At 72.8% G+C, this 57,116-nt stretch carries 48 protein-coding genes (1 of these 48 cut by a window edge); 30 read left to right on the top strand and 18 right to left on the bottom strand.

Annotated elements, in window-relative coordinates:
• A protein-coding gene (locus tag ACFVS9_RS11465) for an FdhF/YdeP family oxidoreductase (RefSeq protein WP_389931564.1) crosses the window boundary here: on the bottom strand, positions 1–1,807 show its 5' portion. The gene continues 464 nt to the left of window position 1, outside the view; 1,807 of the gene's 2,271 nt are visible here — the first part of the coding sequence; the start codon lies at positions 1,805–1,807; its stop codon lies off the left edge, out of view.
• A 248-nt stretch (positions 1,808–2,055) separates the two neighbouring features.
• Here ACFVS9_RS11465 and polA point away from each other — a divergent pair, with 248 nt between their 5' ends.
• Complete coding sequence (gene polA / locus ACFVS9_RS11460) at positions 2,056–4,767, top strand: DNA polymerase I (RefSeq protein WP_383115181.1); 2,712 nt, start codon at positions 2,056–2,058, stop codon at positions 4,765–4,767.
• Between the two features lie 361 nt (positions 4,768–5,128).
• Here the strand turns inward: polA and ACFVS9_RS11455 are convergent, their stop codons facing one another.
• Positions 5,129–6,004 (bottom strand): DUF4184 family protein, encoded by an 876-nt coding sequence (locus ACFVS9_RS11455; RefSeq protein ID WP_389931562.1) that lies wholly within the window; start codon positions 6,002–6,004, stop codon positions 5,129–5,131.
• A 184-nt stretch (positions 6,005–6,188) separates the two neighbouring features.
• Here ACFVS9_RS11455 and ACFVS9_RS11450 point away from each other — a divergent pair, with 184 nt between their 5' ends.
• The gene (locus tag ACFVS9_RS11450) at positions 6,189–7,871 is read left to right on the top strand and encodes a lytic transglycosylase domain-containing protein (RefSeq protein ID WP_389931560.1); all 1,683 of its coding nucleotides are present in this window, start codon (positions 6,189–6,191) and stop codon (positions 7,869–7,871) included.
• 40 nt (positions 7,872–7,911) lie between these two features.
• Here ACFVS9_RS11450 and hrpB read toward each other — a convergent pair whose 3' ends face one another.
• Together hrpB and ACFVS9_RS11440 are read right to left on the bottom strand one after the other, a co-directional pair.
• Complete coding sequence (gene hrpB / locus ACFVS9_RS11445) at positions 7,912–10,413, bottom strand: ATP-dependent helicase HrpB (RefSeq protein ID WP_389931559.1); 2,502 nt, start codon at positions 10,411–10,413, stop codon at positions 7,912–7,914.
• Between the two features lie 45 nt (positions 10,414–10,458).
• On the bottom strand, positions 10,459–11,283 hold the full coding sequence (locus tag ACFVS9_RS11440) for a class I SAM-dependent methyltransferase (protein ID WP_389931557.1): 825 nt from the start codon (positions 11,281–11,283) through the stop codon (positions 10,459–10,461).
• 394 nt (positions 11,284–11,677) lie between these two features.
• Between ACFVS9_RS11440 and rpsA the strand changes: the two genes are divergently transcribed.
• On the top strand, positions 11,678–13,189 hold the full coding sequence (rpsA, locus tag ACFVS9_RS11435; RefSeq protein WP_014156844.1) for a 30S ribosomal protein S1: 1,512 nt from the start codon (positions 11,678–11,680) through the stop codon (positions 13,187–13,189).
• A 93-nt stretch (positions 13,190–13,282) separates the two neighbouring features.
• On the opposite strand, the gene ACFVS9_RS11430 is transcribed toward rpsA, so the two are convergent.
• Positions 13,283–14,242: a right-handed parallel beta-helix repeat-containing protein gene (locus ACFVS9_RS11430; protein ID WP_389931555.1), complete on the bottom strand. Its 960-nt coding sequence runs from the start codon at positions 14,240–14,242 to the stop codon at positions 13,283–13,285.
• A 292-nt stretch (positions 14,243–14,534) separates the two neighbouring features.
• Between ACFVS9_RS11430 and ACFVS9_RS11425 the strand changes: the two genes are divergently transcribed.
• From ACFVS9_RS11425 to ACFVS9_RS11415, 3 genes are all read left to right on the top strand, one after another.
• Positions 14,535–15,473: a PAC2 family protein gene (locus ACFVS9_RS11425; protein ID WP_383115175.1), complete on the top strand. Its 939-nt coding sequence runs from the start codon at positions 14,535–14,537 to the stop codon at positions 15,471–15,473.
• A gap of 43 nt (positions 15,474–15,516) precedes the next feature.
• Positions 15,517–16,119, top strand: a complete 603-nt coding sequence (coaE, locus tag ACFVS9_RS11420) for a dephospho-CoA kinase (protein ID WP_389931553.1) — start codon at positions 15,517–15,519, stop codon at positions 16,117–16,119.
• A gap of 287 nt (positions 16,120–16,406) precedes the next feature.
• Complete coding sequence (locus tag ACFVS9_RS11415; protein WP_383115173.1) at positions 16,407–16,775, top strand: tetratricopeptide repeat protein; 369 nt, start codon at positions 16,407–16,409, stop codon at positions 16,773–16,775.
• A gap of 145 nt (positions 16,776–16,920) precedes the next feature.
• Here ACFVS9_RS11415 and ACFVS9_RS11410 read toward each other — a convergent pair whose 3' ends face one another.
• Positions 16,921–17,268 (bottom strand): DUF6343 family protein, encoded by a 348-nt coding sequence (locus ACFVS9_RS11410; protein ID WP_389931551.1) that lies wholly within the window; start codon positions 17,266–17,268, stop codon positions 16,921–16,923.
• Between the two features lie 69 nt (positions 17,269–17,337).
• Here ACFVS9_RS11410 and ACFVS9_RS11405 point away from each other — a divergent pair, with 69 nt between their 5' ends.
• Both ACFVS9_RS11405 and ACFVS9_RS11400 read left to right on the top strand, forming a co-directional pair.
• The gene (locus ACFVS9_RS11405) at positions 17,338–18,468 is read left to right on the top strand and encodes an ADP-ribosylglycohydrolase family protein (RefSeq protein WP_383115172.1); all 1,131 of its coding nucleotides are present in this window, start codon (positions 17,338–17,340) and stop codon (positions 18,466–18,468) included.
• A gap of 37 nt (positions 18,469–18,505) precedes the next feature.
• Positions 18,506–19,210 (top strand): class I SAM-dependent methyltransferase, encoded by a 705-nt coding sequence (locus ACFVS9_RS11400; protein WP_383115171.1) that lies wholly within the window; start codon positions 18,506–18,508, stop codon positions 19,208–19,210.
• A 94-nt stretch (positions 19,211–19,304) separates the two neighbouring features.
• On the opposite strand, the gene ACFVS9_RS11395 is transcribed toward ACFVS9_RS11400, so the two are convergent.
• Positions 19,305–19,655, bottom strand: a complete 351-nt coding sequence (locus ACFVS9_RS11395) for a hypothetical protein (RefSeq protein ID WP_383115170.1) — start codon at positions 19,653–19,655, stop codon at positions 19,305–19,307.
• Positions 19,656–19,874: 219 nt separating this feature from the next.
• On the opposite strand from ACFVS9_RS11395, the gene ACFVS9_RS11390 reads away from it, so the two are divergent.
• From ACFVS9_RS11390 to ACFVS9_RS11380, 3 genes are all read left to right on the top strand, one after another.
• Complete coding sequence (locus tag ACFVS9_RS11390) at positions 19,875–20,960, top strand: SPFH domain-containing protein (RefSeq protein ID WP_383115184.1); 1,086 nt, start codon at positions 19,875–19,877, stop codon at positions 20,958–20,960.
• Between the two features lie 181 nt (positions 20,961–21,141).
• Positions 21,142–24,069, top strand: a complete 2,928-nt coding sequence (locus ACFVS9_RS11385; protein ID WP_389931548.1) for a DEAD/DEAH box helicase — start codon at positions 21,142–21,144, stop codon at positions 24,067–24,069.
• Entirely contained in the window at positions 24,066–25,343 is a 1,278-nt protein-coding gene (locus tag ACFVS9_RS11380) for an SWIM zinc finger family protein (protein ID WP_383115168.1), read from the top strand. Before ACFVS9_RS11385 ends, ACFVS9_RS11380 begins: the two co-directional genes overlap by 4 nt.
• Before the next feature lie 16 nt (positions 25,344–25,359).
• Here the strand turns inward: ACFVS9_RS11380 and ACFVS9_RS11375 are convergent, their stop codons facing one another.
• From ACFVS9_RS11375 to ACFVS9_RS11365, 3 genes are all read right to left on the bottom strand, one after another.
• Complete coding sequence (locus tag ACFVS9_RS11375) at positions 25,360–25,668, bottom strand: hypothetical protein (protein ID WP_389931546.1); 309 nt, start codon at positions 25,666–25,668, stop codon at positions 25,360–25,362.
• Positions 25,669–25,958: 290 nt separating this feature from the next.
• The gene (locus tag ACFVS9_RS11370) at positions 25,959–26,588 is read right to left on the bottom strand and encodes a peptidase (protein ID WP_389931544.1); all 630 of its coding nucleotides are present in this window, start codon (positions 26,586–26,588) and stop codon (positions 25,959–25,961) included.
• On the bottom strand, positions 26,585–27,796 hold the full coding sequence (locus tag ACFVS9_RS11365; RefSeq protein WP_383115165.1) for a pyridoxal phosphate-dependent aminotransferase: 1,212 nt from the start codon (positions 27,794–27,796) through the stop codon (positions 26,585–26,587). Before ACFVS9_RS11365 ends, ACFVS9_RS11370 begins: the two co-directional genes overlap by 4 nt.
• A gap of 87 nt (positions 27,797–27,883) precedes the next feature.
• On the opposite strand from ACFVS9_RS11365, the gene ACFVS9_RS11360 reads away from it, so the two are divergent.
• Positions 27,884–28,564: a winged helix-turn-helix transcriptional regulator gene (locus tag ACFVS9_RS11360; RefSeq protein ID WP_389931542.1), complete on the top strand. Its 681-nt coding sequence runs from the start codon at positions 27,884–27,886 to the stop codon at positions 28,562–28,564.
• Between the two features lie 64 nt (positions 28,565–28,628).
• Complete coding sequence (locus ACFVS9_RS11355; protein ID WP_389931540.1) at positions 28,629–29,150, top strand: cupin domain-containing protein; 522 nt, start codon at positions 28,629–28,631, stop codon at positions 29,148–29,150.
• A 314-nt stretch (positions 29,151–29,464) separates the two neighbouring features.
• Here ACFVS9_RS11355 and ACFVS9_RS11350 read toward each other — a convergent pair whose 3' ends face one another.
• Positions 29,465–29,839, bottom strand: coding sequence for a fluoride efflux transporter FluC (locus ACFVS9_RS11350; RefSeq protein WP_389931538.1), 375 nt, complete (start codon positions 29,837–29,839; stop codon positions 29,465–29,467).
• Positions 29,836–30,306: a fluoride efflux transporter FluC gene (locus ACFVS9_RS11345; protein ID WP_389931536.1), complete on the bottom strand. Its 471-nt coding sequence runs from the start codon at positions 30,304–30,306 to the stop codon at positions 29,836–29,838. Before ACFVS9_RS11345 ends, ACFVS9_RS11350 begins: the two co-directional genes overlap by 4 nt.
• Positions 30,307–30,501: 195 nt before the next feature.
• On the opposite strand from ACFVS9_RS11345, the gene ACFVS9_RS11340 reads away from it, so the two are divergent.
• From ACFVS9_RS11340 to ACFVS9_RS11295, 10 genes are read left to right on the top strand one after another with little or no spacing between them, the layout of a single operon-like run.
• Positions 30,502–31,464, top strand: a complete 963-nt coding sequence (locus tag ACFVS9_RS11340; RefSeq protein ID WP_383115160.1) for an urea transporter — start codon at positions 30,502–30,504, stop codon at positions 31,462–31,464.
• A gap of 56 nt (positions 31,465–31,520) precedes the next feature.
• A complete protein-coding gene (locus ACFVS9_RS11335; protein ID WP_383115159.1) occupies positions 31,521–31,826 on the top strand; it encodes an urease subunit gamma in 306 nt (101 codons plus the stop codon).
• A complete protein-coding gene (locus tag ACFVS9_RS11330; protein ID WP_389931534.1) occupies positions 31,823–32,701 on the top strand; it encodes a cobalamin biosynthesis protein CbiX in 879 nt (292 codons plus the stop codon). The genes ACFVS9_RS11335 and ACFVS9_RS11330 overlap by 4 nt, the downstream gene beginning before the upstream one ends.
• Positions 32,698–33,177 carry an urease subunit beta gene (locus ACFVS9_RS11325; protein WP_389931532.1) on the top strand — a complete coding sequence of 160 codons (480 nt, stop codon included), beginning with the start codon at positions 32,698–32,700 and terminating at the stop codon, positions 33,175–33,177. Before ACFVS9_RS11330 ends, ACFVS9_RS11325 begins: the two co-directional genes overlap by 4 nt.
• A complete protein-coding gene (gene ureC, locus ACFVS9_RS11320) occupies positions 33,177–34,901 on the top strand; it encodes an urease subunit alpha (RefSeq protein ID WP_383115157.1) in 1,725 nt (574 codons plus the stop codon). Before ACFVS9_RS11325 ends, ureC begins: the two co-directional genes overlap by 1 nt.
• A gap of 4 nt (positions 34,902–34,905) precedes the next feature.
• Positions 34,906–35,673 (top strand): urease accessory protein UreF, encoded by a 768-nt coding sequence (locus ACFVS9_RS11315; protein ID WP_389931530.1) that lies wholly within the window; start codon positions 34,906–34,908, stop codon positions 35,671–35,673.
• Positions 35,674–35,718: 45 nt separating this feature from the next.
• Complete coding sequence (ureG, locus tag ACFVS9_RS11310; protein ID WP_383115155.1) at positions 35,719–36,339, top strand: urease accessory protein UreG; 621 nt, start codon at positions 35,719–35,721, stop codon at positions 36,337–36,339.
• 1 nt (position 36,340) lies between these two features.
• The gene (locus ACFVS9_RS11305) at positions 36,341–37,306 is read left to right on the top strand and encodes an urease accessory protein UreD (protein WP_383115154.1); all 966 of its coding nucleotides are present in this window, start codon (positions 36,341–36,343) and stop codon (positions 37,304–37,306) included.
• 40 nt (positions 37,307–37,346) lie between these two features.
• Positions 37,347–38,711 (top strand): ammonium transporter, encoded by a 1,365-nt coding sequence (locus ACFVS9_RS11300; protein WP_383115153.1) that lies wholly within the window; start codon positions 37,347–37,349, stop codon positions 38,709–38,711.
• Positions 38,712–38,769: 58 nt separating this feature from the next.
• A complete protein-coding gene (locus ACFVS9_RS11295) occupies positions 38,770–39,411 on the top strand; it encodes a uridine kinase (protein WP_389931527.1) in 642 nt (213 codons plus the stop codon).
• 660 nt (positions 39,412–40,071) lie between these two features.
• Here the strand turns inward: ACFVS9_RS11295 and ACFVS9_RS11290 are convergent.
• The 4 genes from ACFVS9_RS11290 to ACFVS9_RS11275 form a co-directional block, all read right to left on the bottom strand.
• Positions 40,072–40,974, bottom strand: coding sequence for a carbohydrate kinase family protein (locus ACFVS9_RS11290; protein ID WP_389931525.1), 903 nt, complete (start codon positions 40,972–40,974; stop codon positions 40,072–40,074).
• A complete protein-coding gene (locus ACFVS9_RS11285) occupies positions 40,971–41,924 on the bottom strand; it encodes a pseudouridine-5'-phosphate glycosidase (protein WP_389931524.1) in 954 nt (317 codons plus the stop codon). Before ACFVS9_RS11285 ends, ACFVS9_RS11290 begins: the two co-directional genes overlap by 4 nt.
• A gap of 360 nt (positions 41,925–42,284) precedes the next feature.
• Positions 42,285–42,830 (bottom strand): methylated-DNA--[protein]-cysteine S-methyltransferase, encoded by a 546-nt coding sequence (locus ACFVS9_RS11280; protein ID WP_389931522.1) that lies wholly within the window; start codon positions 42,828–42,830, stop codon positions 42,285–42,287.
• A gap of 46 nt (positions 42,831–42,876) precedes the next feature.
• A complete protein-coding gene (locus ACFVS9_RS11275) occupies positions 42,877–43,749 on the bottom strand; it encodes a glycerophosphodiester phosphodiesterase (protein WP_389931520.1) in 873 nt (290 codons plus the stop codon).
• Positions 43,750–43,963: 214 nt separating this feature from the next.
• On the opposite strand from ACFVS9_RS11275, the gene ACFVS9_RS11270 reads away from it, so the two are divergent.
• The 5 genes from ACFVS9_RS11270 to ACFVS9_RS11250 all read left to right on the top strand — a co-directional run bounded on the left by ACFVS9_RS11270 (position 43,964) and on the right by ACFVS9_RS11250 (position 51,035).
• Complete coding sequence (locus ACFVS9_RS11270) at positions 43,964–44,836, top strand: MHYT domain-containing protein (protein WP_389931518.1); 873 nt, start codon at positions 43,964–43,966, stop codon at positions 44,834–44,836.
• 39 nt (positions 44,837–44,875) lie between these two features.
• On the top strand, positions 44,876–46,996 hold the full coding sequence (uvrB, locus tag ACFVS9_RS11265) for an excinuclease ABC subunit UvrB (protein WP_383115146.1): 2,121 nt from the start codon (positions 44,876–44,878) through the stop codon (positions 46,994–46,996).
• 131 nt (positions 46,997–47,127) lie between these two features.
• Positions 47,128–47,706 carry a TerD family protein gene (locus ACFVS9_RS11260; RefSeq protein WP_383115145.1) on the top strand — a complete coding sequence of 193 codons (579 nt, stop codon included), beginning with the start codon at positions 47,128–47,130 and terminating at the stop codon, positions 47,704–47,706.
• Positions 47,707–47,822: 116 nt separating this feature from the next.
• A complete protein-coding gene (locus ACFVS9_RS11255) occupies positions 47,823–49,766 on the top strand; it encodes a TerD family protein (protein ID WP_389931516.1) in 1,944 nt (647 codons plus the stop codon).
• A gap of 258 nt (positions 49,767–50,024) precedes the next feature.
• Positions 50,025–51,035, top strand: a complete 1,011-nt coding sequence (locus ACFVS9_RS11250; protein WP_383115143.1) for a TerC family protein — start codon at positions 50,025–50,027, stop codon at positions 51,033–51,035.
• Between the two features lie 66 nt (positions 51,036–51,101).
• Here the strand turns inward: ACFVS9_RS11250 and ACFVS9_RS11245 are convergent, their stop codons facing one another.
• Together ACFVS9_RS11245 and ACFVS9_RS11240 are read right to left on the bottom strand one after the other, a co-directional pair.
• The gene (locus ACFVS9_RS11245; protein ID WP_383115142.1) at positions 51,102–51,758 is read right to left on the bottom strand and encodes an MBL fold metallo-hydrolase; all 657 of its coding nucleotides are present in this window, start codon (positions 51,756–51,758) and stop codon (positions 51,102–51,104) included.
• Between the two features lie 10 nt (positions 51,759–51,768).
• The gene (locus tag ACFVS9_RS11240) at positions 51,769–52,458 is read right to left on the bottom strand and encodes a maleylpyruvate isomerase family mycothiol-dependent enzyme (protein WP_383115141.1); all 690 of its coding nucleotides are present in this window, start codon (positions 52,456–52,458) and stop codon (positions 51,769–51,771) included.
• Positions 52,459–52,633: 175 nt separating this feature from the next.
• On the opposite strand from ACFVS9_RS11240, the gene uvrA reads away from it, so the two are divergent.
• Both uvrA and ACFVS9_RS11230 read left to right on the top strand, forming a co-directional pair.
• The gene (gene uvrA / locus ACFVS9_RS11235) at positions 52,634–55,651 is read left to right on the top strand and encodes an excinuclease ABC subunit UvrA (protein WP_383115140.1); all 3,018 of its coding nucleotides are present in this window, start codon (positions 52,634–52,636) and stop codon (positions 55,649–55,651) included.
• 586 nt (positions 55,652–56,237) lie between these two features.
• Entirely contained in the window at positions 56,238–56,666 is a 429-nt protein-coding gene (locus ACFVS9_RS11230; RefSeq protein WP_389931514.1) for a Rieske (2Fe-2S) protein, read from the top strand.
• The last annotated feature ends 450 nt before the right edge of the window (positions 56,667–57,116 follow it).

Below are 57,116 nucleotides of genomic sequence, written 5' to 3'. Positions count from 1 at the left end.
GGCGCGCCACGCGGGCGTTGAAGTCCTCGAAGCCGGGCACGACGCGGGAGATGCGGTCGCGGATCGTGCCGTAGTCCTTCTCGAAGTCCTCCCAGGGGGTGGTGGAGGCGGGGCCGAGGACGGCGCGGGCGAGGCGGGCGACGATCGCGGGTTCGGAGAGCAGGTGCGGGCTCGCGGGGGTGAGGTTGCCGCGTGAGGAGTGGACCATGCCCATGGAGTCCTCGACGGTGACGAACTGCTTCCCGCCGGTCTGCACGTCCTTGTCCGTGCGGCCGAGGGTGGGCAGGATCAGGGCGTGGGTGCCGGTGACGGCGTGGGAGCGGTTGAGCTTGGTGGAGACGTGGACGGTGAGCCGTGCGCGGCGCATGGCGGCCTCGGTGACGGCGGTGTCGGGGGTGGCTCCGACGAAGTTCCCGCCCATGGCGAAGAAGACCTTGGCGTCGCCGTCGCGGAGTGCCTGGATGGACCGTACGACGTCGTAGCCGTGGTGCCGGGGTGAGGTGATGCCGAATTCCTGGTCGAGGGCGTCGAGGAAGGCGGGGGAGGGCCGTTCGAAGATGCCCATGGTGCGGTCGCCCTGCACGTTGGAGTGGCCGCGGACGGGGCAGACGCCGGCTCCGGGCCTGCCGATGTTGCCGCGCAGGAGGAGGAAGTTGACCACCTCGCGGATGGTCGGCACGGAGTGCTTGTGCTGGGTGAGCCCCATGGCCCAGCAGACGATGGTGCGCTCCGAGGCGAGGACCATGGCGAGTGCCTGTTCGATGGCCTCCCGGTCGAGCCCGGTGGCGGTGAGGGTGCCCTCCCAGTCGGCCTCACGGGCGGCCTGGGCGAACTCCTCGTAGCCATGGGTGTGTTCGGCGATGAAGGCGGTGTCGAGGGCCCCGTCGGCCTCGATGATCATCTTGTTCAGGAGGCGGAAGAGCGCCTGGTCGCCGCCGATGCGGATCTGGAGGAAGAGGTCGGTGAGGGCGGCCCCCTTGAGCATGCCGCGTGCCGTCTGGGGGTTCTTGAACCGTTCGAGGCCCGCCTCGGGCAGCGGGTTCACCGAGATGATCTTCGCCCCGGCGGCCTTGGCCTGTTCGAGGGCCGAGAGCATGCGGGGATGGTTGGTGCCGGGGTTCTGTCCGGCGACGATGATCAGGTCGGCCTGGTGGAGGTCTTCGAGGCTGACGCTGCCCTTGCCGATCCCGATGGTCTCGGTGAGGGCCGAGCCGGACGACTCGTGGCACATGTTGGAGCAGTCGGGCAGGTTGTTGGTGCCGAACTCGCGGGCGAAAAGCTGGAGGAGGAACGCCGCTTCGTTGCTGGTGCGGCCGGAGGTGTAGAAGAGCGCCTCGTCGGGGGAGGAGAGCGCCGTCAGCTCCTGGGCGATGATCTCGAAGGCGCGTTCCCAGGACACGGGCTCGTACCGGTCGGCACCCTCGGGCAGGTACACGGGGTGGGTGATGCGCCCCTGCTGGCCGAGCCAGTAACCGCTGCGGGTGCCGAGGTCGGCGACGGGGTGGGCGGCGAAGAACTCGGGGGTGACGCGGCGCAGGGTCGCTTCCTCGGCGACGGCCTTGGCGCCGTTCTCGCAGAACTCGGCCGCGTGGCGTTTGTCACCCTCGGGCCACGCGCACCCCGGGCAGTCGAAGCCGTCCTTCTGGTTGACCTTGAGGAGGGTCTGAGCGGTGCGCCGCACGCCCATCTGCTGCTGGGCGATGCGCAGGGTGTGGGCGACGGCGGGCAGTCCGGCGGCGGCGTGCTTGACTCCGTCGACCTGCGGCGCGTCCTGGACCGGGTCACCGGTCGGGGGCTTGGTGGCCATGATGCTCCCCTTCGAGCCTTCGGCCGCCTCCGAGCGCGTGCGGGCGCGTCGCGTCCGTGCGTGTCGTGGCGTCCTGTCGCGTCTTCTTACGCCTTCACAGTCCTTCGATCCTGTCATGCACGCGTGCCTGGGCGCTCGGGGGGAACCGGCCGTGCCGGGCGGCCGGGTCCCCCGCCGACGGCCGGCGGAGCGGGGGATCCACCGGGAGCCGATCCGGATTGTCGGTGGTCCGTGGCAGGATCGGGGGCGTGGCTGAGACGGCATCGAAGAACACGGCAGACAACCGACCGCGCCTGCTCCTCATGGACGGGCACTCCCTGGCGTACCGGGCGTTCTTCGCCCTGCCCGCGGAGAACTTCACGACAGCGACGGGGCAGCCGACGAACGCCGTGTACGGCTTCATGTCGATGCTGGCGAACACACTGCGCGACGAGGCGCCCACCCATTTCGCGGTCGCGTTCGACGTGTCCCGCAAGACGTGGCGTGCGCAGGAGTTCCCGGAGTACAAGGCGAACCGGTCCAAGACCCCCGACGAGTTCAAGGGCCAGGTCGAGCTGATCGGCGAGCTCCTGGACGCGATGCGCGCGGACCGGTTCGCGGTCGACGGGTTCGAGGCCGACGACGTCATCGCGACGCTGGCCACGCAGGCCGAGGCGGCGGGCTTCGAGGTGCTGATCGTCACGGGTGACCGGGACTCGTTCCAGCTCATCACGGACAACGTGACGGTGCTCTACCCGACGAAGGGCGTCTCGGAGCTGACGCGCTTCACCCCCGAGAAGGTCCAGGAGAAGTACGGGCTCACCCCCGGCCAGTATCCGGACTTCGCCGCGCTGCGCGGTGACCCGTCGGACAACCTTCCGGGCATCCCGGGTGTGGGCGAGAAGACGGCGGCGAAGTGGATCAACCAGTTCGGTTCGTTCGCGGAGCTGGTGGAGCGGGCCGACGAGGTCAAGGGCAAGGCCGGGCAGAATTTCCGCGACCACCTGGACGCGGTGAAGATGAACCGTGTGCTGACCGAGATGGTCCGTGACGTGGAGCTGCCCAAGGTCCCCGCCGAGCTGGAGCGCGCCCCGTACGACCGCACGGCGGTCACCGGGGTGCTGGACGTCCTGGAGATCCGCAACCCGAGCCTGCGCGAGCGGCTGCTCGCCGTCGACCCGGGGGCCGAGGAGGCCGCTCCGCCGGAGCCCGCGGCGGGCGTCGAGCTGGACGGCGTGGTGCTCGGGCCGGGCGAGGCGGCCCCGTGGCTGGAGGCCCGTGCCGGGCAGCCGCTCGGTGTGATGAGCGTCGACACCTGGTCGCTGGGCACCGGCACGGTCACCGAGATCGCGCTCGCCGCCGCCGACGGGGCCGCCGCGTGGCTGGACCCGGCCGAGCTCGACGAGGCCGACGAGCGGGCGTTCGCGGCGTGGCTCGCGGACCCGGAGCAGCCCAAGGTCCTGCACAACGCCAAGAACGCCCTGCGGGTCTTCCCCGAGCAGGGCTGGCGCCTGGACGGCGTGACCATGGACACCGCTCTCGCCGCCTACCTCGTCAAGCCCGGCCGCCGGTCGTTCGCCCTGGACGCGCTGGCCGTGGAGTACCTCGGCCGTGAGCTGGCCCCGGCCCCCGCGTCCGACGGGCAGCTGGCGTTCGGCGCCGAGGACCGCGCGCAGGCCGACGCCCTCATGGCGCAGGCCCGTGCGGTGCTCGACCTCGGGGAGGCGTTCACGACACGCCTGGAGGAGGTCGGCGCCACCGGGCTGCTCCACGACATGGAGCTGCCGACCTCGGTCATGCTGGCCCGCCTGGAGCGGCACGGCATCGCCGCGGACCGGGCGCACCTGGAGGGCATGGAGCAGCAGTTCGCGGGTGCGGTGCAGCAGGCCGTGAAGGAGGCGCACGCCGCGGTGGGCCGCGAGTTCAACCTCGGCTCGCCCAAGCAGCTCCAGGAGGTGCTCTTCGGCGAGCTGGCCCTGCCGAAGACCAAGAAGACGAAGACGGGCTACACGACGGACGCGGACGCGCTGGCGTGGCTCGCGGCGCAGACCGAGCACGAGCTGCCGGTGATCATGCTGCGCCACCGGGAGCAGGCGAAGCTGCGGGTCACCGTCGAGGGGCTGATCAAGACGATCGGTGCGGACGGCCGCATCCACACCACGTTCAACCAGACGGTCGCGGCGACGGGCCGGCTCTCCTCCACCGACCCCAACCTTCAGAACATCCCCGTCCGTACGGACGAGGGGCGCGCGATCCGGCGGGGCTTCGTCGTCGGCGACGGCTTCGAGACGCTCATGACGGCGGACTACAGCCAGATCGAGCTGCGCGTGATGGCCCACCTCTCCGAGGACGCGGGCCTGATCGAGGCGTTCACCTCCGGGGAGGACCTGCACACGACGGTCGCCTCGCAGGTCTTCGGCGTCGAGAAGTCGGCCGTCGACGCGGAGATGCGCCGCAAGATCAAGGCGATGTCCTACGGACTGGCGTACGGCCTCTCCGCGTTCGGCCTCTCCCAGCAGCTGAACATCGAGGCCGGCGAGGCACGCGGGCTGATGGACACCTACTTCCTGAGGTTCGGCGGGGTGCGTGACTACCTGCACCGGGTCGTGGAGGAAGCCAGGTCCACGGGGTACACGGAGACGGTCTTCGGCCGGCGCCGCTACCTCCCGGACCTGAACAGCGACAACCGTCAGCGGCGCGAGACGGCCGAGCGGATGGCGCTCAACGCGCCGATCCAGGGGACGGCCGCCGACATCGTGAAGGTCGCCATGCTGAAGGTGGACCGGGCGCTGACCGAGGCGGAGCTGACCTCACGGATGCTGCTCCAGGTCCACGACGAAATCGTCCTGGAGATCGCCGAGGGCGAGCGGGAGCGGGTCGAGGAGATTCTGCGCCGGGAGATGTCCACGGCGGTCGAGCTCCGCGCGCCGCTGGACGTCTCGGTCGGTGTCGGCACGGACTGGGAGACCGCCGCGCACTAGCTCCCCTCCCGGGAGGGGAACCACGGCGTACGACGGTGGTACGCCGGACCCGTCCGGCCGGGTCCGCCGGGTGGGGCCCGTCCGATCCGCTCGTGCGGGGTCCGGCGGGGGAGACCGGGCGGGCCGGTCCGGAGGCTGCCGGAGATCCGGTGGCGCCGCCGGGCGGGCCCGGGGAAGGCCCGGCTCGTGCGCGGCCCGGCGGGCGGACCCGGCCGGGCCTGTTCGCCCGGCGGCTCCGGGCGCGGACGACGGGACCGTCCGGACGCCCGCCGCGGGGTGCCCCTGCCGGATGCCCCGTCCGGCCGGGCCGGTGTCTGCCGATGCGTGTGGTGCCGCGGTCCGGTCCGGGGCCGCCGCGGTCTCAGCCGGCGTCCCGTCCTGCCGGGCGCGTCCGCGCGGAGTCCGTACGGGGCTCCCCCTGCGGCCGGGGCCCGGACGGCTTGCGCAGCAGCCGCATCCACGCCCCGTACAGCACGAGTCCCGCCGCGAGGCCCGCCCCCGCCCCGAAGCACGCGGTCGGGATGATGTCGAGGGGCGTGTCGATCTGCCCGAAGTAGGCGTACCAGCGAACGCACCGGTGGGCGACGCCCAGCAGGACGCACAGCGTGAGGAACCCGGCCGCCGCTCCGCGTTCGGCCCGCCGCAGCACCGGCACCGACGCCGGTGCGGGAACCGCGCCGATGCCCCGCAGGCCCGTGTACGTGAACCACGCCAGCAGCACCAGGGCCACCGCCGAACTGCCGTACTGCACGATCTGGAACACCGGATGGCCGCCGACGCTCCGGCCCAGGACGGGGATCAGCTCCGTCCCCCACCGGTCGTGATGCGTGAAGGCGTCCCACACGACGTGGGTGCCCGAGCCGATGACGGCGGACAGGACGAACCACAGCACCTCGGGAACGGCCGGGCCGCCGGGTTGCCGGCGCCGCCCCCGTACGAAGGTGTGCACACGTCCCTGCGCCGCCCGGGGCAGCAGAGCGACGAGCGGTTCGCGCAGCATCAGCCACAGTGCCACCAGGGCGCCGGTGATGAGGACATCCACGGTGAACACTCCCCGTACGGCGTGTGTCACCTCGCCGAACTCCATCGCCCCGGGGACGACGGTGTCCGCGTAGTAGGTGATGTCGGGTGCGAACGATCCCGCGACGAGGGCGGAGGCGAGGAGAGGCCCACGGCCCGCGCCGGACCTGCGGATTCCCGGGAGCACGGCTGCGGCATGGCTGAGCGTGAACGGCATGGCGGCAAGTATGCGGGAGCGCGTTTCACGCGTCGGCGGTCACCGGTGACTTGACGTCAGGGAAGCTGAGAAATCAGTAAGAACCGGTCAGGGGCCAGTGTTCGGGCGGCGGGAGTTGCCGTAGGGTCGCCTGAGTCCTCGCTGGGGAGCGCGGGCAGCCGTCGACGGGGAGGAACCGACACGTATGGCAGCGCAATTCGGCCGCAGACTGCGCAGGGGGGCCACCACCACGGCGGTGGCCGCGGCTGCCGTGGCAGCCCTCTCCGCCTCCCAGGCTCCCGCCGCGCCCCAGTCCGACAGCGCTGTCGAGGACCGTACGACGGCCGGTGCGACACCGTCCGACGACGGGGCCGCCACGGGCAACTCGCCCTACTACACGGACCTTCCGCCGCTCACCACACCCGACAGGCCCGGCACGTCCGTGAACCTCCCGGTGACCGGGAGCGCCGAAGCGGGGATACCCGCCTCGATCCTGGCGGCGTACAAGAAGGCCGAGCAGGAGGTCGCGAGGACCGACGCCGCGTGCCGCCTGCCGTGGCAGCTGCTCGCCGCGATCGGCAAGGTCGAGTCCGGCCAGGCCCGCGGCGGCAAGGTCGACGCGAACGGCACCACCCTCTCCCCGATCCTCGGCCCGGCGCTCAACGGCCAGGGCTTCGCGCTCATCAAGGACACCGACGGCGGGGCGTACGACGGCGACGCCACCCACGACCGGGCGGTCGGTCCGATGCAGTTCATCCCGTCCACCTGGGCCACCTGGGGCCAGGACGGCAACGGCGACGGACGCAAGGACCCCAACAACATCTACGACGCGGCGCTGGCCGCCGGGCGCTACCTCTGCGCCGGCACCCGCGACCTGTCGGTCGCCGCGGACCTCGACCGGGCGGTGCTCAGCTACAACCACTCCACGGAGTACCTGCGCACGGTGCGCTCCTGGTTCGAGTACTACAAGCGCGGCACCCACGAGGTCCCGGACGGCACGGGCGTCCTCCCGGCGGGCACGGGCAGCGGCACGACCTCCCCGTCGCCCACGCCGACACCGACGCCCTCGACCGGCACTCCGGGCGGCGGTACGTCCCCGAGCCCCAGCCCGAAGCCCCCGAAGCCCGGCGGTACGACGCCGAGCCCCGACCCCACGCCTCCCCCCACGACGAAGCCGCCGACCACCACGCCCACCCCCGCCGAGACCTTCGGCGGCATCGAGGACGCGGGCACCGGCACCCTCACCGCCACCGCGGGCGAGGCGTTCGGCGAGCGGGTCAAGGTCCGGGCCAGGAACACGCTCGGCGCCCCGCTCACCGGGGTCTCGGTGACCTTCGCCCTCGTCGGCGGGACCGACGCCCGCTTCGCCGGCGGGAAGACCACCGTCACGCTGACCACCGGAGCCGGCGGCACCGTCTCCGCTCCCGCCCTGACGGCCGGTGAGAAGACGGGCACCTTCAAGGTGACGGCGGTCGCCGGCACCACGAAGCCGCACGCCGTCGCGTTCACCGCGCACGTCACCGCCCGGGTCGCCGACACCGTCGTCCGGACCGGCGACGACGCCCTGACAGCCGCCCCGGGCGCCGAGTTCGCCGACCGGGTCGAGGTCAGGACGACGTACAAGGGCACGGGGGTGGCGGACACCGCCGTCACCGCCACGATGATCACCGACGCGGAGACGCCCGCCGAGAACGACAAGGGGCCGTACTTCAAGGACGCCGACGGCAACCCGGTCCGCACCCTGGACCTGACGACCGGCGCCGACGGAGTCCTGCAACTCCCGAAGATCTACGCCGACGACACGGCAGGCACCTACACGCTGCGGCTCACCACCGCGAGCGGTGCCACGCTGACCGTCGAGCTGACGATCGAGGCACCGGCCGCCTGACCCGCCCCGGCACCGGAACCCCCCGCTCCCGGCGTGGCCGTCAGTCCCGGCGCAGCCGGGCCGAGGTGAAGCGGGTCGCCTCCACCGTCGTCGGGTCCTCGGGCCACGGGTGCTTCGGGTAGCGGCCGCGCAGTTCCGCGCGTACGCCCCTGTAGCCCTCCCGCCAGAACGAGGCGAGGTCCGCCGTCACCGCGGCCGGGCGCCCGGCCGGGGACAGCAGGTGGACCAGGACCGGGACCCCGGCCACCCGGGGCGTCTCGCTCAGCCCGAAGAGCTCCTGGAGCTTCACGGCGAGCACCGGCTGCTCCCCGCCGTACTCCACCCGGATCCTGGACCCGCTCGGCACCTCGATCCGCTCCGGTGCGAGTTCGTCGAGCCGGGCGGCGTCGCCCGACGCCCACGGCAGCAGCCGCCGCACGGCCTGCCCGGCGTCGATCCGCCCCAGATCCGCGCGGCGGGCCGCGCGCGAGAGTTCGGGCTCCAGCCATGCGTCGGCCCGCGCCAGCAGTGCCCCGTCGGACACGTCGGGCCACGGCGCGCCCAGCACCCGGTGCAGGAACGCGAGCCGCAGCCGCAGCTGTTCGCTGTCCCGGGTCCACCGCAGCAGTCCCGGACCCTCACGGCGCAGCCCCTCCAGCAGCGCCCCGCGCACCAGCTCCGGGGCCGGCCGCCGCAGCGCGCGTACGGACAGTTCGATCGCTCCGAGGCGTTCCACGGAACGCGCCACCACGTCGCCGTCCGCCCAGCGGACCTCCTCGCCGGCGAACCGCAGGTGCCCGGCGGCCAGCCGCGCCGTGGCCTCGTCGACGACCGCGGCCAGCCGCACCCGGGCGGACGCCGCGTGGGAGGGCCGGTCGGCGACCGCGACCGCGAGCCACGGCGCGCTGCGCAGCCGTGAGCCCTCCCGCAGCTCCGCGCCCGTCCCCGAGGCCATCAGGAACGCCCCCTCGCCCCGGGCCCGTGCCACGCGCTCCGGGAACGCCAGCGCCGCGACCAGCCCCACCGCCGCGTCGTCCGGGCCGCCGTCCCCGGCGCCCGTGGAACCGAGGGACCGCGTGAGCCGGCGGACCTCCTGCCGCCAGCGCGCCGCGTAGCCGTCCCCGCCGCGCCGTGCCGTGCGCAGCGCGTGCGCCAGGTCGTCGCCGTACTCCCGTGGCGGCTCCTCGCTGAGCAGCGCCACCACCTCGGCGGCCCGGCGCCCGCCCACCTCGTCCGCGCCGTCCAGGAGGGCGCGGGCCAGCCGGGGATGGAGGCCGAGCCGTGACATCCGCGCGCCCCGGTCCGTCGCGCGCCCGTCCGGGCCGACGGCGCCGACCGCGGACAGCACCTCGCGTGCCGCGCCCATGGCACCGGCGGGCGGCGGGTCCAGCAGAGCGAGCCCGGAGGCGCCGGGGTCGCCCCAGCACGCCGCCTGGAGGGCGAACGCCGCGAGGTCCGCCACCCTGATCTCGGGGGAGGGGAACGCCGCGAGGCGTCCGTCCTCGGCCTGCTCCCAGCAGCGGTACACGGCTCCCGGCGCCTCACGCCCCGCGCGCCCCGCCCGCTGCCGGCCCGCCGCCCTCGACGCCCGTACGGTCGTCAGGGCACTCAGCCCCCGCGCGTGGTCGGTACGCGGTTCCCTGGCGAGCCCCGCGTCCACGACGACCCGCACACCCGGCACCGTCAGGGACGACTCCGCCACGGAGGTCGCCAGCACGACCCGGCGCCCGGCGGACGGCCCGGCCAGCACCGCGTCCTGCACGGCGGCGGGCGCGCGGCCGTGGACCTGGAGCACCTCGGCGTCCACCCCCGAGAGCTGCCCGGCGACCCGGCCGATCTCCCCGACCCCGGGCAGGAAGCACAGGACGTCGCCGTCCCGTTCGGCCAGCGCCCGGCGGACCACGGCGGCCACATGCGTCAGCAGCGCCGGATCGACCCGCATCCCGTGCGGCGGGCGCACGGTACCCGCCGGCGGCGCCCACACCACCTCGACCGGATGGGACACCCCCCGCGCCTCGACCACCGGGGCGTCGCCCAGCAGCCGGGCCCAGCCCTCCGCGTCCGTCGTCGCCGACGCGGCGACCAGCCGCAGATCGGGCCGGATCGTCCCCCGGACGTCCAGGAGGAACGCGGCGGCCGTGTCCGCGTCCAGATGCCGCTCGTGGCACTCGTCGAGGATCACCACGTCCACGCCGGCCAGCTCCTGGTCGCGCTGAAGCCGCTGGAGCAGTACCCCCGTGGTCACGACCTCCACCACCGTGCCGGGCCCGGCCACGCGTTCCCCGCGCACCGTGAAGCCGACCCGTTCGCCGGTCCGCTCGCCGAGGAGCCACGCCATCCGGCGCGCCGCGGCGCGGGCCGCGATCCGGCGGGGCTCGGCGACGAGGACCCGGCGTACCGGTCCGCCGCCGGTCAGCCCGGCCAGCACCAGTGGGACGAGGGTCGTCTTGCCGGTCCCCGGCGGTGCGCAGAGCACCGCCGCCCCCCGCTCGTCGAGCGCCCGCTCCAGGGCGGGCAGGGCGGTGCGTACGGGCAGCTGGTCCAGGGCGTCGGTGCGGATCACGCCCCCAGTCTCGTACGCCCGCCCCCCGGCCGGAGGGCCGGTCCCTCAGGTGTGCCGGTCGTCCCGTTCGCAGACGAAGATCGCCGTCCCGGGGATGAGGTGGCCGCGCAGCGGGGACCAGCCGCCCCACTCCTGGGCGTTCCAGGCCGGCCACTCCGGCTCCACGAGGTCGACCAGGCGGAATCCGCCCGCCACCACGTCCCGCACCCGGTCGCCCAGGGTCCTGTGGTGTTCCACGTACACCGCGTCGCCGCGCTCGTCCTGCTCCACGTACGGCACCCGGTCGAAGTAGGACGCGGAGACGGAGAGGCCCTCCGGCCCCGGTTCGTCGGGGAACGCCCAGCGGATCGGGTGCGTCACCGAGAAGACCCAGCGCCCGCCCGGCCTGAGGACCCGGCGCACCTCGCGGAACACCTGGACGGGGTCGGCGACGAAGGGCACCGCGCCGTAGGCGGAGCAGGCCAGGTCGAAGGAGCCGTCCCGGAAGGGGAGCCGCCCGGCGTCCGCCTCCACGAGCGGTACGCCGCCGCCGATGCGCAGGGCGTGCTGGAGCTGGCGGTGGGAGAGGTCCAGGGCCACCGGGCGGGCGCCGCGTGCGGCGAGCCAGCGCGAGCACTGGGCGGCGCCGGCCCCGATCTCCAGGACGTCCGCGCCGCGCAGCCCGTCCGCCGGGCCCAGCAGGCCGGCCTCGGCCTCGTCCAGCCCCTCCGGGCCCCACACGAAGCGGTCGTCCCCCAGGAACGCCCCGTGGTCGCTCTGGTACTCGTCGGCGTTCCGGTCCCACCAGCCGCGGCTCGCCCGGCTGCTCTCCGCCTCACCGGCTTCGCGCCGGGTCGCTTCGGGTTCGGGGTCGTAGGTCTCTTGGCTCATCGTGCCCGTCGTTGTAGTTTGCCTTCACCCGCCCCGCGCGGGTGCCGCCACGGGCCGTGCGGGTGAGCACGCCCGTGTGCGCGACACGCCGCCGTGTCCGATGTGGCCTCGGTGAACGTGAGTTGTGCCGGGATTGGTGCGGTGTGCCCCGGGTGTGCGCCTTCGCGCATTGACCCTGTCCGGCTGCCCCCGTATGCTACAAGTTGCGCTGCGAGCCTGCGCGCTTCAGACCTAGCAGGCCGCGCTCGCGTCTGTTGCATGTCCCCTCGGTTGTCGGGGTGCCTTTCCGGTCAGGTGGGGTGCTCTCCAGGCTGTCCGGCTTCTGCAGAGGCGATACGGGCTTTCGGCGTAGCAGTACCTACGACTCACTGTCCGTACCGGAGCCCTTTCCCACATGACGAGCAGCACCGAGACCACCGCCACCACTCCGCAGGTTGCGGTCAACGACATCGGCGACGCGGACGCGTTCCTCGCGGCGATCGACGAGACGATCAAGTACTTCAACGACGGCGACATCGTTGACGGTGTCATCGTCAAGGTTGACCGCGACGAGGTCCTCCTCGACATCGGTTACAAGACCGAAGGTGTCATCCCGAGCCGCGAGCTCTCGATCAAGCACGACGTCGACCCGAACGAGGTCGTCAAGGTCGGCGACGAGATCGAGGCCCTGGTTCTCCAGAAGGAGGACAAGGAAGGCCGCCTGATCCTCTCGAAGAAGCGCGCTCAGTACGAGCGTGCCTGGGGCACCATCGAGAAGATCAAGGAAGAAGACGGCATCGTCACCGGTACCGTCATCGAGGTCGTCAAGGGTGGTCTCATCCTCGACATCGGCCTCCGTGGCTTCCTCCCGGCGTCGCTCGTCGAGATGCGTCGTGTCCGCGACCTCCAGCCCTACGTGGGCAAGGAGCTCGAGGCCAAGATCATCGAGCTGGACAAGAACCGCAACAACGTGGTCCTGTCCCGCCGTGCCTGGCTCGAGCAGACCCAGTCCGAGGTTCGCCAGACGTTCCTCACGACCCTGCAGAAGGGTCAGGTCCGCTCCGGCGTCGTCTCCTCGATCGTCAACTTCGGTGCCTTCGTGGACCTGGGTGGCGTCGACGGTCTCGTGCACGTCTCCGAGCTCTCCTGGAAGCACATCGACCACCCCTCCGAGGTTGTCGAGGTCGGCCAGGAAGTCACCGTCGAGGTCCTCGACGTCGACATGGACCGCGAGCGCGTCTCGCTGTCGCTCAAGGCGACGCAGGAAGACCCGTGGCAGCAGTTCGCCCGTACGCACCAGATCGGGCAGGTCGTTCCCGGTAAGGTCACCAAGCTCGTTCCGTTCGGTGCGTTCGTGCGCGTCGACGAGGGCATCGAGGGCCTGGTCCACATCTCCGAGCTGGCCGAGCGCCACGTGGAGATCCCGGAGCAGGTCGTCCAGGTCAACGACGAGATCTTCGTCAAGGTCATCGACATCGACCTCGAGCGCCGTCGCATCAGCCTCTCGCTGAAGCAGGCCAACGAGGCCTTCGGTGGCGACCCGGCCTCGGTCGAGTTCGACCCGACCCTGTACGGCATGGCCGCGTCGTACGACGACCAGGGCAACTACATCTACCCCGAGGGCTTCGACCCCGAGACCAACGACTGGCTCGAGGGCTTCGAGGCGCAGCGCGAGGTCTGGGAGACCCAGTACGCCGAGGCGCAGCAGCGCTTCGAGCAGCACCAGGCCCAGGTCATCAAGTCCCGCGAGGCCGACGAGGCTGCCGCTGCCGAGGGTGCTGCCGCCCCGGCCGGCGCTGCCCCGGCCGCCTCCGGCGGCAGCGGTGGCGGCTCGTACTCCTCGGAGTCCGCGGACAACTCCGGCGCCCTGGCGTCGGACGAGGCCCTGGCTGCCCTGCGCGAGAAGCTGGCCGGCGGCCAGAGCTGACGCTCTGACCCCAGCCGCTCATCGGCTGTGGAGTTGTAGGTGAGGCCCGTCCCCTCCGGGGGGCGGGCCTCATGCGTGTCCGGGCGCCGGTCCTCAGGGCGTCACGGTGATGTTCGTCAGCCCCTTGCCACCGGTGACGGTGTTGCTCGCGTACACGGTGGTGCGGCAGCCGGCGCTCGCGTTGGTGACGTTGACGGCGAGCTGCCCGCCACCGGTGGCGCCGGTCAGGTCCGAGGTGTTGCCGCGGAAGACGGTGCCGCAGCCCCAGCCGCTCTGCTGGGTGTGCGTCTCGTACCCGTTGTTCGTGGTGCGGACGCCCTTGTTGTTCTCGACCAGCACGTCGTTGCCCTTGACGTCGACCCAGGAGTCGTCGTAGTTCGCGCCGGTCAGCCCGCCGCCGTCGAAGGTGTTCCCGACGATCCTCGCCCCGGTGGTGCCTTCCTTGATGTCCACGTTCTCGCCGCCGACCCCGGGGCCGATCGTGTTCCCGATGATCTGCACGCCGTCGCTGCGGTCGGTGAGGCCGCCCGCCGATCCGACGTACACGCCCTCGCCCATGCCGCGGCCGTCGAGGCCCGTGTCGTGGATCCTGGAGTTCCGCAGGACGCCGTCGCGGCTGGACGTACGGAAATGGACGCCCTCCATGTCGAGGTCGTGCACGGTCACCGAGTCGATGACGACCCCGGTCGCCGCGTCCGTCACGATGCCCTTCTGGCCGCCGGTCACCGTGACCCCGTACACCGTCCAGTACGACGCGCCGTTCAGGTGCAGCCCGTAGCCGCCGCCCGCGGTGAGGACCGCGGACGGTGACCCGGTGAGGGTGATGCGTGCGGTGGAGGTGGCCGGGACGGTCGCCTTGAAGTTGCCGGTGTACGTGCCGTCGGCGAGCCGGATCGTGTCACCGGGTACCGCGGCGGCGAGCGCCGCCTTGAGCTGGGCCGAGGTGCGTACGTCGACGACCGCCGCCTGCGCCGGACCCGCCGTGGCGAGGGGCAGGGCGCCCGCGGTGAACGCGGCGGTCAGCAGGGCGGGGATCAGTGTGCGGGTGCGCATGGGGTGCCTTCCCGTCAGAGGTCCAGATGTTCTCGTACGTGAATGCGGGGCGAGTCACTGAATCTGCCCGTGACGCTAAATGTGGGTAGTGTCCATGTCAAGGTCTGGACCAATGCGCGACGGTGGCCCCGCCCGCCGGACGAAAGGCGCGGCGTGCGGGGCCGGCTGACGGGCCGTGAGTACGGGGCTCCCGGGACCGCTCCCCGCTCCTTCGCGGGGAACGGGCCGCAAGCGGGAATGCCCGGGCCCGGCGGGGTGTTCTTCCCCAGGAATACGAGGAGGAGCGGTAACCGTGCCTGATCCGCAGAGTTTGTACGAATGGGAGCCGAAGGGCCTGGCCGTCGTCGACATGGCGCTCGCCCAGGAGTCGGCCGGCCTGGTCATGCTCTACCACTTCGACGGATACATCGACGCGGGTGAGACCGGTGAGCAGATCGTCGACGGCCTGCTCGAGACGCTGCCCCACCAGACGGTGGTGCGCTTCGACCACGACCGGCTCGTCGACTACCGGGCGCGGCGCCCGCTGCTGTCCTTCAAGCGCGACCGGTACACGGCGTTCGAGGCGCCCGCCCTGGAGGTGAAGGTCGTCCAGGACGCCACCGGGGCCCCCTTCCTGCTCCTCTCGGGCCCGGAGCCCGACGTCGAATGGGAGCGGTTCGCCGCCGCCGTGGAGCAGGTCGTCGAGCGCCTCGGCGTACGCCTCGCGGTCAGCTTCCACGGCATCCCGATGGGCGTCCCGCACACCCGGCCCGTCGGCCTCACCCCGCACGGCAACCGCACCGACCTGATGCCCGGACACCGCAGCCCCTTCGACGAGGCACAGGTTCCCGGTTCGGCGGAGGCGCTCGTCGAGCACCGGCTGATGGAGGCCGGGCACGACGTCCTCGGCGTCGCCGCCCACGTGCCCCACTACGTCGCCAGGTCCGCCTACCCCGACGCCGCGCTCACCGCCCTGGAGGCGATCACCGCGGCCACCGGACTGGTCCTGCCGGCCCTCGCGCACACGCTGCGCACGGAGGCGCACCGCACCCAGACCGAGATCGACCGGCAGGTGCGCCAGGGCGACGAGGAACTCGTCTCCCTCGTCGAGGGCCTGGAGCACCAGTACGACGCCATCGCGGGATCCGAGACCCGGGGCAACCTCGTCGCGGAACCGGCCGACCTCCCGTCCGCGGACGAGATCGGGCGCGAATTCGAACGCTTCCTCGCGGAACGCGAAGGCGACTCCTGACGCGGCCTCCGGCCCCCACCCGGCCGGAGGCTAGGCTCGGAACATGCTGAAAGTGGGCCTGACCGGCGGCATCGGCGCCGGCAAGAGCGAAGTGTCACGGCTGCTCGCACACTACGGAGCCGTACTGATCGACGCCGACCGGATCGCCCGCGAGGTCGTCGAGCCCGGCACCCCCGGACTCACGGCGGTCGTGGAGGCCTTCGGCCCGGAAATCCTCGGCCCGGACGGCTCGCTGAACCGGTCGGCGCTCGGCTCGATCGTCTTCGCCGACCCCGCGCGCCGGGCGACGCTCAACGCGATCGTCCACCCGCTCGTCAGGGCCCGGTCGGTCGAGCTGGAGAGGGCCGCCGGAGCCGGCGCGGTCGTGGTCAACGACGTTCCGCTGCTCACCGAGAACGGCCTCGCCCCGCTCTACGACCTGGTCGTGGTCGTCGACGCGAAGCCCGCCACCCAGCTCGACCGGCTCGTACGGCTGCGCGGCATGACGGAGGCCGACGCCCGCGCCCGGATGGACGCGCAGGCCACCCGCGAGGAGCGGCTGGCGATCGCCGACCTCGTGATCGACAACGACGGTTCGCTGGAGGACCTGGAACCCCGGGTCCGTACGGTCTGGTCGGAACTCACCGCACGGGCCGCGGCGCACTGACCGGCGCCGGGCCCGCCCGCAGCGGAGGCCCGGACGCCCTGCCGGAGGCGGCGAGCGGTCGGTCAGGAGGGCGGCCGGGAGCGCCTCGGCCCGGCTGACCACGCGCCCGGACGGAACCATCGGGGCAGGTGCGGGAGGGGTGTCCAGCCGGGACTCCCTGGCCGGGGCCGGCTGGAGCCTCGCGCGGGACGGCACGTGTTCCGGCCGGACGCCGCAGCGGAGTCCGGCCGGAATACGTACTCGCGGCCGGATGTTGAAGAGCGGAGGACCAGGGGAAGGATAGGGGCGTGCCCGAGAAGAACCCGGAAACGCATGTCATCGACTTCCGCGCGGCCGAGCAGCTGCTCGCCGCACGGGACCCGCGGGGTGCGGTCAAGCTGCTCGACTCGGTGATCGCGGCCCACCCGGAGAACACCGCGGCCCGGCTGCTGCGCGCCCGGGCCTTCTTCGCCGCCGCCCAACTGCGCCCGGCCGAGCTTGAGTTCGAGCTGGTCCTGGAGCGTGAGCCGGACAACGCCTTCGCGCACTTCGCGCTCGCCCGGACCTTCCAGCGCGCCGGCCGCGACGAGCAGGCCACCCGGCACTTCAGACTGGCGGCGGCGCTCGACCCGAAGCCGGAGTACCTCCAGGCCGCCCACTTCGAGGACCGTTCCTGACGGCTGACGGCTGACGGACGCCGAGCTGTCGGGGCGGGGCGCCCCGCCCCGCTGCCCGTCCTCGCGTCGGCAGAACCGGATCACGCCCCTCCCCGTACCTGTACCCGTACGTACGGCTCGGCTCACCCGCCGGGCCCGTCCCTGCCTACCGCCCCCGGCCGTCCCGCTCGGCGCCGTAGGGAGGGGAGTCCTCGGCGTCCCGCTCGGCCTCGTACGGCGGGGCATCGCGGCCGCGCCGTTGCGGCGGGTACGGAGGGACGTCCCGGCCCGGCTGATAGCGCGGGCCCTGCCGCATGTGCCGGACGATGAAGCAGAGGTCCGTCACCATGACCACCAGCAGCACCCCGCAGGCCGCCGCCCAGCCGGTGCGGCCGTTGACCGCGAAGGCCGCCAGCCCGAACGCGGCCCACGCCATGCCCCATAGACTCAGCCAGAGTCGCATCCGCAGGGGGCTGCGTGCGGTGGACGGTTCACTTCCGGTACGCATCACCATCGCCTCACCTCCAGCATGACCCCGCGGGGCGGCGTACCAAAACCGGCAGGCGACGACGGGGAGCGGGCTGTGACGACGACGGGGCACGAACACACGGTGCGGGGAACGGAGTCCTGGGGTGCCGGTGTCGCCCGCCGGTCCCGGGTGCGGGGCGCGCTGCTGGGCGGCGCCGTCGGGGACGCGCTGGGCAACCCGGTCGAGTTCCTCTCCCTGGACGGCATCCGCCGCGCCCACGGGGAGCGAGGCGTACGGGGCCCCGTCGCGGACCCCGACGGGGTCGTCGGGCGGATCACCGACGACACCCAGATGACCCTCTTCACGGTCGAAGGGCTGATCAGGGCCCACGCCGGGGGCGTCCCGGGCGCCGAGACCGAGTTCGTCCACAACGCCTACCTGCGCTGGCTCGACACCCAGAACCACCCGTCCCCGCCGCCGCGCGGCGAGGACGGAACCGTACGGACGGGCCGGCTCAGGGAGCAGCCCTGGCTGTACGCGCGCCGTGCCCCCGGCAACGCCTGCCTCACCGGCCTGTCCGCCGGGTACGTCCCCGGCGCGCGGCTCACCCTGCCGGGACCCGTCAATCCGCAGTCCAAGGGGTGCGGCACGGTGATGCGGTCGGCGCCCTTCGGGCTGCTGGGAGCGGACGCCGCGACGGCTTTCGGGCTGGCCGCCAGGTGCGCGCTGATCACCCATGGCCACCCCACGGGCGCCTACGCCGCTGGCGCGCTCGCCGCGATCGTCACGCACCTGCTGGAGGGCGACTCACCCACGGGTGCCGTGCTGCGCGCCATGGAACTGCTGGGCCGCCACGAGGGCCACGAGGAGACGACGGCCGCGCTGCGGGCGGCGGTCGATCTGGCGGCGGTGGGCCGGCCCACCGCCGAGCGGGTCGAGTCCCTGGGCGCCGGGTGGGTCGCCGAGGAGGCCCTCGCCATCGCCGTGTACTGCGCCCTCGTGCTCCCGCGGGCCGGTGATGTCGCCGAGGCGCTGCTGCTCTCCGTCAACCACTCGGGCGACAGCGACTCCACGGGCGCGGTCTGCGGCAACCTCCTCGGCGCGCACCACGGCGACATACGGCTGCCGGCGTCCTGGCTGGCCCTCACCGAGGGCCGGTCCGTGATCGCCGAACTCGCCGACGACCTGTGCATGGAGCTGGATCAGCCGGTGGCCTGGCCGGACGACCGCTACCCGCGGTGCTGACGGGAACGCGCTGCGGCGTCGTTCCGTTGGGACGGGTATGAGCGGACAACTGGTACGTGAGGGACACACGGGCACGGGGCCCGGCTCGATCACGCCGGACGGCTGCGCGGTCGAGCTGTACGCACGGCTGTCACCCGGCGGCGAACCCGAGGTGATCGGCTCGGTGCTGCCGCCGGGCGCGAGCGTGCTCGAACTGGGCTGCGGGGCGGGCCGGGTGACCCACCCCCTGGTGGACCGGGGCTTCGCCGTGACCGCCGTGGACGAGTCGGCGCAGATGCTGGAGCGCGTCCGCGGAGCGCGCGTGGTCCACAGCCCCATCGAGGCGCTGGACCTCGGCGAGGAGCGCTTCGACGCGGTCGTGCTCGGGTCGTTCCTGGTGCACACGAGCGATCACCGGGTCAGACAGGGGCTGCTCGGGACCTGCCGTTCGTACGTGAAGGACGACGGCGTCGTGCTCGTCCAGCGGGAGGGCGCCGGCTACCACTCCGAGCTGCCCCGGGAGCGCGAGGACCCGGCCGCCGGGTGCACCATCCGGATCCTGTCGGCCGACCCCATCGGCGACGGGGTGGACGAGGTCCGCGCGGAGTACGTCTTCGAGGACGCCCGGTGGACCCAGACCTTCCGGTCGCGCGAGCTCTCCGTGGAGCGGTTCGAGGCGTATCTCGCGGAGGCCGGTCTCGTCGTCGAGCGCTATCTCACCCCGGACGGCGTCTGGGCGCTGGCCCGCCCCGAACGGCACTGAACCGGGCCCCGGCGGCCCGGAAACGGGCGGTCGGCCCGTCGGGGATCCGATGCGGCGTGCGCGCCTGCCGCACCGGGTCCACGCCTCGCGCCGGTCAGTGGATGAAGCGGTAACTGCGCCAGGGCTGGGCGTGCGCGGCGTCCGTGTCGGTGAAGGTGGTGGCCACGTACGCGGTGCCCTGGCCGCTGCAGTCGGGCGTGGTGTACAGGACCATATCGATCAGGGTCCGGTTCTCGACCGTGCGCGCGCCGGCGGGCGCCATCGTGTGGCAGCCCTTCACCGACGGGCTGTTCACGCTGACGATCCTGTCCTGGTCGGTGGTGTAGGTGACCGGCCCGACCGCCGTACGCCCGAGGCCGGAACAGCCCGTGACGGCCAGGGTGAGCAGGGCGGCGCCGACGGCGATGCCGGTGCGGCGGAGGGCGGGGGGCGCGGTGACGGACATGGGCGGGTCCTCGTCTGCTCGTCCGGCTCATCGGTACGTCACGGGGACGTGCTGGCGCTGGCCACCCTGCCCGGCCGGCCACCCGCCGGCATCCGGTGCGCGTCCGGCCGGGGCTCCCGGCACCCGGACGGAGGTTCGAGGGTGACCGATCGGGCATAAGGTGTTAATAGGACATGAATGAGTGGGCGCGGTGACGCGCCCGGTAGGCAGGGGGCCGTGATGGTCCAGGCGCTGTTGGTGGCATTGGTGGCGGTGCTCTCGTGCGCCGCGTTGTACGGCATGGCTGCGGCCCGGGTGGTCAAACAGTACGAGCGCGGTGTGGTGCTGCGGCTCGGAAGGCTCCACGACGAGGTGCGGTCCCCGGGGCTGACGATGATCGTTCCGGGCGTCGACCGGCTCCGCAAGGTGAACATGCAGATCGTGACGATGCCGGTCCCGGCCCAGGACGGGATCACGCGCGACAACGTCACGGTGCGCGTCGACGCCGTCATCTACTTCAAGGTGGTGGACGCGGCCAGCGCCGTGATCCAGGTCGAGGACTACCGGTTCGCCGTCTCCCAGATGGCACAGACCTCCCTCCGGTCGATCATCGGGAAGAGCGACCTGGACGACCTGCTCTCCGACCGCGAGAAGCTGAACCAGGGGCTGGAACTGATGATCGACAGCCCCGCGGTGGGCTGGGGCGTGCAGATCGACCGGGTCGAGATCAAGGACGTCTCGCTGCCGGAGACGATGAAGCGGTCCATGGCCCGGCAGGCCGAGGCCGACCGTGAGCGGCGTGCGCGGGTCATCAACGCCGACGCGGAGCTCCAGGCATCGAAGAAGCTCGCCCAGGCGGCGCAGCAGATGTCGACCCAGCCCGCGGCGCTCCAGCTGCGGCTGCTGCAGACCGTGGTCGCGGTCGCGGCCGAGAAGAACTCCACACTGGTCCTGCCCTTCCCAGTAGAGCTGCTCCGCTTCCTGGAACGCGCGCAGCAGGACTCGCCGCCACCCGCCGTCGCCGCCGGGCAGGCGCGGGACACGGACGGGCGGCCGGACCCCGACGGACGGCCGGACGGTCCGGACGGCGACGGGCAACAGGCTCCGGAGGGGACCGCGGATCCGTCGTCGCTCGTGGACCCGGCCCTCGTGGACCCCTCGGTCACCGCGCAGACCTTCACCGACCAGCCGCTGCCGGACCCGCCCCTCGCCGAGGTGGGACCGGGCTCGGACGGGGTACCGGAGTTCGACCCGGAGTCCCTCCCGGAATTCGATGACGAGGAGCTGTCCAGCCACTCCCACGGCAAGCCCTTCACCCGTCACTGACGCACTCCTCCGCCCGCCCCGGCCTGTCGTGGGACACGGCCGGGGCGGGCGGTGCCGCACCCCCGGCCTGTCGTGGGGACACGGCCGGGGCGGGCGCTGTCACACCCCCCGCCTAGACTCGCCCGGACAGGAGGGACCAGGCCGGAGCGGGCCGACCGGAACAGGAGAGGGGGCGGTGGACATGGCGGAGCGGACGCGGGACATCACCGCCGACCGGCTGCTGCGGTGCCCCGCCGTCTTCCTGCCGTCGGAGCCGCCCCGGAACGGCCGGATCGCCTTCTGGGACCCCGAAGGGACCACGAGGACCGGTGTCCCCGGTGTCCTCCCGGAGGCCAGGGCCGCCGACCCGGTCTCCGGCGCGGGCCCGGCGTACACCCTGACCGAGCTCACGGTCGTCGAACGGCACGCGACCGACGGGGTCCGCACCCGCACCGTGCCCGCCGTCGCCCTCTCCGTCGCCGACGCGGTGCCTCTGCTCGCACACGCCCGCCACCGCGCCGCGGCCCACCCCGCCACCCGCGCGTGGGGTGCGGCGGCCCTGCACGCCCTCGGTCTCGTGGCCCGCGGCAGGCTCCTGCCCGGGCTGACGGCCGGCGACCACGACGCCTGGCGCGCCGGGCCGCGTGACGCCGAGGACATCGCCCATCTGCGGGCCGTCGCCGCCTCGATGCCGCCCGAGGGACACGCCGTCCCGCTGGACGGCACACCCCTGCGCGTCCCCGAACCCCGGGCCCTGCTCGGCGCCTTCCTCGACGCCGTCGCCGACACCCTGCCCCGGACGCCCGCGGCCGCCCACGCCATGGGGGCGCCGTTCGCGGCCCGGGAGGCGCAGCACCTGCCGGACGCGCGGGCCTGGGCCGTCGAGGTGGCCGCCGGACTCGACGCGGGGGTGCGCGTCTCGCTCCGGCTCGACCTCTCCTCGTACGACCTCTTCGACCCGTCCGCCGCCACCGGGGGAGCGGCCGGCGACGAGGAGGCGCCCGGGACGCCGGCCGCCTCACGTCACGCCGCCGCCGCGATCACCCAGGTGCACAGCCTGGCCGATCCGACGTACGTGACCGACGCGGCCACCCTGTGGAGCGGCGGCGCGGGCGACCCCTTCGGACCGAGGGCCCGGATCGACGCCGTGCTCGCACTGCGCCGCGCCGCCCGCGTCTGGCCGCCCCTGGAACGGCTGCTGGACCAGCCCGTCCCCGACGTGCTCGCCGTCACCGAGGACGAGCTGTACGAGCTGATCGGCCCGGCCGGAGCACGGCTCGCGGCCGCGGGCGTGGCGCTCCACTGGCCCCGGGAGCTCGCCCGCTCGCTCACCGCCGCGGCCGTCGTCCGGCCCGCGCCGGGATCGGCGACCGACGGCACCTCCTTCTTCGACGCCGAACAGCTCTTCGCGTTCGACTGGCAGCTCTCCCTGGGCGACGACCCGCTCACCGAGGCGGAGATGGACACCCTGGCCGAGGCACACCGGCCGGTGGTGCGGCTGCGCGACCAGTGGGTCGTCGTGGATCCCGCGCTCGTCCGCAAGGCACGGAAGCGGGAGCTGGGCCTCCTGGACCCGGTGGACGCCCTCGCCGTCGCCCTCACCGGCAGCGCCGAGGTCGACGGCGAACAGGTCGAGGCCGTGCCCGCCGGAGCCCTCGCCGCCCTCCGCGAGCGCATCCTCGACGAGGACGCCACCCTCCCGGCTCCCCCCGGTCTCCACGCCACCCTCCGCGACTACCAGCTCCGCGGCCTGGCCTGGCTGGACCGTATGACGTCACTGGGGCTCGGCGGCTGCCTCGCCGACGACATGGGCCTGGGCAAGACGATCACCGTCATCGCGCTCCATCTGCACCGCGCCCCCACCGCCCCCACCCTGGTCGTCTGTCCGGCCTCCCTCCTCGGCAACTGGCACCGCGAGATCAACCGCTTCGCACCCGGCGTGCCCGTACGGCGCTTCCACGGCACCGACCGCACCCTCGGCGGCTCCGACGGCGGCTTCGTCCTCACGACCTACGGCACGATGCGCTCCGGCGCCGAGCAGCTCGCCGGGCACACCTGGGGGCTGGTCGTCGCCGACGAGGCACAGCACGTGAAGAACCCTCACTCCTCGACCGCGAGGGCCCTGCGCACCATCCCGGCCCCCGCCCGCGTGGCCCTCACCGGCACCCCCGTCGAGAACAACCTCTCCGAGCTGTGGGCGCTGCTCGACTGGACCACCCCCGGCCTCCTCGGCCCGCTCAAGGCCTTCCGCTCGCGGCACGCACGGATCGTCGAGAACACCGGGACCGCCGCCGGCCTGGGCAACGAGGAAGCGGTCGAGCGCCTGTCCCGGCTGGTCCGCCCCTTCCTGCTGCGCCGCAAGAAGTCCGACCCGGGCATCGCGCCCGAGCTGCCGCCCAAGACGGAGACCGACCACCCCGTCTTCCTCACCCGGGAACAGGCCACGCTCTACGAGGCCGCCGTCCGCGAGACCATGGCGTTCATCGAGCAGTCGGAGGGCATCGCGCGGCGCGGGCTGATCATGAAACTGCTGGGCTCGCTCAAGCAGATCTGCAACCACCCCGCGCAGTACCTGAAGGAGGAGCCGACCCGGCTCGCGGGACGCTCCGGCAAGCTCGCCCTGCTCGACGAACTGCTCGACACCATCCTGTCCGAGGACGGATCCGTCCTGATCTTCACCCAGTACGTGTCGATGGCCCGGCTGCTCTCCGCCCACCTCGCCTCCCGCGCGATCCCCTCCCAACTGCTCCACGGCGGCACGCCCGTGTCCGAGCGGGAGCGGATGGTGGACGGCTTCCAGTCCGGGGAGGTCCCCGTCTTCCTGCTCTCCCTCAAGGCGGCCGGCACTGGCCTCAACCTCACCCGGGCCGCCCACGTCATCCACTACGACCGGTGGTGGAACCCCGCGGTCGAGGAGCAGGCCACCGACCGCGCCTACCGCATCGGCCAGACCCAGCCCGTGCAGGTGCACCGGCTGATCGCCGAAGGCACCGTCGAGGACCGGATCGGTGAACTGCTGGAGTCCAAGCGCGCCCTCGCCGACGCGGTGCTCGGTTCCGGCGAGACCGCCCTGACCGAGCTCAGCGACCGTGACCTGGCCGACCTGGTCTCGCTCCGGAGGACGGCATGAGGCCGGGTGGCGCCCCCGCGGCCCGCCCCGGCCCCGACGACCTGCGGCGCACCTTCGAAGCGGTCCCCGCCCGCACCTCCGACGCCGAAGGGCCCTTCGCGGAGACCTGGTGGGGCCGGGCCTGGGTGGAGGCCCTGGAATCCCTGTCCATGGACGAGGGCCGGCTCGCCCGCGGCCGTACGTACGCCGACGGGGGCCACGTCGCCGCCGTCACCGTCACCCCCGGCCGCGTCATCGCCTACGTGCACGGCAGCCGCCCCCGCCCCTACCGCGCGGAGCTGCGCCTGCGGACCTTCTCGGCGTCCGACTGGGACACGTTCCTGGACGCCGCCGCGGCCCGGCCGGGGCACCTGTCCGCGCTCCTCGACAAGGAGATGCCGCACTCCCTCGTCGACACCGCGGGCGAGACCGGCATCCGCCTGCTGCCCGCCTCCGGGGACCTGGACCCGGACTGCTCCTGCCCGGACCGGGGCTGGCCCTGCAAGCACGTGGCGGCCCTCTGCTTCCAGACCGCCCGGCTGCTGGACAGCGACCCGTTCGTCCTGCTGCTGATGCGCGGGCGGGGCGAGCGCGAACTCCTCGACGAGCTGGGCCGCCGCAACGCCGAACACTCCGCGCGGGAGCGCCCCGAGCCCCCCGCCATGCCCTCCGTCGCGGCCTCCGACGCCCTGGCCGACCGCTTCCTGCCGCCGCTGCCCGCACCCCTGCCCGTGCCGCCGTATCCCGGCGAGCCGCCGTCCTACCCCGAACTGCCCGGCGCCCGCGACCCGCTGGGCCTGGACCACCTCGCCACCGACGCGGCCGCCCGCGCCCACGCGATGCTCACCACGGGCGACGACCCGCGCGCCGGGCTCAGCACCTGGCAGGACGCCGTCCGGATCGCCGCGTCGCGCCCCACCGCCGGACTCACCGCCACGACCCGGGCGCTCTACCGCGAGCTCGCCTTCGCCACCGGCCGCAGCACGACGGACCTGGCGCGGGCCGTCGCCGCCTGGCGGCAGGGCGGCGCGGAGGGGCTGGAGGTGCTGGAGACCCCCTGGGACCCGCCGGCCGGCCCCTTCGACCGGGCGCGGCCCGCCCTGGCCGCCGCGGACTTCCCGCGCTTCCAGCCCCGCCGCAACCATCTGACCAACGCCGGAGGCACCCTCCAGCTCCGCTTCGGCCACGACGCCCGCTGGTACGGCTACGAGTCCGACCCGGGCCAGGACGACTGGTGGCCCCGGGGCGTACCCGATCCCGACCCGGTTGCCGCACTCACCGTCCTGCGGGGCTGACGCACGGCGGGACCCGTCAGCTCCGCAGGAACACCAGCAGTGCGACGACCAGGACCGCGCACAGCGGGAGCACCACCCAGCGCGCCCTGCGGAACGACTCGTTCTCCTGGCCGGCCCGTCCGCGGGAGGCGTCGTGGGCGTCGGCCAGGTGCTCCCAGGCCATCGCGTCGATCCTCCGCGTGGTCAGCAGCGACGGCGACCAGCCGCAGTGCGCGCAGACGAGGAAGTCGCGGTAGGGGTCGTAGCGGAAGTCGCGCTCGATGTTCACCGTGAACACCTGGTCCCCGGGACCGATGGCGGTGAAGTGGCGTATCGCCGCACCCATGTGGACTGCTCCCTGCTCGTGTCCGTACGTGGTCGCCGGACCGCTCCGCCGGGCGTCGGTGTCCGGAGGCGGAACAGTAGCGAACGCCGGGAGACCCGGACACGGCGGCTCACCCGCCGCCCGCCCGGAGGGACCTGCCCGTCGGAGGCCGGCGCGGACGCGGCTGTCCGGCTCCTGGGCGAAGGCCTTCCCAGGGGAGGCGCGGATCCGTTCGCTCCGCGGATCGCCGCCCGGCCACCCGTACCGGCGGGCCTCTGGGCGTCCCCCCGGCCACCCGTACCGGCGGGCCGCTACGCGTGCGACGCCGGGGCTCCCGGAAGGGAGACGCCCCGGCCCGCGAAGAAACGCTCGAAGACCGGCAGCGGAAGACCGGCCGCGCGGGTCGCCGCCGTCGTCCCCGACGGGTTGTGGAAGTGGACACCGGCGCCGTCCGCCGTCCGCGAGGTCAGCAGCACCAGATGGCCACCGCGCCCCGGAGCCGGCCGCTCCGGGTGCCGGATCCCGGGGTGCACGGACGCCATCACGCTCCGGCCCCCGTCCAGCAGGTCCAGGATCCCGGCGGGGGAGAGGTCCCGGTGGGCGGCCGCGTCGAGTCCGTAAACCTCGGACACGTACCGGGCGAAGGGCGCGTGGACCAGCCCCCTGATCACTCCGTCGGCGTCCTCGGTGTACGCGCCGTACGCCGACGCCCCGTCCCGCAGGGCGAACAGGGACGGCGCCCCGGGCCCCAGCGCCATGCGCAGGCACGTCATCCCGCACAGATGGCCCGCCCAGCGGGCGTACTCGGCGGGCGAGGCCGCGCCGGACTCCGCCCAGAGGGGGTCCCCGGACGGATCGAGACCGCCCTCGACGATCGCCTCCACCAGACCGGGCGAGGCGAACTGGGTGTGCACGGGGGTACGGCAGGCCGGGCAGGTCACTGGCGGTATCCGTTCAGGAAGCGGCCGATGCGGCTGATCGCCGCGTCCAGGTCGTCGGCGTGCGGGAGGGTGAGGATGCGGAAGTGGTCAGGGCGCGGCCAGTTGAAGCCGGTGCCCTGCACCACCTGGATCTTCTCCCGCAGCAGCAGGTCCAGGACGAACCGTTCGTCGTCGACGATGCCGTGGACCTTCGGATCGATGCGCGGGAAGGCGTACAGCGCGCCCTTCGGCTTCACGCACGACACCCCGGGGATCTCGTTCAGCCGCTCCCAGGCCCGGTCGCGCTGCTCGCGGAGCCTGCCGCCGGGGGCCACGAGATCCCGGATCGACTGCCGGCCACCGAGCGCCGCCTGGATCGCGTACTGAGCCGGGGCGTTGGGGCACAGCCGCATGGAGGCGAGCATGGTGAGCCCCTCCAGATAACTGCGGGCGTGCTGCCGCGGACCCGACACCACCATCCAGCCCGAGCGGAATCCCGCGACCCGGTACGTCTTGGACAGCCCGCTGAAGGTGAGGCAGAGCAGATCGGGGGCCAGCACCGCCACGCTGTGGTGCTCGGCGTCGTCGTAGAGGATCTGGTCGTAGATCTCGTCGGCGAAGACCATCAGCCCGTGCCTGCGCGCCAGGTCGAGCATCCCGTCGAGGACCTCGCGGGAGTAGACCGCGCCCGTCGGGTTGTTCGGGTTGATGATCACCATGGCCCGCGTGCGGTCGGTGATCTTCGAGGCCATGTCGGCGAGGTCGGGGTTCCAGTCGGCCCCCTCGTCGCAGGTGTAGTGCACGGCCTTCCCGCCCGCGAGCGTGGTGACGGCGGTCCACAGGGGATAGTCCGGGCTCGGGATCAGGATCTCGTCGCCGTCCTCCAGGAGCCCCTGCACGGCCATGGAGATCAGCTCGGAGACCCCGTTGCCGAGGAAGATGTCGTCCACGTCGACATCGGCGAGCCCCATCGCCTGGTAGCGCTGCGCCACGGCGCGGCGCGCGGACAGGATGCCGCGCGAGTCGGTGTAGCCGTGCGCCTGCGGGAGCATCCGGATCATGTCCTGGACGATCTCCTCCGGCGCCTCGAAACCGAAGAGCGCCGGGTTGCCCGTGTTGAGGCGCAGCACGCTGTGGCCCGCCTCCTCCAGGGCGTTGGCCTGCTCGATGACCGGGCCCCGGATCTCGTAACAGACCTCGTTGAGCTTGCTGGACTGCCGGAACTCCATGGCGTGCCTCCCCGACGTGAGATTGCGATACTTGGTTTTACCAAGCTCGGACTTGGAAAGTCCAACAACATGTCTAGACTGCGTCGCATGCCACGTCAGCAGCAGCCCGCACGCCCCGCCCGCCGCCGGAGCTACGACCAGTTCTGTGCCGCCGCCCGCGCCCTCGACTCCGTCGGCGACCGGTGGACCCTGCTGATCGTCCGTGAACTGCTGGCCGGTCCCCGCCGCTACACGGATCTGCACGCCGATCTGCCCGGCGTCAGCACGGACGTGCTGGCCTCCCGGCTCAAGGACATGGAGCAGGGAGGCCTGGCGGTGCGCCGCAGGCTGCCGCCCCCCGCGGCCGCGGCGGTCTACGAACTGACCGAGCACGGCCGGGGACTCCTCCCGGTCCTCACCGCGCTCGCCCGCTGGGGCGCGCCCGCCCTCGACGAACGCCGCCCCACGGACGCGGTCAGGGCCCACTGGCTCGCCCTGCCCCTGCTGCCGGCCCTCGACGGGCTCGCCCACGGCGGCGTCGTCGAAGTCAGGCTCGACGAGGGCGAGTTCCACATCCGCACCGGCGCGGGGGCCGCCGGGGGCGCGGTGTACGGATACGGCCCCGCCGACGCCCCCGACGCCTGTCTCGTGCTGGACGCCGAGGCCGCCCGTACGCTCGCCCGGGGTGAGCGCACCCTTGCCGAGGCGGTCGGGGACGGCCTGGTGGAGGTGCTCGGCGACGGGCCGCTCGCCGGCGCACTCCGCACCGGCCGATGCCCGCGCGTCTGAAGCCTTTCGCGCAACTCGCCGGTAGCGTAGGCGTGTTCATCGGGCGGATGCTGAGGAGTCGGTCATGGGGTTCGACGGCGTGAGCGGTGCGGAGAGCGGGAGCGCCGTGCGGGGTGCGAGGAGGCGGGGGGCGCTGCGCAAGGCCCTGCTGGTGGGCGTCTGCGTGGCCGCGCTGGGCCTCGTGCCGGCGGCGGCCGTCGCCACCCCGGGCAGCGGGGTGAGCGGCACGGTCGTCGCCGAGGGCACCTCGGCGGGCAAGCTCAAGGTGAAGACCCCGAAGGGCCGTACGGACGTGACCTTCCGGGAGATCACCGTGGCGCCGGGCGGCTCGACCGGCTGGCACACCCACAGCGGGCAGCTGATCGCCGTCGTCAAGTCCGGGACGCTCACCCGGACCCTGGACGACTGCACGGTCGAGGTGACACCCGCCGGGACGTCCTTCATCGAACCGTCCGGAGCCGGCCACCGGCACATCGGACGCAACCTCGGGACCGAGCCCGTCGTGCTCTGGGTGACGTACCTGCTCCCCGAAGGCAGCGCCCTGTCCGACGACGCCGACGCGGCGGACTGCCCGGCGGCGAGGTAGGGCGGAGCGCGGGGCGGGCGCGTCGCCGTACGCGCGGGGAAGGGTACGGAGGTGCGGGCGCCGGCCGAAGCGGGCCGGGGTGCCGGGCCCGTTGCCGGGGCTGTCCGACGTGCGGCCGGCCGCGGCGGGCCTCCGCCTGCCCGGCCGGCGGGTGCGTCGCCGTACGCGCCGACGCCCGGCCGGGCCGTCGCGGAGTGCGGGCGGAATCCTGCCCCCGGGAGGCGCGTTACCGCCCGTCCCCCCTTGAGGCGCGTTGCCGTCCGCCCCGCCCCTCCCCGCAGGCGCGTTGCCGCCCTCCCCGCCGCCTCCGACGGTCAGAAGACGCCGTCGGCCACGGCCGCGCCGGCGAAGGAGAGTCCGACACCCACCCCGACGGTGAGGACCAGATACCCCCCGGCCAGACCCAGCCTGCGGGCGGAGGTGAACGTCAGGAGTTCGTAGGAGAAGGTCGACCAGGTCGACAGGGCCCCGCAGAACCCCGTGCCCAGCAGGAGTAGGAGCCGAGGCCCGAGATCGCCGTCCGTGGCCCCCTGCGCGATGAATCCGAGCAGGAGCGCGGCGCTCGCGTTGGCGGTGAGCGTCCCCCACGGGAAGGCGCTGCGCAGGCGGAACGTGGCGTCCACCCCGATCAGATAGCGCACCGGAGCACCCACGAGGGCGCCGGCCAGCACGAGCAGCCAGTCCGTCATCGGGCATCGCCCCGCGTGTTGCCGCCACGCCCGAAAGCGGCGTGCGTGGCGAGGGCGCCCGCCGTCACCGCGGCCAGGGCCACCACCACCGTCAGCAGCATGGAGGTCACCGCGAGCCCGGGCCTGCCCTCGTCGAAGAGCCGCCGCACGCCGTTCGTGTACTGCGAGAACGAGGTGAAGCCGCCGAGCACCCCGGTGCCGAGCAGCGGGCTGACGAGCCGGGGGGCGGCCGGGAAACGCAGCTTCAGGGTGACCATGAGGGCTCCCATGAGGAAACACCCCACGGCGTTGACCAGCAGGTCCGTCCAGGGGAAGGCCGAGGGTGCGGTGGGCCAGAGGAGCTCGGCGCCGTAGCGGGCCGCCGCGCCCGCCGCTCCGCCGACCGCCACCGCTCCCACGACGGAGGGCTGGACGCCGGGATGGTGATCGGGGTGCGTGCGGGTGTGCAACGCCATCTTCTGGAGCATGCCGACACCGTAATGGGCTAAATCGGCCGATACGGGAAGGGCGTGGGTGCTCGGGTGTTCCGGGCCCTGGACGGAGCAACGCGCCTCGCCGACGGCACGGATATGGATTTCAGTGAGCATTGACGTCCATCACGGACAGCGGCCGGCCGAGACGGGCGGCCGCCCCCCTTCCACGCCCGAACGCTGGAGTCCTCCGTGCCCATCGCCGAACCAGACCTGGTCGGGAAGCTGGAACGGCGACAGCCCTCCGCGTTCCTGCTGGCCTCCGCGCGCGGAGTGGGACAGGTCGATCTCCAGCCCACCCTGTGGACCGGCCTGATCATCCTGGCCGGGCTGTGGAGCGCGGGCTGGCGCATCGGCCTCTTCGCGACCCTGGGCACCCTCGTCTCCACGGCGACCGCCTACGCGCTCGGCGTCGACCGGTCGGGCATCGCGCTCGGTCTGCAGGGGTACTGCGGCTGCCTCACCGGCATCGCGCTCGTCACCTCGCTGGGCGACCACGCCGCCACCTACGTGCTCGCCGTCGTCGGCGCGATCGTCTGCACCCTCCTCATGGCGGCGCTGACCACCTTCCTGGCCCCGTACGGACTGACCGCGCTCACCGCGCCGTTCTGCCTGGTCTCCGGCGTGATGGTCCTCGGCGCCCCGTCCTTCGCCCGGATCTGGCACGGCGCCCCGAACGCCGTCTCCAGCACCACCGGAGGGGACACCGGGCTCTCCTGGGACGCCCTGTGGCACGCCTTCTTCACCAACGTGTCGCAGGTCTTCCTGGTGGACAAGTGGTACGTCGGGCTCATCATGCTCGCCGGCCTGGCCTGCGCCGGGATCCGCGTACTCCTGTACGCGGCGGCCGGCAGCGTCATGGGCATCGTGGCCGCGTGGGCGCTCGGCGCCCCCACCGCACTGATCTCCAGCGGCATCTACGGCTACAACGCCGTCCTCGTGGCCATCGCCGTCGGCGCGGTCTTCCTCACCGGCACCGTCTGGAACGGGGCCTACGCACTCTTCGGCGCGGCCGCCACCACCGGGCTGACCGCGTCCCTGACCTCCTTGTTCAAACCCTTCGGCGGCCACACCTTCACCTGGCCGTTCATCCTCACCACCTGGGCGCTCATGGCGGCCGTCCCCCTGCTGCCACGCCTCCGCCGCAGCGGCTGACCCGCCCGCCCCGGACTCCGCGTTCCCCTCCCCGCAACCCGAGAAAGGCACCGACGATGAACCTGGCCCCTCGCGAGATCGACAAGCTGCTGGTGTACGTGGTGGCCGACCTGGCCCGCAAACGCCAGGGCCGTGGACTCAAGCTCAACTACAGCGAGTCCGTCGCGCTGATCACCGAGGCCATCCTGGAAGCGGCCCGGGACGGCAGGAGCGTCGCCGACTGCATGGAGCTGGGCCGGCAGGTCGTCGGCGAGGCCGACACCATGCCGGGCGTACGGGAGATGCTCGGGCTGCTGCAGGTCGAGGCGTCCTTCGTGGACGGCACCAAGCTGGTCTCCTGCCACGACCCCGTCGGCGGATGAGCCCGCTGTCCGGCCGTGGCACCGTGATCGCCGTCTGCGGTCACGAGTCCGGGTACGGGGAGGCGCTGCGCGACCTGGCCGGCCCCGGCGTGCTGGTCGTCCCCGGCGGGCGCGAACTGATCCGCGGCCTCGGCCGTCTCCGGCGCTCCGGCGAGGAGGCCTGCGTCGTCCCGATGACCCTGGGCAGGGACCCCGAACTCGTCGCGGACACCGCCCGCACCCTGCGCGCCCTGCCCCCCGCCGCACGTCCCGGGACGCTGCTCGCGGAGCCGTTCGGCACCTCGCAGCACCTGATCGCCTGGCTGCGCGCCGCGGCGGCCCGTACGCCCGGGGCGTCCGCGCTGCTCGTCACCGCTCCCGCCGCCGGCCCGTTCGACGACGCCGAGCTGTACCGGGTCGCGAGTCTGGTGCACCGCTACGGCGGCCACCCGATGGTCGAGGTCGCGTTCACCGGGGGCACCCCGGACCCCGCCGAGGGGATCCGGCGCTGCCGGCTGCTCGGCGCCGACCGGGTGACGCTGCTGCCCGCCGCGTTCGGGCTGCCGGAAGTCCCCCGCGCGGCAGGTGCGCGGGTCGCGGCGGCGGGCCCGCTGCTCCCCCCGGCCGCCCTGGCCCGGGTGCTCGCCGAGCGCGTGTCCGACGCGCGGCGGCGGTGGAGCGGGCGGCATGACGACGGCATCGCGGCCGGACTGACCGCAGCCGACGGCCACGGCCACTCCCACACGCACCCCCCGGGCGAGGGCCACGGCCACTCCCACACGCACCCACCCGGTCACGGGCACTCCCACGCACCCGGCGAGGGCCATGACCACGGGCACGCACCCACGCACCCGCACGTCCACGACGCGGGCCGAGCCATCAGGAGTACCGCATGACGTTCCGGCAGAAGTACCTGTACGGCGACGAACCGGTCGAGATCAACGCGGGCCGCCGGACCGTCCGGCTGACGGTCAGCAACACCGGCGACCGCGCGATCCAGATCGGTTCGCACTACCACTTCTTCGAGGTCAACTCGGCGCTGTCCTTCGACCGTCAGAAGGCCCTCGGCATGCACCTCAACATCCCCGCCGGCACCTCCGTACGCGTCGAGCCCGGCTCGACGCGCGAGGTCGAGCTGTGCGCGTACGCCGGTACCGGCCGGCTCGTCGGATTCAGCGGGCTGCTCAACGGCAGCCTCGTCTCGCACCCGGCCCGCGTCGAAGCCGTCCGCAGGGCGATCGAGCAGGGCTTCCAGGGCGCGGAGGACGGATCCGGGGACAGCGCCACGCACACCGACGGGACCGCGAAGACCAAGAGCACCAAGAACACCAAGAACGCCAAGGACTCGAAACAGAAGAAGGGTTCGCGCTGATGCCCATCCTGCCGCGCAAGCAGTACACCGACATGTTCGGTCCGACGGTCGGTGACCGCTTCCACCTGGGCGACACCAACCTCGTCGTCGAGGTCGAGAAGGACTTCAGCGAGGGGCAGTACGGGGACGAGGTCCTCTACGGCGGCGGCAAGACCATGCGCGACGGCATGGCCTCCGACCCGCAGGCCACCAGCGCCCAGGGCGCCCTCGACACCGTCATCACCAATGTCGTGGTCATCGACCCGGTCGTCGGTGTCGTGAAGTGCGACATCGGGATCAAGGACGGTTTCATCGCCGGCATCGGCAAGTCCGGCAACCCGCAGACCCAGGACAAGGTCCACCCCGGCCTGGTCATCGGCCCCGGCACCGAGGCCATCGCGGGCGAGCACCTCATCGCCACGGCGGGCGCCATCGACACCCACGTCCACCTGATCGCGCCGCAGCAGGCCGAGCAGGCCCTCACCAACGGCATCACGACGCTCATCGGCGGAGGCACCGGCCCGACCGACGGCTCCAACGGCACCACGTGCACACCCGGCCCGTTCAACATCGCCCGGCTCCTCCAGGCCGCCGAAGCCATCCCGGTCAACGTGGGGATCATGGGCAAGGGCAACGGCAGCCTCCCCGAGGCGCTGAACGAGCAGGTCGTCGCCGGAGCCTGCGCCCTCAAGGTCCACGAGGACTGGGGAGCCACCCCCGCCGTGATCGACAACGCGCTGAGCGTCGCCGACGCGCACGACGTCCAGGTCGCCATCCACACGGACAGCCTCAACGAGGGCGGCTTCTTCGAGGACACCCGGTCGGCCATCGACGGGCGCACCATCCACACCTTCCACAGCGAGGGCGCGGGCGGCGGCCACGCCCCCGACATCATGCGCGTGGCGGGCGAGCCGAACGTCCTGCCGTCCTCGACCAACCCCACGCTTCCGTACACCAAGAACTCGGTGGACGAACTGCTGGACATGGTCATGGTCTGCCACCACCTCAGCCACGACATCCCCGAGGACGTCTCCTTCGCGGACAGCCGGGTCCGGGCCGAGACCATCGCCGCCGAGACGGTGCTGCACGACCTCGGCGTCATCAGCATGTTCTCCTCCGACTCCCAGGCCATGGGCCGGGTCGGCGAATCCGTCACCCGGGCGTTCCAGACCGCCCACCACTGCAAGGACAAACTCGGCACGCTGGAGGGCGACTCCGAGCGCAACGACAACGAGCGGGTCCTGCGCTACCTCGCCAAGGTCACCATCAACCCGGCGATCGCGACCGGCATCGCGGACCACGTGGGCTCGATCGAGAAGGGCAAGCTCGCCGACATCGTGCTCTGGCCCATCCACTCCTTCGCGGCCAAGCCGAAGATGATCATCAAGGGCGGCATCGTCGCCTGGGCCCAGATGGGCGACCCCAACGCCTCGCTGCCGACCCCGCAGCCGGTGATCTACCGTCCGATGTTCGGCCAGTACGGCAAGGCCCAGCAGGCCACCCACGTCACCTTCATGTCGCAGGCGGGCATCGCCGCCGGCGTCCCCGCCGAACTCGGCCTGGAACGCCGGGTCCTGCCCGTCCTGCGCACCCGGACCATCGGCAAGCACAACATGATCCGCAACGACGCGCTGCCGGAGATCAAGGTCGATCCGGAGACGTTCAAGGTGACCCTGAACGGCAAGGTCGCCACCATCGACCCCGCCGAGAAACTCCCCCTCAACCACCTGTACTTCCTGGTCTAGGCCGATGTACCAGGAAGAGGGCGACACCATGGACGGCGGTCCCGCGGCCGGGGCGGAGGCGGCCGCGCGAGCGGCGGCCACGGGACCCGGGCTCGCACACCTGCTGGTCAGCCTCCAGCTGACCGACTCCGCCTTCCCCAGCGGCTTCTACACCCTCTCGCACAGCCTGGAGGGCTTCGCCCACGCCCGGGCCGTCGACTCCGCCACCCTTCCCCTGCTGCTGGAATCGATGATCCTGCACGGCGTCGGCCCGGCCGACGCCACCGCACTCGCCCTCGCCCACCGCGCCTGCCGGGCGGGGGACCCCGGAGCCGTGGCCGCCGTCGACGAGCACCTGTTCGCCACCAAGCTGGGACAGGAGATGCGGCGGGCCGCCACCCGTACGGGGCGCCAGCTCCTCGACCTGGCGAGCGAGGTCTTCGACCGGCCGGAGATCGACGACTACCACGCACGGGTCGAACGCCGCGAGGTCCCAGGAACCCAGGCCGTGGCGGCGGGAGTCGTCTACGCGGCGACCGGAGTACCGGTCCGCCAGGCCGTCGCCTCCGACCTCTTCGCCTTCTGCGCGAGCTTCGCCGGAGCCGCCCTCCGGCTGCGGCTCACCGACCACCGCAAGGCGCAGAGCCTGCTCCACGGAGCCGCCCCCGTCATCGAGGAGGCCGTCGAGGCGGCGCTGCGCCGGGAACTGCCCGACGTCGGCGCCACCCTCTACGCCTCGGACATCATGTCCGGCCGTCACGAGCGGGCCGAAGCACGGCTCTTCGCCAGCTGAACACCCCCGGCACACCCCCCTGACACCCACGAGCCAAGGAGCATCATGGACGACAACGTACTTCGGGTCGGCATCGGCGGACCCGTCGGATCGGGCAAGACCGCGCTCATCGAGGCACTCGTGCCCCTGCTGGTCAAGGGCGGCCGTATCCCCTCGGTCATCACCAACGACATCTACACGCAGGAGGACGCCCAGCACATCCGGCGCACCCTGGACGGCGTCCTCGCACCGGAGCGCGTCGTCGGCGTCGAGACGGGGGCGTGCCCGCACACCGCGGTGCGCGACGACCCGACGATGAACCTCGCGGCCGGCGCCGAGATGCTGGAGCGCTTCCCCGACACGGACACGCTCTTCTACGAGTCCGGCGGCGACAACCTCACGCTCACCTTCAGCCCCGCGCTCGTCGACCTCTTCGTCTTCGTCCTGGACACCGCGGAGGGCGAGAAGATGCCCCGCAAGCGGGGGCCGGGCATCACCGACTCGGACCTGCTCGTCATCAACAAGATCGACATCGCCAGGTACGTGCGCACCGACATCGGCGTCATGGAGTCCGACGCCCACCGGGTCCGCGACAACCGCCCGGTCGTCCTGACGGACTGCCTGACCGGGACCGGTGTCGACGACGTCCTCGCCTACATCGAGTCACGCCGCAAGGTGCTGATCTGACGTGCCGCCCGCCCCGCTCCGGACCAGGCCGGACCGTCTGGACCCCGGTTACTACAGCGCCGTACGCCTCCCTCCCGAGGTGGCGGCCCTGGCCTCCGTACCGGACACGCTCGCCCCCGGCTCCCCGGCCAAGGTGGGCATCCTCGACCTGGCCTTCGCCGTGCGGGGCGGGCGCACCGAACTCGTGGAGCGCTACCAGAAGGCCCCGTTGCAGATCATGCGGCCGCTCCGGACCGACCCCGCCCTGCCGGGCATGGCCTACGTCTGCCTGATGGCCACCGGCGGCGGTGTCGCCCAGGCGGACCGCTACCGGATGGACTTCCGCTGCGGCCCCGGCACCGAGGTCCACCTCACCACCCAGGCCGCCACCAAGGTCTTCCGGATGGAGCACGACTACGCGAGCCAGCGCGTGCACATCACGGCGCACGAGGACTCCTACGTCGAGTACCTCCCCGACCCCGTGATCCCGTTCAAGGACGCCCGCTTCTACCAGCGCACCGAGGTCACCGTCGCCCCCGGCGCCACCGTCCTCCTCGGCGACACCGTCACGGCCGGGCGGCTCGCGCGCGGCGAACGCCACGCCTACCGGGTCGTCGCCGCGGACCTCCACATCACCCGGCCCGACGGCACACTCCTCGCCGTCGACACCCTGCGCCTGCGCGCGGACGAGGCCGGCCCGGGGGCCGGGGTCACGGGGCCGGGGGTCTTCGCCGGCCACGACCACGTCTGCTCGCTCTTCGTCGTCAGCGACCGGGCCCCGGCCACCGTGATCGCCGACACCCTGCACACGGCACTGGCCGGGCACGGGGTCCTGTACGGGGTGAGCGTCCTGCCGCACGACTGCGGCGCGTGGCTGCGGCTCCTGGACGACAGCCCCGTCCGGGTCGCCGCCGCGCACACCGCCGCCTGGCACGCCGTGCACCGGCTCCTCACCGGCCGTCCGGCGCCCGCCGTCCGCAAGCCGTAGCGCGCACCCCCCGACCCGACGACACCCACGAGGTACGCCGATGAACACCGCTCCCGCGCCGATGCCGCCCGCGTACGACTCCGGGGACACCGCCTGGCTGCTCGCCGCCACCGCCATGGTGCTGCTGATGACGCCGGGGCTGGCGTTCTTCTACGGCGGCATGGTGCGCACCAGACACGTCCTGATGATGATCAAGATGAGCTTCGCCGCGCTCGCCTTCGGCACGCTCGTCTGGTGGGCCATCGGCTACACCCTGGCGTTCGGCCCCGACGTCGGCGGCGCGGGACTCATCGGCGGCCTCGACCACGCGTTCATGAACGGCATCGGGCTGACCACGCTGACCGGCCACATCCCCACCTACGTCTACAGCACGTTCCAGATGGGCTTCGCGATCATCACCGTCGCGCTGATCAGCGGCTCGATCGCCGACCGCGCCACGATGCGGGGCTGGCTCGTCTTCGTCGTCCTGTGGCTGCTGATCGTCTACGTCCCCCTCGCGCACTGGGTGTTCGACGACGACGGCTGGATCGTCGGCCACCTCGGCGCGCTCGACTTCGCCGGCGGTCTGCCCGTGGAACTCAACTCCGGGGTCGCCGGCCTGGCCGTGGCAGTCGTCCTGCGGGCACCCCGCGACTTCGCCCGGCGTGAGGAGCGGCCCAACAACATCCCGCTCGTCGTGATCGGCGCCGGACTCCTCTGGTTCGGCTGGTTCGGCTTCAACTCCGGTTCCGCGCTGAGCGACCAGGGCACCGCCGCCGCCGCGTTCATCAACACGCAGCTCGGCGCCGCGGGCGCCATGGTCACCTGGCCGCTGGTCGAGAAGTGGCGCACCGGCAGGGTGACCACCATGGGGGTCGTCTCGTCCGCCATCGCCGGCATGGTCGCCATCACGCCCGCCTGCGGCGAGATCGACACCCTGGGGGCCGTCATCACCGGGCTCGTCGTGGGCGCGGTCTGCGCCTTCGCGATCACGCTCAAGTACCGCTTCGGCGTGGACGACACGCTCGACGTGGTCGGTGTGCACGGGGTCGGCGGATTCATCGGGCTGATCATGGTCGGTCTCTTCGCCACCGGACGGATCAGCGGACACGAAGGGCTCTTCGAGGGCGGCGGCTGGGCCCTTCTGGGCAAGCAGCTCGTCGCGATCGTGTCCGTCATCGCGTTCTCCTTCATCCTGACCTGGCTCATCGCCAAGGCCGTCGACCTGACCGTCGGATTCCGGGCCGGTGACGCCTACGGCCACGTCCCCGGCGAGGAGGAGGAGCGCGCCTACGACTTCCGGACCGCCGAGCGGCTCGACGACCTCGTGTCCGGCGCGGGCAAGCCCGGCACGGCCGTGAAGGACGACGAGGACCTCGTCCGGAAGATCACCGCGCTGCTGCGGGCCAGGGGCACACGGCTCTGACCGGCCGCGGGTCCCGGGGCGCGATCCGGCGCCCGCACCCGGGAGCGATGATGGAGACGTGCGATTCGAACCGATCACCTGGGAACGGCTGGGGGAGGCCCTCGCCGCCCACGCCGACGCACTCCGTCCGGCCGACGGCGGGCCCTGGCTGAGGATCGGCGTGGACGGTGCTCCCGCCGCCCGCCCCGAAGAACCGGCCGCCCGCCTCGCCGACGCGCTGCGTGCCCGGGGGCGCCCGGTGCTCACCGTGTCCACGGGCGGCTTCCTGCGCCCGGCCAGCCTCCGCTACGAGTACGGCAAGGAGGACCCGGACTCGTACGCCGACGGCTGGTTCGACACCGGGGCGCTGTGGCGCGAGGTGTTCCGCCCGCTCGAACCGGGCGGCAGCGGACGGGTCCTGCCCGACCTCTGGAACCCCGTCACGGACCGGGCGACCCGCAGCCCGTACCAGGCGCTGCCCGAGGGCGGGGTGCTGATCCTGCACGGGCCGCTGCTCCTCGGACAGTGGTTCCCGTTCGACCTCGGTGTGCACCTGAGCCTCACGCCGGGCGCGCTGCGCCGTCGTACGCCGGAGGCCGAGCGGTGGACCCTGCCCGCCTTCGCACGGTACGAGGACGAGACCGGCCCGGCCGCGCGCGCGGACGCCGTCGTACGCGCCGACGACCCCCACCACCCGGCGTGGACGGGGATCGGCGGCTAGGGCAGGGCCTCACGGTCCGGTGCCGCGCACCTGCGCCGGGTGATCTGGGCCCGGGCGACCCGTCAGGCCGTCCGGCGGGGGGCCCGGGTGACCCGTCAGGCCGCCCGGTCAGGGGCCGCCCGGCGGGGGGCCTGCGCGGCCCGGCACCCCGTGCGGCGGGGGCCTGCGCGGCCCGGCACGCCGGGTGGTCGGGGGTCGGCGTGACCTGTCAGACCGTCCGGCCGGGGCCCGCCCGACCCGTCCAACCCGGCGGCCCCTGACCGCCTCGGCCCGTCACACCGGGCGGCCCGGGCCTGCGTGACCCGTCAGACCCGTCCGGCCGGTGCCTGCGTGACCTGTCAGACCGTCCGGCCGGTGCCCGCCCGGCCCGTCCAACCCGGCGGCCCCTGACCGCCGCGGCCCGTCACACCGGGCGGTCGGCCTGCGTGACCCGTCAGACCGTCCGGCCGGTGCCTGCGCGGCCCGTCACACCGGGCGGCCCCTGACCGCCGCGGCCCGTCACACCGGGCGGCCCGGGCCTGCGTGACCCGTCAGACCCGTCCGGCGGGGCCTGCGCGGCCCGTCAGACCGTCCGGCCGGGGCCCGCCCGACCCGTCCAACCCGGCGGCCCCTGACCGCCGCAGCCCGTCCAACCGGGCGGCCCCCGACCGCCGCCGCCCGTCACACCGGGCGGCCCCCGACCGTCGCGACCGCTTCCGCCCCTGCCCGGCAGCCCGCCTCGGCCGCCGCGACGTCGTCCGCCCCGGCGACGAGGGCCGCGAGGAAGCCGCCGGTGAACGCGTCCCCCGCACCCGTCGAGTCGACCGGGGCGGGGACAGGCGCCGCCGGCACCCGGGCGGTCACCCTGCCGCCGGCCGCCAGCAGGACACCCCGGTCCCCGAGCGTCACGGCGACCCGGCCGGCGTGACGGCTCAGTTCGGCCGCGGCGTCGGCGGGGTCCGGCAGCCCGGTCAGCTCACGCGCCTCGGCCGCGTTGGGCAGCAGCAGGTCGATCCCCCCGACCAGATCCAGGAAGGCCGCCGAGCCCAGCCCGGCGAGGAAGCCGGACGAGGCCGGATCCACACTCACCGGCACGCCAAGCCGCCGTGCGTCCCGCAGCGCGAGCGCCGCGGTGGCCCGGCTCGTCGGCCCGAAGAGGAGGTAACCGGACAGGTGGAGCCGGGCGGCGCCGTCCAGCAGCGAGGGCGACCAGTCGGCGGGGGAGAGGCGCAGGACCGCGCCGCTGTCCGAGAGGAAGGTGCGCTCGGCCGAGGAGTCGACCAGCGCGACCACCGTGCCGGTCGGAGCGTCCTCGTCCACGTGCAGCAGCGGGCGGACACCCGCCCGCCGCAGCGCCTCCCGGTGCCAGGCCGCCGAGTCCGCCCCGGCCCGGGCGAGCAGCCGGACGTCCCCGCACCCCGAACGTGCCGCCCAGCAGGCCGCGTTGGCCCCCGCACCGCCCGGCAGCGTGGTGATCCGCGCCGGGGTGTCGGTGCCGTGGAGCGGCTCCGACGCGTGCCGTACGACGACGTCGGTGACCACCTCGCCGACCACCAGCAGTCCGCCTCCGGCCGCCGCGCTCACCGGGCGGCCGTCGCCACCGCGATCCGGGCGGCCAGCCGGACGTTCCCGCGCACGGCGGCGAGGTTGGCCTCCAGGGAGGCACCGCGGGTCTCCCGCATCAGGTACTCCAGCAGGAACGGCGTGACGGCCTGCCCGGTGATCCCCTGCTCCCGGGCCGCCTCCAGGGCCCCGGCAAGCACCCGGTCGTGCACCACCGGGTCCAACTGCTCCGCCTCCGGTACGGGGTTGGCGACGATCAGCGCCGTGGAGGGGCCGCCCAGCTCCTCCCGGGCCCGCATCACGTCGGCGACCTCCTGCGGGCTGCGGACCGTCCAGTCGACCGGCTCCCCGGAACTCGACAGGTAGAAGCCGGGGAAGTGCTCCGTGCCGTAGCCCAGCACCCCCACCCCGAGTGTCTCCAGGCGTTGCAGTGTGGCGGGCACGTCCAGGATCGACTTCACGCCCGCGCACACCACGGTGATCCCGGTCCCGGCGAGCAGCCGGAGGTCGGCGGACTCGTCCTGCGACCGGATCCACTCGCGGTGCACCCCGCCGAGCCCGCCGGTCGCGAAGACCCGCAGACCCGCCCGGGCCGCGAGGAACGCCGTGGCGGACACGGTGGTGGCCCCGCTCGCGCCCAGGGCCAGGGCGGGGGCCAGGTCGCGGTGGCCCAGCTTGCGTACCCGCGGGTCCTCGGCGACCCGCTCCAACTGGGCCCTGTCCAGGCCCACATGCGCCGTACCGTCCAGCACGGCGACCGTCGCCGGCACCGCACCCGCCCTCCGTACGAGCTCCTCCAGCTCCCGGGCGACCTGGAGGTTGCGGGGGCGCGGCAGCCCGTGCGCGATGATCGTCGACTCCAGGGCGACCAGGGGCCGCCGTTCCTCCAGGGCCTCCCGCACCTCCGCGGAGAGTGCGAAGACGCTTCGGCCGGTTTCCTGCGGCAGCGGTGCCGATGGATTCTGAGGCATGCCCCATCCCTGTCGCGGGCACGACGGCCGCAAACCCCCGGCGGCCGGGCGGTCGGTGGCGTGACCGGACGACGGCGGGGGAGCGGGCGGGCGGAGGCCCTGCGCGGCGGTTCCGCGCGCCGTGCCGTCCTCCCCGCGCCAAGACGGCCCCGACGCGGAAGGCGCCGGAGCCCGTACGGCAGGGGAGTCCCCCCCCGGGAGCCCGGGTCGCCGTCCCCATGCGGCAAGGGCTCCGCCACCCGCCGTCCTCGCGGTGCGCGGGCCGCGGAGGGGCGGCCCCGGCCGGCGGGCCCGCCCGCACCCGCGTACGCCCCCGGGCAGCGCGGTGACGCGCCCCGCAGCCGGTGTGCGGGCCGGCGCTCAGAACAGGGGCTGCGGGAGTATCCCCTCCAGCGCCAGCAACCGCCGCTTCGTCTCCAGCCCGCCGCCGAAACCGCCGAGTCCTCCGCCGCTCTCCACCACCCGGTGGCACGGGACCACCACCGGCAGCGGATTGGCGCCCATGGCCGCCCCCACGGCCTGGGCGGCGTCCGGCCTGCCGGTCCGGGCGGCCAGGTCCCCGTAGCCCACGACCGTCCCGTACGGCACGCCGGACGCCAGCTCGCGGAGCACCTCGCGGTGGAAACCGGCGCTCAGCGACCAGTCCAGACCCAGCGTGAACTCCCGCAGCTCACCGGCGAAGTACGCCGCGAGCTGCCGCTCAGGCCCGGCCAGCAGCGCGGAGCCCGGCGCCTCCGCCGGCTCCGCGCCCAGCCGCGCCCTCAGCCGCCCGAGCACCTCGTCCCGGACCGCCGGGCCGGCGTGGAAGGCCACCGTCACCAGACCCGCGGGGGTCGCGGCGAGCAGGAGCGGGCCGATGGCGCTCGGCACCACGGACCACTCCACGACCCGCTCGTTCTTCTCCATGCGGCCCACGGTACGGCCGGCCTCCGACAACGCGGGGCGAAACGGCTCAGCGGGTGGCGTCCCGGACGGTGTCGGGGTTGTTGGTGATGATGCCGTCCACGCCGAAGCCCGCCACCTCCCGCGCCTTGGCCGTGTCGTTCACCGTCCAGGTGTTCACCCGGAGCGGCTTGCCGTGGGCGCCCTTCAGCTTCTGCACCGCCGCGACGTAGTCGGCACCGATGGTCGTGTACGACGGGTTGATCTGGTCGGTGAACGCCGCGTACGACGGCAGATCCGCCACCGCGGGAGTTCCCAGGAAGCCCGTGACGACGTCCGGGCGCTGGGCGTGGACAGTTTTCACACTCTCTGCACCGAAGCTCTGGATGACCAGCCTGTGCTTGACGTGACCCCGGTCGAGCCAGCCCTCCTCGCGCAGGACGCGCAGGGTCTCCTTCTCGATGCCGGGGTAGAGCTCCGGGCTCTTGATCTCCAGGAGGAGCTTCTGGTGGTTGCGCTCGATCCGGTGCAGGTACTGCTTGAGCGTCGGCACCCGCGCCCCCGCGAACCCGGCGCCGAACCAGCTGCCCGCGTCCAGTCTCGCGATCTCCTTCGCGGTGAAGTCCTTGACCGCCCAGGGCGCCCGCCCGGGGAAGACCTCCTCGGCGTCGGTCGTCCTGCTCAGCGTGGTGTCGTGCACGACGACCAGCACACCGTCCTTGGTGAGCTGCACGTCGTTCTCCACCCACGCGATCCCCAGGCCGTCGGCCGCGTCGACGGCGGCCAGGGTGTTCTCCGGGGCGTAGGCGGAGGCGCCCCGGTGCGCGTAGACGACCGGGCTGTCGTGCGAGCCCGTGGCCTGCGCCTGGGTGGCGGGCAGCAGGACACAGGCGCCCAGCAGAGCGGCGGCTGCACCGGAGGCGGTTGCTGTGCGTACGGACACGTGTACTCCTCGCGTCGAGATGCGGACAGGCAGAGACTCCCATCCGATCCCCAACACAGGGGAGGGGGATGATGGCCATGTTGTGAACGGAAGATCGGGTACCGGATCCCCGGAGGGCCCAGAGGCGGATAAAATGCCGCTCTTATGTTTGCTTGCCGGGCCTTGCCCTTTAGGGTCACCCCGAACCCGGGCACACCGCGAAGGGCGTACCAGCATGCAGGGCACAGTCGACGGATTCACCTACGGCCTCGTGACACCCGTCACGGCGTTCCTGATGGCATGCCTGGGCGCCGCACTCGGCCTGCGCTGCACCACGCGGTCCCTGCGCGCGCGGGGCGCGTCCAGGGCGGGCTGGCTGGCCCTCGGGGCGACCTCCATCGGATCCGGCATCTGGACGATGCACTTCATCGCGATGCTGGGCTTCAGCGTCCGTGAGGCACCGGTGAGCTACGACCGGCCCCTCACCTACGCCAGCCTCGCCGTGGCGGTCGGCATGGTCGGCGTCGGCATCTTCCTCGTCGGCTACCGGGGCGCCACGCGCATGGCGCTGGTCACCGGAGGGATGATCACCGGCCTCGGGGTCGCCTCCATGCACTACCTCGGCATGGCCGGAATGAACTTCGAAGGACTGTTCGAGTACGACACCCTCACCGTCGCGCTCTCCGTCGTCATCGCCGTGGTGGCCGCGACCGTCTCCCTGTGGGCCGCCGTCTCCATCCACGGCTTCCTGCCCAGCCTCGGCGCCAGCGTGGTCATGGGCGTCGCCGTGAGCGGGATGCACTACACGGGCATGGCCGCGCTCCGGGTGCACCTGCACCCCGACGCCGTACCGGCGTCGCCCGGCGAGGCACCCACCTCGCTCCTCCTGCCGATGATGATCGGCCCCGGCTGCTTCCTGCTGCTCGCCGCCGTGGTCGTGATGATCGACCCGATGGTGGTCACCGGCGGCCCGGAAGGGGCCGGCCGTCCGGCCGGGCAGGCGTTCGCGCGCGGCGGCCCGACGACCCCGGTCCCCGTCCAGCGCCGCCGCACCCCGTCCTACGCGACCACCGCGCGCAGGCCCTCCCGGCAGCCGCGGGGCCGCTGATCCCCGGCCGTTGTCAGTGGCTGGCCGTACGGTGGACACATGCGGCCAGTCTCGAAGATCGAACGTTCGGTGGCGCCTTTCGAGGTCGTCAGTCCCTACCAGCCCAGCGGCGACCAGCCCGCGGCCATCGCGGAGCTGGACCGGCGTGTCCGCGCGGGTGAGAAGGACGTCGTCCTGCTCGGCGCGACCGGCACGGGCAAGTCGGCGACGACCGCCTGGATGATCGAGAAGCTGCAGCGCCCCACCCTGGTCATGGCGCCCAACAAGACACTGGCCGCCCAGCTGGCCAACGAGTTCCGCGAGCTCCTCCCGAACAACGCCGTGGAGTACTTCGTCTCGTACTACGACTACTACCAGCCCGAGGCGTACGTCCCGCAGTCGGACACCTACATCGAGAAGGACTCCTCGATCAACGAGGAGGTCGAGCGCCTGCGGCACTCCGCGACGAACTCGCTGCTCACCCGCCGCGACGTCGTCGTGGTCGCCTCCGTCTCCTGCATCTACGGCCTGGGCACCCCCCAGGAGTACGTGGACCGGATGGTGCAGCTCAAGGTCGGCGACGAGATCGACCGTGACCAGCTGCTGCGCCGCTTCGTCGAGATCCAGTACACCCGCAACGACCTCGCGTTCACCCGCGGCACCTTCCGGGTGCGCGGCGACACGATCGAGATCTTCCCGGTCTACGAGGAGCTCGCCGTCCGCATCGAGATGTTCGGCGACGAGATCGAGGCGCTTTCCACCCTCCACCCGCTCACCGGCGAGGTCATCAGCGAGGACGCCGCGCTCCACGTCTTCCCCGCCAGCCACTACGTCGCGGGCCCCGAGCGCATGGAGAAGGCGGTCAGCGGCATCGAGAAGGAGCTGGAGCAGCGCCTCGCCGAGCTGGAGAAGCAGGGCAAGATGCTGGAGGCCCAGCGGCTGCGCATGCGCACCACCTACGACATCGAGATGCTCCGCCAGATCGGCACCTGCTCCGGCGTCGAGAACTACTCGATGCACTTCGACGGCCGCTCTCCCGGCACCGCCCCCAACACCCTCCTCGACTACTTCCCCGAGGACTTCCTCCTCGTCCTGGACGAGTCGCACGTCACCGTGCCGCAGATCGGCGCGATGTACGAGGGCGACGCCTCCCGCAAGCGGACCCTCGTCGACCACGGCTTCAGGCTGCCCTCCGCCCTGGACAACCGCCCCCTGAAGTGGGAGGAGTTCCTGGGCCGGATCAACCAGACCGTCTACCTCTCCGCCACCCCCGGGAAGTACGAGCTGTCCCGGGGCGACGGCTTCGTCGAGCAGATCATCCGGCCCACCGGCCTCGTCGACCCGGAGGTCGTCGTCAAGCCGACCGAAGGGCAGATCGACGACCTGGTCCACGAGATCCGCGAACGGACCGCCAAGGACGAACGCGTCCTGGTGACCACCCTCACCAAGAAGATGTCCGAGGACCTCACGGACTACTTCCTGGAGCTGGGCATCCAGGTCCGCTACCTCCACAGCGACGTCGACACCCTGCGCCGCATCGAGCTGCTGCGCGAGCTGCGCTCCGGTGAGTACGACGTCCTGGTCGGCATCAACCTCCTCCGTGAGGGCCTCGACCTGCCCGAGGTGTCGCTCGTGGCCATCCTCGACGCGGACAAGCAGGGCTTCCTGCGCTCCGGCACCTCGCTGATCCAGACCATCGGACGCGCCGCCCGTAACGTCTCGGGGCAGGTCCACATGTACGCCGACAAGGTCACCCCGGCGATGGCGCAGGCCATCGACGAGACCAACCGCCGCCGCGAGAAGCAGATCGCCTACAACACCGAGCGCGGGGTGGACCCGCAGCCCCTCCGCAAGAAGATCAACGACATCGTCGCCTCCATCGCCCGCGAGGAGGTCGACACCGAGCAGCTGCTCGGCAGCGGCTACCGGCAGGCGAAGGACACCAAGGCGCCCGTCCCGTCGCTGGGCGGCAAGGCCGCGGCGGGAGGCGGGGCGAAGAAGGGCGGCGCGGTGGTCACCGACCGGCCCGCCGCGGAACTCGCGGGGATCATCGAGGAGATGACGGACCGCATGCGGGCCGCCGCCGCCGACCTGCAGTTCGAGGTGGCCGCCCGGCTGCGCGACGAGGTGGGTGAGCTGAAGAAGGAGCTGCGCCAGATGAGGGAGGCGGGGCTGGCCTGACCCGTGGGGGCCGCAGTGTTGCAGGACCGACACAAAAACGGCCCACCACTCCTTTTCCCCTCCCGGGACTGCGTAGGGTGCGGGGAAACCGCACACCGACGGGTGCGGGGCAAGCGGAGAGGGGACAGCGCGTGACGGTCAACATGACCAAGGGCCAGGCCATCAGCCTTCAGAAGAGCGACGGGGGGACCCTGACCGCGGTACGGATGGGGCTCGGCTGGCAGGCGGCTCCGCGCCGCGGGCTGTTCGGCTCGCGCACCAGGGAGATCGACCTGGACGCCTCGGCGGTGCTCTTCGCCGACAAGCAGCCCGTGGACGTCGTGTTCTTCCGTCACCTCGTCAGCGACGACGGCTCGGTCACGCACACCGGCGACAACCTGGTCGGCGGCGCCGGCTCGGGCGGCGACGACGAGGCGATCCTCGTCGACCTGCAGCGGGTCCCGGTCCACATCGACCAGATCGTCTTCACGGTGAACTCGTTCACCGGCCAGACGTTCCAGGAGGTGCAGAACGCCTTCTGCCGCATCGTGGACGAGACCAACGGACAGGAGCTCGCCCGCTACACGCTGGACGGCGGCGGCCAGTACACGGCGCAGATCATGGCGAAGGTGCACCGTGTGGGCGGCGGATGGCAGATGACCGCCCTGGGCAACCCGGCCAACGGCCGGACCTTCCAGGACCTGATGCCGTCGATCCTGCCGCACCTGTAGTCAGGGCCCGGGCGCGCGCCCGGCCCGCGATCCGAACGAGCAGCTCCCGGAGGCACCCGCCGCCGGGAGCTGCGCCCGTCGCAGGGCACCACACCGAACGTCGAGGGGACAGGGCGATGACGGCCGAGCTGGTCCGGGGGCAGAACCACACCTTGCCCCAGACCCGTCTGGAGATCAGGGTGTCGGCGGGCACGCCCGTCGTGGCCGGGGCCACCCTCGGCGACGAGCGGGGCACGGTCCCCGGTGCCGAGTGGGTCGCCCACCCCGCGTCGCACCGGGTGCCCGGACTGGAGGTGTCCAGGCAGGCGGCGGCCGACCACCGGCTGGCCGTCGACCTGGACGCGCTGCCCGCCGCGGTGCACCGGGTCACCGTGCTCCTCGCCCTGCCCCTCGGGGCGGGACGGCCGGCCACGTTCGGTGCCGTCGCGGCGCCCTTCGTCGCCGTCACCGGGCTCGACGGCACCGGGATAGCGACGTTCACCCTCACCGGTCTGGACACCGAGTCGGCGGTGACCGCACTGGAGCTCTACCGCCGCCAGGGCGCCTGGAAGGTCCGTGCCGTCGGCCAGGGCTACGCCGCGGGACTCGCCGGGCTCCTCGCCGACCAGGGGGTGGCCGGGGCCGCGGAGCTCGCCGCTTCCGTCCAGGAGGCCGTCGCCTCCGGACTCGCACGCTCCGTGACGCCGCCGCCCCGCACCCCCGACGACGAGAGGGTGGGCCACCCGGCCGGTGCTCCGGCCCCCGGAGGCGGCAGGCCGCCCGCGACGGCGGCGGACACCCCCGTACCCCCGGGCGGCTCCGCACCCCCGCGCACGGCCGCTCCCGGCGGCCCCATCGACTACGCGCACCCCGGGCGCCGTACGTCGGCGCCGCCGCCCCCGCCGCCCACGGCCCCGCCCGCCGCGCCCGGACAGTCCCCGCGGCCCGTCGCCGGTGACGCCACCGGCTGGTCCATGGACGAGCGCCTCTACAACCAGATCTGGGGCATGTTCGAGGACCTGGCCCGCGCCGTCGCCGCGTACCGCAGCGCCGTCGACTTCGCCGGGTCCCGGATGGACCGGGAAATCGACCAGGTCCTGTCCGACCCGCGCGGCCGCGCCGGCGGCCAGGGCGACCGCGCCCGAGCCGAGGCCCGCGCCAAGCACGACGAACTCACCGGCCGGGCGCGCGAGGCGCTCGAACGCGACCTCGCCCAGCTCGCCGCCGAGTCCGCGGTCGTCGAGCCCGCCCTCCCCGCGGCCTTCGCGGGCTGGGACAACCCCGTCTGGCACGCCTACCGCGTCCCGATGGAGATCCCGATGGCCCTGCGCCTGGGCGACCTCCACCTGCCCGAAGCGGACGCCCTGCGCATCCCCCTGCTGGTGCGTCTCCCCCTGGAACGCGGTATCTGGGTCGACAGCGGGCGTACGGCTCCCGGGGCGGCCACCCCGGCGGCCGGCGACCAGCCGCGCGTGGCGGCCATGGAGACCGCCGTCACCCTGGCCGCGCGACTGCTCGCCGTGTACCCCGCGGACGAGTTCTCCGTGCACGTCATCGACCCGGCCGGTTCCGCCGCCGGTCCGCTCGCGCCCCTGGTCCGGTCCGGGGTCCTCGCGGGGCCCGCGGCCGCCGGGGCGGAGGGCGTCTCCTCGGTGCTCGCCCACCTCACCCGGCGCGTCGACCTGGTGCAGATGGCGCTCAGGGCCGGGGCCGCGGACGCGCTGCCCCCGGACGTCGACACGGGGGAGCACCTGCTGATCGTCAACGACTTCCCGCACGGCTTCGACGACAGGGCCGTCACCCAGCTGCGCTACCTGGCCGACGAGGGCCCCTCGGTCGGGGTGCACCTGCTGATGGTGGCCGACCGCGAGGACGCCCACGCCTACGGCCCGGTGCTCGACCCGCTGTGGCGTTCCCTGCTGCGGATCACCCCCGTGGCCGGTGACCACCTCGCCGACCCCTGGGTGGGCCACGCCTGGACGTACGAACCGCTGAGGGTGCCTCGGGGCAGCCGCGTCCTGGAAGAGGTGCTCGCGCTGGTGGCGGCGGCACGCGGCGGTGGCCGTCACCGGCCCCGGTGACGGGCCGGTCGACTACCTACCGCATGGCCTCTGAGCTGGGCTTTTGATCATGACTTGGCAATGACTTTACCGTTTCTTGGTGCTTCGTGTACTGTTCTTGGTGCGGAGGGGAGTACTCCCGATCGCGGCGTTCCCGTCAGTACGGACTGTGACCGGTCCCGGGGCGCCGGCCCGGCGCGCATCAGGCGCTCCCGGGTGGAAGAGACCTCCGGCAGCGACGACGCTGATCTATAGCCGTAGCGAACTGCCGGAGGCGCAGTGGACGTTTCATGGACCCTCTGGGCGCTGACCATTTTCGGTCTGTGTGCCCTCATCGCCGTCGACTTCTTCATCGGGCGCAAGCCCCATGACGTGTCGACCAAGGAAGCCGGAATCTGGACCGTCGTCTGGATCGCCCTGGCCGTCCTCTTCGGACTCGGCCTGCTGGTCTTCGGCGACAGCCAGGCCTCGGGCGAGTTCTTCGCCGGCTTCATCACCGAGAAGTCGCTCAGCGTCGACAACCTCTTCGTCTTCGTCCTGATCATGGCGAAGTTCTCGGTGCCCTCCCACCTCCAGCAGCGGGTGCTGCTCGTCGGTGTGCTGATCGCACTGGTGCTGCGCGCGATCTTCATCGCGGCCGGTGCCGCGGTCATCGCCAACTTCTCGTGGGTCTTCTACATCTTCGGCGCGTTCCTGATCTACACCGCCTGGAAGCTGATCCAGGAGGCGCGGGCCGGCGAGGAGGAAGAGGAGTTCGAGGAGAACCGTCTCCTGAAGTCGATCGAGCACCGCTTCGGTGTCGCCGACCGCTACCACGGGACCAAGCTCTTCATCCGGAACAACGGCAAGCGCGTCCTGACCCCCCTGATGGTGGTCATGCTCGCCATCGGCACCACCGACGTGCTGTTCGCGCTGGACTCCATCCCGGCGATCTTCGGCCTGACCCAGGACCCGTACATCGTCTTCACCGCCAACGCCTTCGCCCTGATGGGCCTGCGTCAGCTGTACTTCCTCATCGGCGGTCTGCTGAAGAAGCTGGTCCACCTCAGCTACGGGCTCTCGGTGATCCTCGGGTTCATCGGCGTCAAGCTGGTGCTGCACGCCTTGCACGAGTCCGGGGTGCACGTCCCGGAGATCTCCATCCCGTTCTCCCTCTCCGTCATCTGCGGCGTCCTGGTGATCACCACGATCACCAGCCTCATCGCCAACAAGAAGCAGGAAGCCGCGGAGAAGGACGCCGGGAAGGACGAGCAGAAGGACGACAGCGAGAACGTCGGCGCGGAGAAGTAGCGCCGCACGGACACGACGACGGCCGGGGCCCCCTGAGGGGCACCCGGCCGTCGGGCGTCGCCGGGTTCACCAGCCGCGTTCGCGCCACACGGGCAGCTGCGGGCGCTCGGCCCCGAGCGTGGTGTCGTGACCGTGGCCCGGGTAGACCCAGGTCTCGTCCGGCAGGCGGTCGAAGAGCTTGGTCTCCACGTCGTGGATCAGGCTCGCGAACGCCTCCGGGTCCTGGTGGGTGTTGCCCACGCCGCCCGGGAAGAGGCAGTCCCCGGTGAATACGTGCGGCGCCCCGTGCGGGTCGTCGTAGACCAGGGCGATGGACCCCGGGGTGTGTCCGGTCAGGTGCCTGGCGGTCAGCGCCACCCGGCCCACCCGGATCGTGCCGCCGTCCTCGACGAGCTCGTCCGTCGTGACCGGGATGCCCTCGGCGTCGTACCTCCCGGCGTACGTCCGCGCCCCCGTGGCCGCGACCACCTCGCCGAGGGCCTGCCAGTGGTCACCGTGCCGGTGCGTCGTGACGACGGACGCGATGCCGTCCTCGCCGATCAGCCGCAGCAGGGTCCCGGCCTCGGCGGCCGCGTCGATCAGGAGCTGCTCGCCGGTGGCCCGGCAGCGCAGCAGATAGGCGTTGTTGTTCATCGGGCCGACGGCGACCTTGGAGATCATCAGATCCGTCAGCTCGTGCACATCCGCAGGTCCGCCGACCTTGACCGTTCCGCTGTACGTCATGTGACGCAGCCTATAGCGGGGGCAGCGTGGGAAGGCCGCCGCCTTCGACGGCGAGGGCGGAGCCGTCACGGCGTCCGCAGAGCCAGCCGAGGATGTCCGCCTCGGTGCCCCGGACGGTGACCGGGTCGCCCTCCGCCCCGCCGCCCGTGGTCCACAGCCGGCCGTCCTCGGTGACGGCGGTCGTGGCGACGACGCCGGGGTGCCCCGCGAACCGTTCGGCGAGGAAGTCGTTCTCCCGGATCACGAACTCCTCCGGCAGGTCCTCCAGCTCCAGGCCCACCCCCAGGTCGACGTGGTGCAGCTCGACCTCGACCCAGCGGCGGAAGGGGATCCGGGACGCCGAATCCGTCACACCGTTGCGCAGCGCGACCGTGCGTGACCAGTCGGCCGGCTCCCCGGCCGCCGCCAGGAAGGCCGCCCCGCTGGAGCGCAGGTCGGCGAGCTGCTCGGCCAGGGGCCGGGGCGCGTCACGGGCGATGTCGGCGTCCCGGGTTTCGCTGTTCGCGTACATCGGGCGCCCCTGGAGAACATTTACGAGGGCGTCGGCGTTACGTGACAGGTGGGCAAGGACATGGCCCCGGCTCCAGCCCGGCAGCCGGGACGGCCCGGCGACGGCGCCGTCGTCCATCCTGCCCGTGGCACCGAGCAGCCGATCGGTCGCTTCACGTACAGCTTCCAGGTCGCGCGCATGATCAGTCATGGGCCGAGCGTAGACCTCGCCACTCATTCGGGTGATGGAGTCTCCGCTCGACCGTAAATCGAATGCGCGTGCTATACGCTCGGAGTCGAAAGCTTCGTACATCGCTGTGGCGCCCCCCATACCCTGGGACAGGGGCTCAGTTCCCCCACTTCTCTCCAGAAAGGTGCGGACCGGCGTGGCCGACCGTCTCATCGTCCGTGGCGCGCGCGAGCACAACCTGAAGAACGTCTCGCTCGATCTCCCCCGTGACTCCCTCATCGTCTTCACCGGGCTCTCCGGATCGGGCAAGTCGTCGCTCGCGTTCGACACGATCTTCGCCGAGGGCCAGCGGCGCTACGTGGAATCGCTCTCCTCGTACGCCCGGCAGTTCCTCGGCCAGATGGACAAGCCGGACGTGGACTTCATCGAAGGCCTCTCGCCCGCCGTCTCCATCGACCAGAAGTCGACCTCGCGCAACCCGCGCTCGACGGTCGGCACCATCACCGAGGTCTACGACTACCTCCGGCTGCTCTTCGCCAGGATCGGCAAGCCGCACTGCCCCGAGTGCCACCGGCCGATCTCGCGCCAGTCGCCGCAGGCCATCGTCGACAAGGTGCTCGGCCTGCCCGAGGGCAGCCGCTTCCAGGTCCTCTCCCCGCTGGTGCGCGAGCGCAAGGGCGAGTTCGTCGACCTCTTCGGCGACCTCCAGACCAAGGGCTACAGCAGGGCCCGGGTGGACGGCGAGACGATCCAGCTGTCCGAGCCGCCCAAGCTCAAGAAGCAGGAGAAGCACACCATCGAGGTGGTCATCGACCGCCTCACGGTCAAGGACAGCGCCAAGCGCCGGCTGACCGACTCCGTGGAGACGGCCCTCGGCCTCTCCGGCGGCATGGTCGTGCTCGACTTCGTCGACCTGGAGGCGGACGACCCCGAGCGTGAGCGGATGTACTCCGAGCACCTCTACTGCCCGTACGACGACCTCTCCTTCGAGGAGCTGGAGCCCCGTTCCTTCTCCTTCAACAGCCCCTTCGGCGCCTGCCCCGACTGCACGGGCATCGGCACGCGCATGGAGGTCGACCCGGAGCTGATCGTCCCGGACGAGGACAAGTCCCTCGACGAGGGCGCGATCCACCCCTGGTCGCACGGCCACACCAAGGAGTACTTCGGCCGCCAGATCACCGCGCTGGCCGAGGCGCTCGGGTTCCGTACGGACATCCCCTGGGCCGGACTGCCGCAGCGCGCCAGGAAGGCGCTGCTGAACGGGCACAAGATCCAGACCGAGGTCCGCTACCGCAACAGGTACGGGCGCGAGCGCGCCTACACCACCCCCCGCTTCGAGGGCGCCGTCCAGTACGTCAAGCGGCGCCACTCCGAGGCCGAGAGCGACTCCAGCCGGGAGCGCTTCGAGGGCTACATGCGCGAGGTGGCCTGCCCGACCTGTGAGGGCACCCGGCTCAAGCCGCTGGTCCTCGCGGTGACGGTGATGGAGAAGTCCATCGCCGAGGTGGCCGCGATGTCGATCAGCGAGTGCGCCGAATTCCTCGGCCGCCTCAAGCTGAACGCCCGCGACAAGAAGATCGCCGAGCGGGTCCTCAAGGAGGTCAACGAGCGGCTGAAGTTCCTCGTCGACGTGGGCCTGGACTACCTCTCGCTGAACCGCGCCGCGGGCACCCTGTCCGGCGGCGAGGCCCAGCGCATCCGGCTCGCCACCCAGATCGGGTCCGGACTCGTCGGTGTGCTGTACGTCCTGGACGAGCCGTCCATCGGCCTGCACCAGCGTGACAACCACCGGCTGATCGAGACCCTGGTCCGGCTCAGGGACATGGGCAACACGCTCATCGTCGTCGAGCACGACGAGGACACCATCAAGGTCGCCGACTGGGTCGTCGACATCGGCCCCGGCGCGGGAGAGCACGGCGGCAAGGTCGTGCACTCCGGCTCGCTGAAGGAACTGCTGGCCAACGAGGAGTCGGTCACCGGTCAGTACCTCTCGGGCAAGAGGGCGATCGCGATGCCGGACGTCCGGCGTCCCGTCGACCCGAAGCGCCTGCTCACGGTGCACGGTGCCCGGGAGAACAACCTCCAGGACATCGACGTCTCCTTCCCGCTGGGCGTGCTCACGGCCGTCACCGGTGTCTCCGGCTCCGGGAAGTCGACCCTGGTCAACGACATCCTTTACACCCACCTGGCGCGCGAGCTCAACGGCGCCAAGTCGGTGCCCGGACGGCACACCCGGGTCGACGGGGACGACCTCGTCGACAAGGTCGTGCACGTCGACCAGTCGCCGATCGGCCGTACGCCGCGCTCCAACCCGGCGACGTACACCGGAGTCTTCGACCACGTCCGCAGGCTGTTCGCCGAGACGATGGAGGCGAAGGTGCGCGGCTATCTGCCGGGCCGGTTCTCCTTCAACGTCAAGGGCGGCCGCTGCGAGAACTGCTCCGGCGACGGCACGATCAAGATCGAGATGAACTTCCTGCCCGACGTGTACGTCCCGTGCGAGGTCTGCCACGGTGCGCGCTACAACCGGGAGACCCTGGAGGTCCACTACAAGGGCAAGTCCATCGCCGAGGTCCTGGACATGCCGATCGAGGAGGGCCTGGACTTCTTCGAGGCCGTCCCGACGATCGCGCGTCACCTCCGCACGCTCAACGAGGTGGGCCTCGGCTACGTCAGGCTCGGCCAGTCCGCGCCGACGCTCTCCGGCGGTGAGGCACAGCGCGTGAAGCTGGCGAGCGAGCTGCAGAAGCGCTCCACCGGGCGCACGGTCTACGTCCTGGACGAGCCGACGACCGGTCTGCACTTCGAGGACATCAGCAAGCTCATCTCGGTGCTGTCGGGCCTGGTCGACAAGGGCAACACGGTGATCGTCATCGAGCACAACCTCGATGTGATCAAGACCGCCGACTGGGTCGTGGACATGGGCCCCGAGGGCGGTAGCGGCGGTGGCCTGGTGGTCGCCGAGGGCACCCCCGAACACGTCGCCTCGGTGCCGGCCAGCCACACCGGGAAGTTCCTCCAGGAGGTCCTGGGGGCCGACCGGATCGGGGAGGCCGCGGTGCCCGCGGCCCGCAAGGCCCGCAAGGCGCCCGCGAAGAAGGCCGTGGCAGCCAAGGCGACCACGGGCCGACGGACGGCGACGGCCAGGACGACGGGCAAGGCTGCCGCCGAGCCGCCCGCGCCGAAGAAGGCCGCCCGCGCGCGGAAGGCCTGACACCGGCCGTCCGGGGCGGCACCCTGCCCGGGGTGCCGCCCCGCTGTCCGTGTCTGCCTGTTTATTCGTTTGTCCGTTCCGGGCGTTCGACGGTGCGTTGTGTGTTCCGGTCGTTCCACGGCGCTGTCCGTTCCGGACGGACGGTCCATGGCGTGTGGTGCGGTCCACGGTGCGTTGTGTGTTCCGCTCGTTCCACGGCGCGTTGTGCGCTCCGGTCGTTCCACGGTGCTGTCCCGGTTCCGGACTGGTCGACGGCGCTACCCGTTCGAGTCCTTCCACGGCCTTCCGGCAGGTCCGGTCACCGTGCGGGCTGCCGGCCGCCTACGGGGAGTGCTGCGGCCGGCTGCACGCGGGCACGGCCCCGGAAGGACACCTCGGGCCGTGCCGTCCGCCCGCTCCGCGGGCCGTCCGCGGGCCGGGCCGTCCGTCCGGCGCTCTCCGGGGCCGGTAGAAGGAGCGGCGTTCTCCGTCGGTATCGTCGGGTCTGTCGCCCATGCCTTCAGGTGCGGCCCGTGCCCGGGATCCGTGGCACCCGGTGCCCGGACGGTGACGGCGGCTCTCTGTTCCCCCGACCAGTGGAGACCGCATGTCCGGCCTGCCCGCCGCCCGCCGCACCGTACTGAAGGGCGCCGCTCTCGCCGGTGCCGCAGGGCTGGGAGCGGCGGCCTGTTCGACCGAATCGAAGCTCGGCCACGCGCAGACGCCCACGCCCACCGCGCCCGTCGAGCTCGGCGCCGCGGACGAGGTCCCGGTCGGCGGGGCGAAGCTCTACCGCGAGCAGCGGGTCGTCGTGAGCTGCCAGGCAGCAGGCCAGTACAAGGCCTTCAGCGCGCAGTGCACCCACGCGGGCTGCCTCCTCGACAAGGTCGAGGGCAACGAGGGCAACTGCCCCTGCCACGGCAGCCGCTTCGACATGACCACCGGCAAGGCGCTCCAGGGCCCCGCCACGGTGCCGCTGCCCTCCGTCCCGCTGAAGCTGGAGGGCGGAAAGCTCGTCGCGGGCCCCGAAGCCTGACCCCCGCCGCCCTCGCGGGCCCCGGCGTCCGGAGCACCAGGGCGTGCCCGCCCCGGCACCTGACCCCCGCCGTCGCGGGTTCCCGCACCTGGAGCGCGTGGCCGTGCTGGGCCATTCCGCCCGGCCCACGCTGCCGTCCGCGGCGCCCACGCTGCCTGCCCTGGTGCCCGGGCCGGGCGGCCCGGGCACCAGGCTCACGCTGCGGGTCCGGTCCCGGCCCTCTGACCCGCGCTCCGGTCCTCGGCCCCGGCGCCTGTGTCGCGTGGTCGTGTGCGGTCCCGGCACCCGGCTTACGTTGCCGGCCCTGGTCGTCGGCTCCGGCCCCCGGACCGCGTACCGTGCTCGGTCTCGGCCTCTGGCCCGCGCTGTTGTCCTGGCCTCGGCGCCTGTGTCGCGTGGTCGTGTTCGGTCCCGGCACCCGGCTTACGTTGCCGGCCCTGGTCGTCGGCT

The sequence above is a fragment of the Streptomyces sp. NPDC058008 genome (genome assembly GCF_042886395.1).
GTDB lineage: Bacteria > Actinomycetota > Actinomycetes > Streptomycetales > Streptomycetaceae > Streptomyces.
Note: the sequence above shows the minus strand (reverse complement) of the source record. Positions and strands in the feature narration are given on the sequence as shown.

What these genes read in the sequence shown, in the direction of transcription:
- ACFVS9_RS11455 (WP_389931562.1), bottom strand. Translation starts at nt 6,004, where the DNA reads ATGCCGTTCACGCTCAGCCATGCCGCAGCCGTGCTCCCGGGAATCCGC.
- ACFVS9_RS11450 (WP_389931560.1), top strand. Translation starts at nt 6,189, where the DNA reads ATGGCAGCGCAATTCGGCCGCAGACTGCGCAGGGGGGCCACCACCACG.
- ACFVS9_RS11440 (WP_389931557.1), bottom strand. Translation starts at nt 11,283, where the DNA reads ATGAGCCAAGAGACCTACGACCCCGAACCCGAAGCGACCCGGCGCGAA.
- rpsA (WP_014156844.1), top strand. Translation starts at nt 11,678, where the DNA reads ATGACGAGCAGCACCGAGACCACCGCCACCACTCCGCAGGTTGCGGTC.
- ACFVS9_RS11430 (WP_389931555.1), bottom strand. Translation starts at nt 14,242, where the DNA reads ATGCGCACCCGCACACTGATCCCCGCCCTGCTGACCGCCGCGTTCACC.
- coaE (WP_389931553.1), top strand. Translation starts at nt 15,517, where the DNA reads ATGCTGAAAGTGGGCCTGACCGGCGGCATCGGCGCCGGCAAGAGCGAA.
- ACFVS9_RS11410 (WP_389931551.1), bottom strand. Translation starts at nt 17,268, where the DNA reads ATGGTGATGCGTACCGGAAGTGAACCGTCCACCGCACGCAGCCCCCTG.
- ACFVS9_RS11400 (WP_383115171.1), top strand. Translation starts at nt 18,506, where the DNA reads ATGAGCGGACAACTGGTACGTGAGGGACACACGGGCACGGGGCCCGGC.
- ACFVS9_RS11395 (WP_383115170.1), bottom strand. Translation starts at nt 19,655, where the DNA reads ATGTCCGTCACCGCGCCCCCCGCCCTCCGCCGCACCGGCATCGCCGTC.
- ACFVS9_RS11390 (WP_383115184.1), top strand. Translation starts at nt 19,875, where the DNA reads ATGGTCCAGGCGCTGTTGGTGGCATTGGTGGCGGTGCTCTCGTGCGCC.
- ACFVS9_RS11385 (WP_389931548.1), top strand. Translation starts at nt 21,142, where the DNA reads ATGGCGGAGCGGACGCGGGACATCACCGCCGACCGGCTGCTGCGGTGC.
- ACFVS9_RS11380 (WP_383115168.1), top strand. Translation starts at nt 24,066, where the DNA reads ATGAGGCCGGGTGGCGCCCCCGCGGCCCGCCCCGGCCCCGACGACCTG.
- ACFVS9_RS11375 (WP_389931546.1), bottom strand. Translation starts at nt 25,668, where the DNA reads ATGGGTGCGGCGATACGCCACTTCACCGCCATCGGTCCCGGGGACCAG.
- ACFVS9_RS11365 (WP_383115165.1), bottom strand. Translation starts at nt 27,796, where the DNA reads ATGGAGTTCCGGCAGTCCAGCAAGCTCAACGAGGTCTGTTACGAGATC.
- ACFVS9_RS11360 (WP_389931542.1), top strand. Translation starts at nt 27,884, where the DNA reads ATGCCACGTCAGCAGCAGCCCGCACGCCCCGCCCGCCGCCGGAGCTAC.
- ACFVS9_RS11355 (WP_389931540.1), top strand. Translation starts at nt 28,629, where the DNA reads ATGGGGTTCGACGGCGTGAGCGGTGCGGAGAGCGGGAGCGCCGTGCGG.
- ACFVS9_RS11350 (WP_389931538.1), bottom strand. Translation starts at nt 29,839, where the DNA reads ATGACGGACTGGCTGCTCGTGCTGGCCGGCGCCCTCGTGGGTGCTCCG.
- ACFVS9_RS11345 (WP_389931536.1), bottom strand. Translation starts at nt 30,306, where the DNA reads ATGCTCCAGAAGATGGCGTTGCACACCCGCACGCACCCCGATCACCAT.
- ACFVS9_RS11335 (WP_383115159.1), top strand. Translation starts at nt 31,521, where the DNA reads ATGAACCTGGCCCCTCGCGAGATCGACAAGCTGCTGGTGTACGTGGTG.
- ACFVS9_RS11330 (WP_389931534.1), top strand. Translation starts at nt 31,823, where the DNA reads ATGAGCCCGCTGTCCGGCCGTGGCACCGTGATCGCCGTCTGCGGTCAC.
- ACFVS9_RS11325 (WP_389931532.1), top strand. Translation starts at nt 32,698, where the DNA reads ATGACGTTCCGGCAGAAGTACCTGTACGGCGACGAACCGGTCGAGATC.
- ureC (WP_383115157.1), top strand. Translation starts at nt 33,177, where the DNA reads ATGCCCATCCTGCCGCGCAAGCAGTACACCGACATGTTCGGTCCGACG.
- ACFVS9_RS11315 (WP_389931530.1), top strand. Translation starts at nt 34,906, where the DNA reads ATGTACCAGGAAGAGGGCGACACCATGGACGGCGGTCCCGCGGCCGGG.
- ureG (WP_383115155.1), top strand. Translation starts at nt 35,719, where the DNA reads ATGGACGACAACGTACTTCGGGTCGGCATCGGCGGACCCGTCGGATCG.
- ACFVS9_RS11300 (WP_383115153.1), top strand. Translation starts at nt 37,347, where the DNA reads ATGAACACCGCTCCCGCGCCGATGCCGCCCGCGTACGACTCCGGGGAC.
- ACFVS9_RS11285 (WP_389931524.1), bottom strand. Translation starts at nt 41,924, where the DNA reads ATGCCTCAGAATCCATCGGCACCGCTGCCGCAGGAAACCGGCCGAAGC.
- ACFVS9_RS11280 (WP_389931522.1), bottom strand. Translation starts at nt 42,830, where the DNA reads ATGGAGAAGAACGAGCGGGTCGTGGAGTGGTCCGTGGTGCCGAGCGCC.
- ACFVS9_RS11270 (WP_389931518.1), top strand. Translation starts at nt 43,964, where the DNA reads ATGCAGGGCACAGTCGACGGATTCACCTACGGCCTCGTGACACCCGTC.
- uvrB (WP_383115146.1), top strand. Translation starts at nt 44,876, where the DNA reads ATGCGGCCAGTCTCGAAGATCGAACGTTCGGTGGCGCCTTTCGAGGTC.
- ACFVS9_RS11255 (WP_389931516.1), top strand. Translation starts at nt 47,823, where the DNA reads ATGACGGCCGAGCTGGTCCGGGGGCAGAACCACACCTTGCCCCAGACC.
- ACFVS9_RS11245 (WP_383115142.1), bottom strand. Translation starts at nt 51,758, where the DNA reads ATGACGTACAGCGGAACGGTCAAGGTCGGCGGACCTGCGGATGTGCAC.
- ACFVS9_RS11240 (WP_383115141.1), bottom strand. Translation starts at nt 52,458, where the DNA reads ATGACTGATCATGCGCGCGACCTGGAAGCTGTACGTGAAGCGACCGAT.
- ACFVS9_RS11230 (WP_389931514.1), top strand. Translation starts at nt 56,238, where the DNA reads ATGTCCGGCCTGCCCGCCGCCCGCCGCACCGTACTGAAGGGCGCCGCT.